The sequence below is a fragment of the Vreelandella olivaria genome (assembly GCF_023507745.1).
Classification (GTDB): Bacteria; Pseudomonadota; Gammaproteobacteria; order Pseudomonadales; family Halomonadaceae; genus Vreelandella; species Vreelandella olivaria_A.
Genome location: NZ_JALPZO010000020.1, coordinates 57672 through 115342 on the forward strand (window position 1 = coordinate 57672; position 57671 = coordinate 115342).

Below are 57671 nucleotides of genomic sequence, written 5' to 3' on the forward strand. Positions count from 1 at the left end.
AGAGAAGCACTAGTGTATGCACTGGTTGCCTCCACGGTAGGTGGCGCCTTTGGTCTGGGCCTGCTGGTGATGACTGCCCCCCTGCTCGCAACCGTCGCCATGAGCTTCCGCAGCCCTGAATTCGCTGCTGTCGCCGTTTTCGGGTTGGTACTGCTGGCTTATGCTTCCCCCGGCACTACCGTTCGCGGCTTGCTGGTCGGTGCCATTGGCCTGATATGCGGCATGGTCGGTTTCGATACGTTAACCGATGTTCCACGCTTCACTTTCGACACCCGCACCTTACAGGGGGGCGTGGAGCTGGTGCCGCTCTGCGTAGGATTATTTGGCCTGGCGGAAGTGCTTAAACATCTCCACGCTTCCCACCAGGCCGCGCCTGCGGTCAGCATACAGGCGACGCAGCGCTCCCAGCTGAAAGTGCGGGCACTGCTAAAACGTTGGAAATCCATGCTACGGGGGTCACTGATTGGTGCCTTTGTTGGCGCTATCCCTGCCGCCGGTTCGGCCATCGCTGTCGCGATTGCCTACGCCCAGGAAGTGCGTTTTTCCAAACACCCTGAACAGTTCGGACAGGGTGCCGTTGAAGGAGTGGTCGCCCCGGAGGCCGCCAACAGTTCGAGCATTGGAGGCACCATGATTCCCATGATGACACTGGGCGTACCAGGGGATGCCATCACGGCGGTGCTGATGGGGTCGCTATTGATTCATGGTTTACGACCGGGGCCGATGCTATTTGCTGAAAACCCCCACATTGTTTCCAGCATCTATGCAGGCTTTTTTATCGCGCTGCTGCTAACCCTCATCATTGGCCTTCTGCTGATGCGCTGGCTTCCCCTGATTCTGCGTATTCCTTCCCATGTGCTACTGATCGGCATTGCCCTGCTCTGCGTTGTCGGCGCCTATGCTATCCGCAACAGCATGGCCGATGTGTATATCATGCTGTTTTTCGGAGCACTGGGGTATTTGCTACACCTGTTATCGCTGCCCAGCGCACCGCTGGCGTTCGGCCTGATTCTGGGGCCACTGCTGGAAGAGAACCTGCGCCGCAGTCTGATTCTTGGGCGTGGCTCCTGGGATATTTTCCTACACAGTCCAATTGCCATGAGCCTCTTTGCTCTGTCGATCTTTGCCACTGCCCTACCGTTACTGGCCCCTCTGTGGGTGCGCCTGAAAAGCGACCTCCAGCGCATGAAGGTGCCTTTTTGATGAACCGCTTAGGAGGCAGGGTCCGCATTCATCTTTTCCAGCAGATGCATCAAAGCAACCCGCTCTGCCGGATTCAGGTTGCGCATCGTCTGATCGCTGATCAGCTTGGCATTAGGCACCATGTCTTCAACCAGCACTGCGCCTGGCTCGGTAATCACGACCATGACTTTGCGCTGATCCTTGGGGTCGGTGGTCAACGTAATCCATCCACGGGCTTTGAGTCGTTTGATCACGCCGCGGATTGTCGCCGGATCAATGGCCGTGGCATTAACAATATCCGTCAACGAACTTGGGCCTCTTTCCATCACCGTACACAGGGTCACGAACTGAATAGCCGTCAATTGCTTGTCACAGCTATGGCGCTGAAAGATGGCAATATGCCGCTGATACGCCTTGCGCAACAGATGCCCCACCTGCTCAGAAAAGTCATACCCCTGCTCATACGGGGTCGGGTGCTCATTGGCGGCGCGCACAGAACTGTCCTTTATCATTCCATATCCTTGGCAAGTGAACGAGAAATGAGGGCGGGCATAGTGCCGGAGAGTCAGCGGTGAACGTAATGAATACACTGAAACTTGATGCACTTAGCTACCCGTCAGGCTTGAAGGCCGTCCTATTAGGCCCCCTGCATTTATGGTGTACACATTATAATTTTATATTAGACTCGGGCAAGCTCTCTTCGTGGTATGTGCCCGATCACAACCAACTTGAACAAGGAGGCACACATGAAATCCTATGACCGACAGTCACTTCTGTATGGAGAAGACCTTCTTGTTGTTTACAGAGACCCGGTCATCACCCCCACGCCAGCACCAGGACAACCCGGTACACGCTCGGATTTTGTACCCACAGAACCCGAGCTGTTTATTGCGATACTGAACAGTGGGCACGTTATTGCCTTTAACGGCCATGTTGATCTGGGTACCGGCATTCGCACATCGCTCTCCCAAATTGTCGCCGAAGAGCTTGAGGTGCCTTTAGCTTCCGTGACCATGGTACTGGGTGACCCCTTCGAGGTACCCAACCAAGGCCCCACCATCGCCAGCGCCACCATCCAGATAACCGCGGAACCGCTGCGCCGGGCAGCAGCACAGGCGCGGGAGTACTTATTGTCACTGGCGAGCCAACATTTCAACATGCCTGCGGACACTTTACGTTGCCGCGAGGGACAGGTTGCTCCCGTAGACGCCAGTCAGTCGGCCATAGGCTACGGTGAATTACTGAGCGGTAAACGGCATGCCCTGAAGCTGGCCGACACGGTTGTACTGAAACAGGCCAAGCACTACACCCTGGTGGGCAAAGCGGCACCGCGGGTGGATATTCCTGACAAGGCTACCGGACGCCTGACCTTCGTACATGATCTCAGGGTGCCCAATATGCTGCATGGCCGGGTTATCCGCCCGCCCTATAGCGGCCATGACCGGGGAGCATTCGTAGGCAATAGCCTGCTATCTGTCGATGAAACGACTGTTATTAATATGCCGGGCGTGATTAAGGTAGTGGTCATCGGCGACTTTGTTGGTGTAGTGGCAAAAAGAGAAGAACAGGCAGCCGAGGCAGCGAAGCACCTGAAAGTCACCTGGCGCCATCCTGATGGCCTGCCGGATTTGTCCGATATCGCCCGAGCCCTGGATGCGTTACCGGCCCAGCGCCGCCTGCTTCTCGAAGAGGGTGATATTGCGAAGACGCTGCAAAGTGCCCATTACCGCGTTCAACGCACTTACCTCTGGCCTTTTCAGCTTCATGGCTCCATCGGCCCCTCATGCTCGGTTGCCGATTGGCAGAATAACCAACTGCATGTATGGTCCGGCACCCAGAACCCCCACAGCTTAAGAGCGGACTTGTCACGCCTGATGGCGTTGGATGAGGGCGCCATCACCATTACCAGAATGGAGGCTTCCGGCTGCTATGGCCGTAACTGCGCTGATGATGTAGGTGCCGATGCGGCCCTTTTGTCCCGGGCGGTGGGATGCCCTGTGCGGGTTCAGCTGACTCGCGAGCAGGAACACCTCTGGGAGCCCAAGGGAGCCGCCCAGCGTATGGATGTGGAGGCGGGTATCGATAACCAGGGCAACCTCTCTGGCTACCGCTTTGTCTCACGCTACCCTTCCAATAATGCACCTACCCTGGCATTGCTGCTGACCGGTCAGGAAGCGCCCAGTGACATCCCCTTTCAAATGGGGGACCGAACCTCCGTTCCCCCCTATCACTATCCCCATCGGAGCATCGCCTGTGATGATGTTCCCACACTCGTTCGTGCTTCCTGGTTACGCGGCGTTTCCGCCCTTCCTAACGCCTTCGCCCATGAAAGCGTGATAGATGAACTCGCTTATGCCGCCCAGCAAGACCCGGTGGCCTATCGGCTGGCGCAATTGCGCGACACCCGTGCCATAGCGCTTATTGAAGCATTAGCCGAACGAGCCAACTGGCAACCTCGGGTTGCCTGCTCGTTCCCCCAGGACGCTGCTGACTGGCTTTATGGACGCGGTTTCGCCTATGCCCAATACGTGCATAGTAAATTTCCAGGCTTCGGAGCCGCTCTGGCAGCCTGGGTTGTCGAACTCAAAGTACACCGTGGCAGTGGCAAAATCGTGATTGAGAGGGTGCTTGTTGGGCAGGACGCCGGGCTGATGGTCAATCCATCGGGCGTGCGCCATCAGGTACATGGCAATATTATTCAAACGCTTGGGCGCACGCTGAAAGAGCGGGTGACGTTCGAGGATGGCTTGCCGACCAGCCGTGAATGGGGAGGCTACCCGCTATTACGTTTTTCCGAGTTACCCGATATTCAGCTTATGCTGCTTGATCGACCCGACCAGCCCCCGCTGGGAGTGGGTGAGTCCACATCGCTGCCTGGAGCACCGGCCATCGCCAATGCCCTGTTTGATGCGACCGGTATACGCTTCACCCAACCACCGTTTACACCTGAAACGGTGCGACAACACTTGACTCAGCGTGTTGAACGTTCTGCACAGGTGGCAATGTAATGCAGCATCTCGATTTACAGGTGATCGAACGAGCACTGCAATGGGCCAACCAGGGACAGCCGCTATGGCTATGTACGGTATTGGCAACGTTTGGCTCTGCACCCAGAGAGCCTGGCGCCATGATGGTGGCTTGCTCTGCCCAGGAGCACACCGGCTCGCTATCAGGAGGGTGTGTCGAAGAGGATTTCCTGACACGGCTGCATAATGGGGAGTTTTCAGACCCGGTTCAGGTCATTCACTACGGCGGAGGCGAAGGGGCCAGTCAGGTGCAGCTACCCTGTGGAGGCCGCCTGGATGTATTGGTGGAGTATCTGAAACCCAATGAGTCCACCCTTACCCACCTGGAGGTCATACACGCCACCCTGCTGGGGCGCCACCCCCTGATTCGCCGCATCAAGCTGGATGGCAGCGGCAGAAACTTGCTACCCGCCGATGCACCAGGGCCTGCTGTCACGCGGGATGCCCACACGGTGGCTATCCGCATAGGCCCTGCATTACGGCTGGTCATTGCGGGTATTTCAGCCATTGCCACCCCCTGCGCCCTGTTCGCCACTTCCCTTGGCTTTGAAGTTATCGTTTGCGACCCACGGGACGATATCCGGCGGCGGTTCGCCGCTCCAGGCGTGGAAGTTCAGGCAGTGCATCCCGCCACCTTTATCGCCTCCGGTGGTTGCCATGCCGGTACTGCGGTGGTGGCGCTTACCCATGACCCCCGCCTGGACGACCTGGTGATGATGGAAGCGGTACGTACCGATGCGTTTTATATTGGCGTGATGGGTTCGACAGCGAACTCTCACAAACGGGCCGAACGACTGCAACGCTCTGGAGGGCTGAGTGAAGCACAGCTACAACGCATCACCATGCCAATCGGCCTGGCACTGGGCAGTAAAACACCGGCTGAAATTGCCCTGGCGGTGATGGCCGATATCGTACGAACCCACCGTGGCAAACACCGCCAGGAGCTGTAGTGACCGAAATGTACCGATGGTAACAACCAGGCAATAACCACAGAGTAATGATGATACAACAGCTAAAAAACCGGAGTACCTACCATTCACTATCAAATTAATCTGCTATCTGCTGTTAATAACCTTAAGTAATAAAAATATGCGTACTGCCCATTGATGGGAGGGTTCTCCCTTCACCCATTAATGCTCATCCTACCTAAATAGAGGCATCCGATGATCAGGTTTTCTCGTTTCTCCCTGACACAAAAACTACTCGCTGCTGTGGCACTTCCGCTGCTGATAGTGGCACTCATACTTGGCCTGATCGTTAATCAGCAGCTCAATCATGCCATTTCTGGAATGATCGACAACGCCAGTACCCGCCAGGTGGCAGCCCGCGCTGATGAAGTCAGCCGCTGGATTACCGGCTACCGAAACTGGATTGATGTCCTGGCGCAGGACGAACGCCTATCTGCAGACGTCCCTCTCTCCGAACACCTTGGATGGTTAGAGAAGCGCTACCCTCCCGGTGGCACTATCGAGTCACTGTTCTTCACTGACGCCACCGGGGCGACGCTGACCCATGCCGATGTGCGCCTCGAAATTGCCGAGCGCGGCTATTTTAAAACACTGGTGAGCGACGGCACCGCCGACAGCCTGTTGACGGACCCGGTTGTCTCAATGGTCAGTGGGCTGCCTACCGCCATCGTGGCGGATACGGTCTTCGATGAGCGTGGTAACCGTGCTGGCCTGTTAGGTATTACCGTTTCCATGGCAGCAGTTTCTGATGTGACCTCCTCCATTAATGTTGGCGAAGGGAGCTATGGCTGGCTGATTGACAGCAGCGGCACGGTGATTGCCCATCCCAATGAGGCGTATCGCATGAACCTGAACTATACCGACGCCGATAGCCAGGGCTACCAGGGTATGAACGCCTTGAGCCAGGAAATGCTCAGCGGTCAGCCAGGCTCTGGTGAAATCACCCTTCCCAATGGTGAACGTAACGTCGTAATGTGGAACCCGGTAGAGGGCACCTCCTGGGTGGTGGGTGTCACGGTTCCTGTTAGCGCCTTTACCACCGTGACCAGTAACCTGCTGACATCGCTACTGGTGGCAGGCACACTCCTGCTGGCTATTTTGCTGGTCATCGTCGGCTATGCCACCCGGCGCGCCCTCGCCCCTATCAAGCAGACGTCGCGGGCGATGGCCGGTATCTCCGAAGGCAAGGGAGACCTGACCCGCCGCCTGGAAGCCAAAACCAACGATGAAATCGGCGATCTCGCCCACGCCTTCAATGCTTTTGTCGAACGCATGCAGTCTACACTGATTGAAGTGCGCGGTAGCGCCCGTACTGTATTGGCAGGTGCCAGTCACATGGCCGATGGCACGCACGAGCTCTCATCCCGCACAGAGCAGGCGGCCGCCAACCTTCAGGAAACATCGGCCTCCATGGAGCAGATTCACTCCACCGTGGCGCACACCGCCCAGGCTTCCGAGCAAGCCAACGGGCTGGCTATTGAAGCGGCAGGGGCCTCCCAGCGCGGTACGGAATCCATGGCAGAAATGGAAACCAAGATGGCGGCTATTGGCGAGTCATCCCATAAGATCAGCGATATCATCGGCCTGATCGACTCTATTGCCTTCCAAACCAACATTCTGGCCCTTAATGCCTCGGTGGAAGCAGCCAGGGCTGGTGAGCAAGGGCGCGGCTTTGCAGTGGTTGCCAATGAAGTACGCACTCTGGCAAGCCGTTCAGCGACAGCAGCCCAGGATATTCGTGCGCTAATAGATGTATCGGTGAACCATGCACAAGAGGGTAATCAGATCGTCAAGGCAGCAGCACAACAGATGCAGGAAATTCACCGCGGCATCACTCAGGTTTCAGATGTGATTGGAGAAATCACGGCAGGCGCCCGTGAGCAAACATCCGGGATAGAGCAGGTGAATACGGCGGTTGCCGAAATGGATACCATGACCCAGCAAAATGCCGCCATGGTGAGCCAAAACGCCTCCCTTGCCGCCAAGATGCGAGAGAACGCCCAGCGCCTGGATCAATTGATGCAGGAATTTGTACTGGGTGAGCAGCACGCTGCCACCCATTCCCTGCCATCAATGGCTACAAGGCAAACAGAGGCTCATCCCGTCACTTCCTCTCCACAGCCCAGCAAAGTGCTGGCCAGACACAAACAGCCTGAACCCGAGTGGGAAGAGTTTTAACGTTTCGCGCTTAGCTGTTGGGTTCCGGGTGTTGGATCATCCGGAACCCTATCACCATTTTCATACAACATATAAGCCACACAGCTAACCAACGACTAATCTGAATGGAAGTCGTAATATCCAGGTGTTGTCATACCGGGAATATACTGCTCAGAAATAAAATTACGGCATCGCAGGGCAAACGCCTCTACCACTCTTGGCGGTTGTAGCCCTTTTAAAACCGCACATCCAATATATAAAGGGCGGTGCTGACCGGAGAGCTTGAGGCGAATCACCCGTTTGCCATCCTGGGAGAAATTGGCTTTGGGTCTTACATTGGCAATAGAGTATCCCAAACCGTTCGCGACCATAGAGCGCACAACTTCCAGCTGGTTTGAACATAACCTTATATTGGGGGTTTCCCCAATACTCGAAAACAGGCTAAGGAAATATTCCCGGCTATAGGGAAGATCAAGAAAAATCATCGGGAACTCTAAAAGGTCCGATATATGAATGGTCGAAAATTCTGTCAGTGGATGGTGGTGCCCCACGATGACATGAGGCGGCAGACCAACTAGCGGAGTAAACTCCACATCTTCGAAAATATGCAAGTCATATGTGATCGCAATATCAATCTGGGATCGCCGCAGCCCCTCCAGCAGCTCATCGTGATCGCCCTCTATCAAGGTAATTCGAACACCTGGAAACGCCTTCGCAAAGCCGTATACCACTTCAGGAGCAATCATGGGTGCCAATGAGTTGAAGCACCCCACCCGCAAAGGCCCCCTGACGGCATTCTGAGAGTCTGACGCCAGTGTATACAGGTTCTTCGCCTGTTCAACGATCAGCTTAGCCTCCTGCAATACAATGCTGCCAATAGGCGTTAATGAGACCCCTTGTGCATGATGGCGGATGAAAAGCTGCACCCCCAATTCTGCCTCAATATGGGTAATGGCTGCGGAGATGGAAGGAGAAGAGACGTGAATTTTCTCAGAAGCTTTAATTATGCTGCTCTCTTCACCGCATGCGATGAAATATTCAAGTTGCCGGTGGGTTATTCTGCTTAGCATAAGTATCTTATTTCCATAAAAACCATTTATGTTTAGTATTTGTTCTCACACTTAAAAATTAAAATCCCACCTCCTTACACCATTAACCTCATTTACTTAAATCAGCAAAACAAGCATAAAGATTATTGCATTAATGCTGGCAATGCCGTCGAGAGCTGCGGGATAAATATAAGCAGTAGCAGGAAAGAAAATAGTGCAACAAGAAACAGGGTATTGGCACGGATAACACTCGTCACATCCTCGTTACCAATTTTGGCGGCAACGAGAAGTGCTAGTGCAACGGGAGGCGTTACTTGCCCTATCACCACCGTCACCACGATCAGTACGCCAAAGTGTAATAAGTCAACCTCCATGGCCATCAGCGCAGGCAGCAGGATTGGCATAATCATGGGAATCAGTGGATCCAACACCATACCGGCAATCAGCGCCAGCAACAGTAGCACCAATACCCGTAACACGACTGACTCAAAGGGGAAAAGCGTATCCAGTCCAGCTGCTAAGGCACCTGGAACACCAGCCTGTGACAATGCCCAGCCGAAGGCGGTCGAAAGCCCAACCACCAGTAGAATTTCTCCCGTTAGCACAGCAGAATCGACCATTGTGCGATAGAGCTTGGCGAGGCCAAGCGTGCGGTATACCAGCATGGCAAGCACCAGTGCATATGCGACGGCAAAAGCACCTGCTTCTGAAGGCGTAAACAGCCCGAATACCAGCCCACCCAACACGAGGCAGGGTAGCCCCATGGGTAACAATGCCTGCATACCGGTGGCCATGACCCGACGCCACGCAAAGTTATTCATTGGTTGCCAGCCGTTTCTACGCGCCAAAATCGCGATAATCAGCATTAGCAGCAGCCCCATCAACAAACCAGGCACGACACCTGCCAGAAACAGGGCTCCCAATGACACTCCGGTCACCGCCGAGTAGAGAATCATCGGCGAACTTGGCGGTATTAATATGCCTATACCAGACGAGGTTGCCGTCAGCGCGGCGGCGAATGGCCCTGGATAGTTATTTTGCTTGAGTTTGGGAATCATGATCGACCCGGTACCCGCCAAATCGGCCACCGAGGTTCCTATCATGCCGCCAAACATAATGCTGGATGTGACATTGACGTGTGCCAGACCACCTCGCATCCACCCCACCAGAGCACCGGCAAAGGCGAACAAGCGGTCAGCAATGCCACTGGCATTCATGATGGCTCCCGCAAAAATGAACAGCGGCATCGTCACAAGAATATAGTCACTGATACCTGCCAGCGTTTGCTGGGGCAATGCCAGGCTCCATCCACCACTGAACATCAAATACATCAGTATGGCTGCCGTCAGGGACACAATAATCGGCACCCCCACAATGACTAACAGACAAAGCATCACGATAGCGGCACAAGCGAGTAATAACATGATGGCTCCCTCAGCGACGCAGGCCGAGCAAAAAAACAGTGGACATGCCTAAAGAGCCAAATAGCAGCCCACTGTAAACGATACTCTTCGGCACCCTGAGCATGGCAGTCACATCATTACCGAAGAGTCCGATGTATTGCCACGTCAGCCAACCCAGAAAACTCATCACCCCGGCACTGAACAGCGCGCACAGCCGACGCACCAGAACCAAGCGTTGCGGAGGGAGGGAGCGGGTTAGAAGGTCACATGAGATCAATGCACCACGGATACTGGCAAGCACAATACCGATCGCCGCAACCCACACCATTAGGGCAATAACCACTTCATCTGTCCAAGGCAGTGGGCGCCCAAACATATAACGGCTGGTGGCGTTGGAGAGGACGAGTAACACGATGCCGCTTATACAGCAGGCTGCTGCTGCCTCGGTCACCTTTACCAGGCCCACCCCCACCTGTGGTACTCGTAATTTTTGGCCAAGACGATAAGAAAAAGCTGTCGCCAAGCGTACTGAATCAATGGTTTTCAGCATTACCTGCTCCTTTCGCCAAACGGTACTTGAGAAGGGAGCCATACCCAGGGCGCGCGCCGTCTACATCCAGCACTTCGAGGCAGTGCCAAAAGGAGGCTTGAATAGCGGATATAACAGGTTTACCCAGCTCGGCCTCGAGTGCTTCAATCACTCCGACTGTGCGAAAGTTGGTACAGCTGATAAAAACGGCACTGGCCTCCGGATGATCCACGGATTTCACCAGGTCATACACCTCCTGCAAAGAGACTTCAGCTAATGCCTGGTCTTCATCAATCCTCAGATTGGCGTGGCGAAGCACCTCGTGACCATTTTCTTGCAGGAAGTTGATCGCTCGCTCATGCACCGCATCCACATAGGGGGTAGCCAGTACCACTTTGTCGGCCCCCACCGCTGCTAATGCCGCCAGTGTTGCCGTTGATGCGGTTGTTACTTGTGGGCCTGGCGCCCACTGCTTGAGGTTTTCGATTAGCGCTTTGTCGTAGGCGGTCCCATGCAGGAAGGACGCACTGGTACCACCGAAGCAAAGCACATCGATAGGCGCAGAACCGAGCAACCGAGCGGCCTGCTCAATTTCCGGAGAGCGCATCATGGCATCAATGCCCTCAAAGGTGACCTTCGGTAGCCGTATGCGGGTAGTGTGCGTAGAAACACCAGGAGCCGACATGGCCCACATTTCAGCTTCCATCACGATGCTTGATGCCATATAGATCAAGCCAATACGGGCATCGTCACCACTGCCGTCATAGCGAAACGGGGGGCTATTCGCCGATTTTTCAAGGTATTGATTCATTATCTCGGCTCCAGGATGTTCTGTGCCTGCTCCCAGAACACTGCATCCAAGCGCTCAGCGATAGCCTCACGAATGGGTACCGAGGCAGTTTGAAAACTGGCTAAGTCAGGCTGATTAACCGCCACTCCCGCGCTGGTAAAGGCTTCCACCAGTTCGGCATCGCTGGTGTCAGAAAGTTGACGGGTTTGATAGGCGCCTTCTTGGGCAGCAGAGATAACGTGCTCCTGCATGTCTGGCGACAGCTCAGCATAGCTGTTGGCACTCATGGTGAGCGTGATAGGGGTGTAGACGTGATTGGTTAACGATACGTAATCCTGCACTTCATAAAGCGAGAACTCTTCCAGTACTGACAGCGGATTCTCCTGCCCATCCAGCACACCCTGGCGTAGCGCGATATAGACTTCGCCAAGCGACATGGGGGTAGGTGCCGCTCCCAGCATTTCAAAAGCGAGGATGCGAGTTGCGCTGCCTGGCGTACGCAGCTTCAGTCCAGAAAGATCCTCCGGCGTATTGATGGGACGGCGGCTATTGCTGATGATGCGAAAGCCGAGTTCGCCAAACGCCAGCACTTCAAGCCCGCTCTTTTCACGCAATGAATCGGCCAGCAGCTCGCCTAGCTCACCATCCAGTGCATCACGGGCGGTTTGCTTATCCGCAAACATAAAGGGCATATCGAAAATGGCGAAGTTACTGTCCAGCTCAACGATATCCGACCCGATAGGCAATACCTGAACCTGCTCCGCCCGAAGCAGCTGAATCAAATCAGACTCACTACCCAGTGCCCCTCCCTCAAAGAATTCAAGTTCAACCTCCTCTTCCGCGCTCGACTGCAGGGTATCTCTGAAGCTGGCCAGCATGATATTGAGAGGATCACCGGGGGTTGTCTCAACGGCTAGCCTTAACTTTGTAACGTCAGCGTGTACGAATGAGGAGCCCATCGAAAATGATAAGCCGGAGATAAGTGCATACGTCAGGAGTTTTCTTTTCAACATGCTTTTTTCCACGTTAAAGTGATTATGTAGGCATGCGTTTGCATACCAACTTAAAGCATTTTGTGTGCCAGTTTTTCTTTTACCTTAATGCTGAAAAGTTCTGGCAAACACTAAATACCGTTTGTGGCAGCATCCCTGCCTACACCATGTCGTTAAATTTATTGTTGTTAAGTTTTAAGGACATTGACGGTGCATTACTGCTTTCCATGAAAAAGCTGGCTGACGTATTCACCTTGATAAGGGCAACTGGCCCAAGGAATAACTAACACATTAAAACTTTCTTCAGAACTTCCTCACTGGAGAGACCACTGGCGAGATGGCTCAGCATGGCGTCACACTCACGCAATTGCGTAATTTCAATAAACTCATCGGGCTTATGGCCTTGAGCCATACTGCCAGGCCCACAAATGACCGTAGGAATACCGGCCTGATGAAATAAACCTCCTTCCGTGCCAAACGCAACAGTGCTGAAATCACTACTCCGTGCCAGTAAGGCAATAAATTTAGCGAGGGAGTCGTTTTGATCCAACAGTAGTCCGGGATAGTTTTGTAGGGGCTCAAAGTGAATACCCGTATCCGCTTGCACAGCCCTCATCAATGGTTCAACCTCTTGATAGGCATAGTGTTTTAATTCGTTGCATATCTGTTCGCCATCAACGCCTGGCAAGGTGCGAACTTCCCAATCAAAGCGACACTCTGCTGGGACGATATTCAGTGCGTTTCCACCACTAATCGTGCCGGTCTGCACCGTGGTAAAAGGGGGGTCAAACCGATGATCAGACGGCTTATTGCGAAGCTCAATACCCATAGCGGTTAGTTTCACAATTAATTGGGAGGCGTACTCAATGGCATTCACCCCTTTGGGAGCGTAGGCAGAGTGACACGGCGCACCCCGCACATGGCAGCGCATGGCGAGTTTCCCCTTATGCCCTACTATCGGTTTGAGTTCTGTCGGCTCACCAACAATACAGGCAACGGGAGGATGCGCCTGCTTTTTTATGTGCTCAATAAGAGAGCGCACGCCAAGGCACCCCACTTCTTCATCATAGGAAAAAGCCAAATGGACAGGTATACGCAGCGGCATCGCCAAAAAGGTGGGCACTGCCGCCAGCACACAGGCCAGAAAGCCTTTCATGTCGGCACTGCCCCGACCGTAAAGCTTTCCATCACTTTCGGTCAGTTTAAACGGCGGAAAAGTCCACGCCTGTCCATCCACCGGCACGACATCTGTGTGACCTGATAACACAATCCCACCACAGTCGTCAGGACCTATTGTGGCCCACAGGTTAGCTTTGCTGCCTGCATCGTTATAGACCAACTGAGAGGGAACCCCCAGTTCATCCAGGTAGTCACGAATGAACGCAACCAAACTCAGATTGGAAGTACGGCTCACGGTGTCGAAAGCGACCAGTTGCTCAAGCAGCAAACGGCTCTGCCTACCATCACTCACCGGGAACACCATAGCTGGGAGCGGCATCGGGATTGGCGGCTCGCATCACATAATCTTCCAACTGCGGTGCATAGCGCAGCCAATTGTCACGTAGTGTGTCTATCGGTGATTCGTGCCAGTCAACTCGTAAATCGATAATCGGCCATACAATACTGGGGCGCGCCACACGAAGACCTGCGGAGAAAACAGGACCGGCCTCCCCTCCCGCGACCACCCCCGCCTGCATGGCCAGCATCAGCCGGTCAGCGAGCAGCCCTTCAGCATTCTCAAACGCCTCTACCATGGCTTCGGGCACCCTGCTGTCAGCCAGTAGATTACCGGCAGCGACGCAACCATCGCCTTGCGCCCGTCCCACTATACCTAATGCTTTTTCACCATCGAATATGGCGCTGCGACCCCGTGAATCAACCACTAACAGCTGACGCCACTGAGGATAGTGCTCCTCCTGTAGCAACGTATCAATGACCAGCTGTGACGCCACCCCATCACTCAACAACTTGATAGCCTTTATGCCCAGCGCAGGGTTGGTGACATTCTGTGTTAATACCGCACCGCCGGGGCCTACAAAGGCACAGCGGCTGGTGACACAGATACTTGACGAGCTGACAGCACACCCGGTTTCGCCGGTTTGTTTACACACCGCCGCTATTGAGAATGTCACTTCTCCACCTCCGGGATCACTGCAATCACATCAATTTCCATCAGCCACTCAGGCTGTGCCAGCCCGGCCACTACCAGCCCGGTCGAAATGGGATAAACGCCTTTTAGCCACTTGCCCACTTCACGGTATACCGGCTCGCGGTAACGCGGATCGGTAATATAAGTGGTGGTTTTAACGATATGAGAGAGGTGGCTGCCCGCCTCATGAAGTAGCTGCTGGATATTTTTCATGGCCTGCTCTGCCTGGGCAGCAGGATCCCCCAGACCGACAAGATGGCCATCAAAGTCAGTGCCGACCTGACCACGCACATAAACAGTGTTTCCTGCTCGTACCGCCTGGCACAGGTCGTTGTCCAGACTCTGATTGGGATACGTCTCCTTGGTATTGAACATGCGGATTCGTTCATGGGTTACCGCTTGGGTCGCTGGATGCATCAGGAGCCTGCCATGGTTAATTTATTTGTTCCCTACTGAAGCTATCCATCTGACCCGATGAACGAAAATCGCATTATCCGCACCTGCGGTTCAATAAAAACGATCTAACACACGCACACGGCACTTACCCAAACAATCCCCCTGCATTTGCCAGCCTCCTGAGGAGACACCGAACCACTTCTTTCAGCGGCGATTTTACTCACCCACTTGCGCCATACCGTCTCTCATTCCACTGCTTCCGCTTTTCTTAATCTTGTCTTTAGAAAGGACGAACCATCTGCCCCCTGTCACGCCGGTATGCTCAAACGGCCCACTTACTCAAAAAAATATTTGCGGTACCGATCCCCTGGGGTAATGCATATGAGTGAACTAGTTAGTTTTAAGACTGCGGAGAAGCAAATATCAGCACCTTTAATGGACCCCCGTATTGCGGTGCAACTGGATGGTGTACTTAAGCAGTATGGCGATTCCACTGCGTTACACCGTATCTCTTTAAAGATTTTCCAAGGTGAGTTTTTAACCCTGCTGGGCCCCTCCGGCTGTGGCAAAACCACACTATTAAATCTAATGGCGGGGTTTATTGAAGCCGATAATGGCGAGATTTTTATTGATGGCGAGCTAGTAACCGAAACGCCACCCTACCAGCGCGAGATAGGCATTGTGTTTCAAAGCTACGCGCTGTTTCCCCATATGAACGTCCGTGAAAACGTGGGTTACGGCCTTCGTATGCGCCGCGTGCCCAAAACGGAGATTCAGCAACGTGTCGAACAAGCATTAAAAATGGTGAAGCTGGAGGGGTATGGGGAGCGCCGCCCCAAAGAGCTGTCAGGAGGCCAGCAGCAGCGCGTGGCACTTGCCCGGGCCTTAGTGATACGGCCGAAAGTGTTACTCCTTGATGAACCCTTCTCAGCGCTGGATAAAAACCTGCGCCTGAACATGCAGCAGGAGATCAAAGAGATTCAGCGTAAGCTGGGGGTAACCACGGTCTTCGTGACCCATGACCAGGATGAAGCACTCGCCATGTCTGACCGAGTGGTTGTGATGTCAGCTGGCCATGTTCGTCAGGTAGCCACACCCCATGAGATCTATCGGCACCCAATTGATCCGTTTGTTGCCTCCTTTGTGGGCGATGCCAATATTTTTCCTGCCCGCTATACCGGCCATGACAATAGTACGGGGGTCATTGAGTTCGGCAGCACCAAGTTGCACCTTCCCATTGCCAACATTCATGGTCAGGTCGGAGATGTAGTCGACTTATATGCGCGCCCTGAAAATATCCGCCTCGTTCCCCTCAATGCAGAGGCAGACCTTGCGGGCACCGTGATTGGGCATGTCTTTCAGGGTGATCACGTCGATGTCTCCATTCATGTACCAGATTGCGGCATGGATCACCCGGTCACTGTCCGCAGCTCTGGTTTAGATGCTCTGGATAACTGGTCAACCGGTAGTGGTGTGGGTATCCGTTTTGTGTGCAGAGATACCACCGCATTTACACGAGTATCAACGTCGGGGGAGTCCACCCAATGAATGACTGGATACGCCATATCCCACGCTTAACCCATCATGCGGCACTTGGAGTGTTACACGCAGCGATTGCAAAAGCTGAACAGCTGGGCGTGGCGCAGAACATTGCAATCGTTGATGAAGGGGGTAACCTGTTAGCGTTTGCACGCATGGAGGGTGCAAAACTTCTTTCCCGCGAAACCGCTATTTCAAAGGCCATCTCAGCAGCCTCTCATCGACAGCCAACTGCTCAGCTTGACCCCACTCTTGAACTCAAGCTCGCTATCGCGGCGGGCGGACGACTCACCAATCTTGAAGGCGGCCAGCCGTTAATGGTTGACGATGTTTGTGTCGGTGGCATTGGTGTCGGCTCCGGTACAGGCCAGCAGGATATCGAGGTGGCTAAAGCGGGTGCAGCCGCGCTACTAAAGGGAGTGCAAGCTTTATGCAACGCATGACCGCCATTATCGCTGAACAATACGGCCCCCCTGAGGTTCTGCACAGCGTCACTCGGGATATCCCCTCTCCTGGCGTGGGTGAACTACTTATCAAGGTCGCTGCCGCTGGCGTGAACCGGCCAGACCTGATGCAGCGAGGTGGCATGCCAACACCACCTGGAACCACCGACATCTTCGGACTTGAAGCATCGGGCCTTGTTGAGGCAGTAGGCCCTGGCGAAACCATCTGGAAGGTGGGTGATCGCGTTATGGCACTGCTCAATGGCGGCGGCTATGCCACTCACTGTCTTGCTATCGCCGATCACTGTCTGCGCGTTCCCGAACAGATTTCGCTGATTGAGGCAGCTGCCTTGCCCGAAGCGCTCTTCACCCTATGGCACAACCTATACGAACGCGGACGCCTCGCCCCTGGCGACAACCTGCTTATCCACGGTGGGGCAAGCGGTTTGGGAACCCTGGCAATTGCCCTGGCGAAGGCAACCGGGGCACGGGTTGCCGCCACCGCAGGTAACACCGAAAAGGTGGCCGCGCTACGGGATATGGGCGTCGACCTGGCCATTAACTACCGCGAGCAGGAGTACGTCAGCGTCATAAATGAAACCTGGGGCGCGAATGCCATCCATGTGGTTCTGGATACCGTGGGTGGCGACTACATCAGCCGCAATCTTGAGGTGATGGCCCCCGAAGGGCGACACGTCAGCCTCTCTTTTTTTGCTGGCGCGGAAGTCTCTCTATCCTTGCCAACCGTTATGCGCAAGGGGCTGACACTCACCTCTTCGACGCTTCGCCCCAAGAGCCGCCATGAAAAAACACGTCTGGCACAGCTAGTCACCCACCATCTGTTACCCCTACTCGCCAGCCGCCGTGTATCTCCCGTCATTTACCAGACGTTCCCCCTGGAGAGTGCCGTGGATGCCCACCACGTGCTGGAGAAAAACAGCAACATCGGCAAAGTAGTATTGATCACCAACACACGTGAAGACTGAGGGCATGATGACAATCGCTCCCCCTATATTACGCCTTTACCACACAACGACCTCACCTTACGTACGCAAAGTAATGGCGGTGGCGAATCAGCTTGGCCTGGCTGCACAGATTGAGCTGCTGGCGAGCGCCGCACACCCTGTTAAGCGCGACAGCCGCATTGCGACGTTCAACCCTATCGGCAAGGTACCTGCCGCCCAGACAAGTGATGGGCAGCTATTATTCGACAGCCGCGTTATCTGTGAGTATCTCGATGATTATGCCCAGGGCGGCTTATTCCCGGTGGGCGCTCAGCGTTGGCAGGCCCTGGCACGTCAGGCACTGGGTGATGGCCTGCTAGATGCTGCACTGCTGGCCAGGTATGAGCGTCTAGCGCGCCCTAAAGAGCTTCAGTCCGACGCCTGGTATCAAGCCCAGCTTGGTAAAGTGCAGGCGGCTCTTGAAAGTATTGAGCAGCAGGCCCCGGAGCTTGCGAGCACACCCAGCGATATCGGTGCCATTACCCTGGGCTGCGCCTTGGGCTACCTCGATTTCCGCTTTGCCGATATGGATTGGCGTAGCCACTGCCCACAGGCAGCACGCTGGTTTGCAGACTTCGATGCCCAGCCCGCAATGATCGCCACGCGCCCGCATGAGTAAACAGACGCTAAGAGAGAATTCCATGTCAATACCGTCATCTTCCAAGGTTATGTTTCTTAATGGGCCTAACGCGAATCTCTATGGCCTGGATCGCGACGGCACATATGGCCGTGAAAGCTTCGAGGGCATTCAACAGAGCTGCCAGCGCCATGCTGAATCGCTGTCAATGGCGCTGGATTTTCGGCAGAGCAATCATGAGGGTGTACTGGTCGACTGGATACAGGAAGCCCGTTCGCATCACGATGCGCTCATCATCAATGCCGCTGGGCTCAGCTACCGTTCGATACCGATTCTTGATGCCCTGCTGGCCTTCGAGGGACCGGTTATCGAAGCCCACATGAGTAATATCTGGAAGCGTGAACCTTTTCGTCACCACTCCATGATTTCGCAGGCGGCCACTGGCGTGATTGCCGGACTCGGTGTGATCGGTTACCGGCTTGCATTGGATGCCACAGCCCAGTTGCTTGCCCACAACAAAGGCTGACGCTATGACGGGTACACTTGTTTTCTATAGTGAGTTTGATGATTTTGAGCAATGGAAACGCCTACTACAGCGTGAAATACCCTCCCTTGATGTACAACAAGCCAGCACGGTGACAACGCCTGAGAAAGTGCACTACGCCCTCGTCTGGAAACCGCCCGAAAACTTTTTCCAGCGCTGGCCGAATCTTGAGCTAGTGATCAATCTTGGCGCTGGTGTCGATGCACTCGTTGGTAGGCGCGATCTCTCGGATATCCCGGTCACTCGCCTCTCGGACCCCAACATGGCCCGCATGATGGCGGGCTATGTGCTGTTTGCTGTGCTCCGTTATGCCCGCGACATCCCCTTCTTCGAGCAGATGCAAAAACAGGCACACTGGCAGTATCGTCACCCCCGGGCAGCAGAAGAGATCCGCGTCGGCGTTATGGGGCTGGGGGAGCTGGGAAGAAAAACGGCGCAGGAGCTGGCCCGGCAAGGCTTTTCAGTCACGGGCTGGTCAAGAACCTTCAAAGAAATGGTGGGTGTCGAATGCCATCACGGCATGGCCTCGCTCTCGGACTTTCTATCACGCAGCGACATACTGGTCATCATGTTACCGTCCACTCCCGATACACGTGGCCTGCTGAATGACCAACGCTTGGCAACGCTGCCCCATGGTGCCAGTCTGATCAATGTTTCTCGCGGGGATATCGTCGACGAGCCCGCCCTGATCGCGAACCTCTCCTCCGGCCACATAGGCGCTGCAACGCTGGACGTGTTTGAGCATGAACCGCTGCCAGATAGCCACCCCTTCTGGGCGATGGAGAATGTGTTGATTACCCCTCACCTTGCCTCGGTTGCACTGCCTGGGTCAGCGGTTAAGCAGATAGCCGCCAATATTCAGCGCGTGAGTGATAAACAACCGCCCCTCCACTGTGTCGATCTAAACCGCGGTTACTGATCTCTACGTTTTTTTCACTTGGCGCTTTCTTACAACTGCGAACTCCACCTCCTCCACTCACCACCAGCACCCCGCGTGCTGGCGCGGTAAACGGTCATCGGCTCTCGACACTGAGTACTTTTCCAAGCCCAAAATAACGGTTGGCCACTACCATCAGCGTGGCGGTTGTCACTATGTACACTACCGATACCGCCGCTAGCGTGGGATCCGCATATTCGCGTACATAGTTGTACATGGCGACGGGCAGGGTTTGCGTGCTTTGGGTCGTCACAAACAGCGAAGCGGTGAACTCATTGAATGACAGAATGGCAGCAAACAACCAGCCACCAGCAAGCCCGGGCAACAGTTGTGGAAAGGTAATCGTCGACACAACACGTAAGGGAGTTGCCCCCAGGCTTGCAGCAACGAGTTCAGTTCTCGGGTCCAGGTTATGCATGGAAACATACACACTGCGCAGCACAAACGGCAGCACTAACAAGATGTGGCAAAACACGACGACTGCATATCCCCGCGAGAGGTTTAGCTGCGACACCAGCATCAGTAAACCCAGCCCCACCATAAAGTGTGGAATGAAAAGCGGCGATAGTAATAACCCTTCCAGTAATCGCTTCCCCTGGAACTCGTAGCGATGAATGACGATAGCCAGGGTGGTGCCCACCAGAGTGGCCAGCGTCGATGCCCAAGCGGTAACGACCAGCCCGTTCCACAGGCCAATCTGAAAATCCCGGTACTCAAAGGCGTTCTTAAACCACCGTAAAGAGTACCCCTGCGGAGGAAAGGCGAGGACAGAAGAGGCGTTGAAAGAGGCGATGGCAACCACTAATGCCGGCAGTAAAATAAACAGCAGTATTAGCGCAACAAGCCCCTGACCTGCGCGCAGCAGCCATAGATCGGTACGTGAACGCTGCATGTCAATGCCCCCCTATCCTTTCCAGTGAATTTGTCAGGCGCTTGGTAAGCCATAGCACCAGCATGGTCAGCACCAGCCCCGCCACGCTCAAGCTGGCAGCGAAAGGCAAGTTAAGCGATGAGAACCCTAACTGATAGACCATCGTTGAAATGGTATTGACGCGCCCACCACCAATCAGTTGCGGCGTTGCAAACGCACTGAATGTCCATGCAAAGGAGGTCATGGTACCGGCAATAATGCCAGGCATGGATAACGGCAGGGTCACCGTTATGAAGGCTCGCACAGGCCCCGCCCCCAGGCTTATCGCCGCCCGTTCATAAGCGCGGTCAATATGCGATAGCCCGGCGGCCAGCATTAACACCATGATGGGTAACGTGACATGCACCAGCGCAATCACCACGCCCAGTTGTGTAAACATAAGCCGCAGAGGACGCTCTATAATGCCCAGGCCCATCAACACGCTGTTCAAAAACCCGTTGCTACCCAGCACGATAATCCATGAATAAGTACGCACCACCTCACCCAAAAACAGTGGTGTAATTGCAATAATCAGAATCAAGGAGCGGCACCAGGCACGTTGAGCCCGGATCATCGCATACGCCAACGGATAGCCAATCAGCAGCGTAAAAATCGCGGTATACAGGCTGAGTACGACGGTTTCCAGAAAGGCACTTGCGTACAGAGGCCTTAACAAAGCGTGGAAGTTAGCAAGCGTAAACCCGCCGACTTCAAGTGAGCCTGGTATATAGCTGCGAACGCTATATTGCAAAATGGCCAGCATTGCACAGATAAGCCCAAATGCTGTCAGCGTAGAAGGAAGAAGAAACCAATAAACAAAACGTGGTTTTTGTTGCATAACCTCGCCACCCTCAAAAAATAGCAAAGCACCCTGGGGCACTTCGCTAGCGAACGGTATGTCAGTTCATGATGTTTTCAGTAAACCACTGACGCCATTCGCCCATCTTCTCTGCGCGCAACTGAGGGTCGACGTTAATCGTCTGGTTCCACTCTTCCGGCGTTGCCAAAATAGCTGCTGACTCAGCAAGCTCGGCGGGTAGCGCTGCATTATCAACGGTAGGGCTACCATGCTTGATCTCAGCAATACGCGTCTGAACCTCCGGTGATAGCGCTATATTAATAAACTGATAGGCCAGTTCTTGATTGCTGGAACCACGCGTGATCGCCATGGTGTCCACACCCAACACAACACCTTCACTGGGGGTTGCCAACTCGATATTAACGCCTTCATTAATCATGTTTTGTGCATTCATCGAAAGCATTAGCTGAACGGGCGTTTCCCCTGTCGAAATCAACTGCTGACTATTGGCATCATTGGTATAAAACGCACGTAGGTTAGGTTTTAAGCTTTCGAGCCGCTCAATCCCCTCTTCCCAGTTCTCGGCATCAGCCCCTGACAGCAGTGCTGACACAGCAATGATGTGGCTGGGGTCAAAATCAGGCAGGGCGATGGAGTCTTCTAGCGCAGGGCTCCAGAGATCCTCCCAACTTTCGAAACTTGCCCCTTCAGGAATCAGGTCAGGCCGGTAGGCAATGGTGTAGCCATAACCCCAGGCACCAATGTGATAGGGACTGACCCGCGCCTGATCAACCAGGTACTCCGCATTTGGGATCTGCGCCATATCAAGTTCTTCAAACAAACCATCCGTCGCATAAAGCCACCCTACATGAGAGGTAGTAAAGGTTACATCGCTCTCAGGCTCGCTTGCTAACTTGGCTTTATTAAGGCGGTCAATGGTCCCACCAGTGGTGTAAACAACCTCAACCCCCGTCTCCTCGGTAAACTTCTGGGCAATCGCTTCATCAATTAAGTCGCGAAAACTCCCACCCCAGGTATCAACCACTAAAACGTCCTGGGCCATGGCACTTCCAGAACTAATGCCTAAAGCAATGACAGTGACAAATAATGACTTTTTCATTTTTACACCTCATTTATATTAATGATGACGGCAATGCTTAAGGCATTGTCAGGGGAGTTATACAGCGGCTAATGCCGCTGTACGGTGAAATCCTCGCTCGCTGTAAACCAGTGGTGAATGTGTGCTGTGCTCTAACGCGACAACTTGCCCAATAAGGATTCGATGCGAACCAAAGTCTTTAAAATCAACCAGTTTGCAATCAAAACTACAGGTGGCCCTTGCCAATACAGGGGCAGCACTGTTCAGGGTGGTCCAGCGGCCCACGGCAAAACGATTTTCGCGGTATTCAGGTACAGCACCGGCGAATATGTTGGCGATCTCCGCCTGGTCATCGGCTAATACATTGACGGCAAAAACGCCATGCTCCATAAACGTTGGCAGCGCCCGATTATCAAGGTGAACACATAGCACCACAGAGGGCGGCGTCATCGAGAGCGAACATAACGACGACACAGTTAATCCAGCACGTCCCAGCGGCCCATCGGTGGTAATCACCGACACGCCAGAGGCGGTCAAGCTCATCGCTTCACGAAATAGCTCAGGTGTCATCATGGTGATTAATCGCCTGCCATCACGTTATCGGAAAGGCTTGCCGCTTTACGCACAAAATCCAGCGGCCCCGAGAAATCGAAGCTGTTGTAGACCGCCGCCAAGTGGCTGAAATGAGGGGCTTGCGCAAATTGCACAAAGGTAAGACGGTGTCCGGCATAATCGGACGTCAGCAAATCGCGGGCAAACGCCATTAGTTTGCGACGGTCCTCCGAGTTCCAGCGGTCATTCAGCGAGTAGAACTTGTCCAGCCACTCCTTGGTCCCTTCCGTATGGAAGCTCGCAGCGTTAGGGGTGACACATAGCTGACCACCGCAGAGTTCACGGGCAATATGCATCATCTTGGGCAGTTGAGAGCAGGCCAGGACGCGACCGGCATAAAGAAGCGACTGGTTGGGCATTAACAAGCCTGCGGGGCTCTGCTCTGCCGTAGCAATTGAGGCGGTCAGATGAGCATTAATACTCTCGCGGTAACAGACCAGGTCAGCCAGCTTTTCCCGCACCGGTTGTAATTTGTCCAACCCCGTTTGCATGGCATTCCACATCGCTGTGCCAATCATCATATCGGCGACATACCGGAGGCGAAGTACATAAGGGAAGGCCGAGTAACGGTGTAGCGTGTTGCGAACAAACTGTGCAGATTTGGTATGCCGGTAGAAGAAAACGTCTTCCCAGGGAATCAGAACGTTGTCAAAAACAACCAGTGCCTCTACCTCATCAAAGCGATTGGCGAGCGGGTAATCCAACGGGTCTGTGCGGCCAGCAAATCCAGCCCGGCAAATATGCCTGACCCCAGGTGCACCCATTTTAACGATACAGCCCAGCGCATAGTCCGAAAGCTCCTGGGTACTCCAGGCGCCTACGGTGGGTTTGAGGAAGGCTTGATCAGCGTAGGCGGCGGCTGTCTCAAATTTAGCGCCACGAATGATGATCCCTGCATCTGTTTCTTTAACAACCCGCACCATCATATCCGGGTCTTGCTTCTGCGGCGGGAGTGAGCGGTCTCCTTTTGGGTCGGTATTTGCCGATACATGAAAGATATCCTGAGTAAAAACCCGTTGGATATGGCGATCAATGTTGTCTGCAAAGCGTGGGTCTATTTCAGCCAGCATGTCCCGGCCATCCAGCAATGACCACATTTCCCCAATAGTTTCATCCCCGACGCGCGTTGCGACGCCACCAATGTCCTTCAGGAAGCGATCCGTAGCATCCAGTTTGTCATACCAATCTTGTTTCTCACGGGGAGGGCGATAGAAGATCGAGTTGGTCTCGTTACCTGCTCGGTAGGTAAAGGCGTCTTGATGCTCAGGTTCATGCGCCATATCGTACATGCGGGATTTCACATCAATGATAGGCTTAAAGGCAGCATGCTTCGTCACATCCTTGACGCGCTCGCCCTCCAGCCATATTTCACGTCCATCCCGGAGTCCTTCGCGATACTCTTCGCCAGTACGGATCATGCTGCATTCCTTCTCAGTGGTGGTTTGAGAAGAGTGTGTCGCTGGCTACTTTGTTTGTAAAAACGCCTTTTCCTTTTTGTTGCATCAGAAATTCTGAGTTAGTTTCAGGCATGTAAAAACCCGCATCCGAGGATACGGGCTATATGAAGGAACTAACGCTCTTTATGCTTACGCGACGTCGAAGCGGTCTGCGTTCATCACTTTGGTCCAGGCGGCAACGAAATCTTTGACAAATTTCTCGCCATTATCGTCCTGGGCGTACACTTCGGCGTAAGAACGCAACAGCGAGTTTGAGCCAAACACCAGGTCAACGCGGGAGGCTGTCCACTTCACCGCACCGGTGGCACGGTCGCAAATCTCATAGATATTGTTGCCAATGGGCTTCCAGCTATTACCCATATCGGTCAGGTTGACGAAGAAATCATTGGTCAACTGGCCTTCCCGATCGGTAAATACACCGTGTTTGCTACCACCGTAGTTGGTACCCAATACGCGCATACCACCAATCAGCACGGTCATTTCCGGTGCGGTCAGCCCCATCAGTTGAGCGCGGTCCAGCAGCAGCTCTTCCGGTTTCACCACGTACTCTTTCTTCTGCCAGTTGCGGAAACCATCCGCCAGTGGCTCCAGTGGTTCAAAGGAGTCGGCATCGGTCATTTCCGCAGTAGCATCGCCGCGGCCTTTCAAAAACGGCACACGGATATCGTAGCCTGCTGCCTTGGCAGCTTTTTCAACCCCTACGCTACCGGCCAGTACAATGACGTCAGCGACGCTGGCACCCGTCTCTGCCGCGATTTGCTCATACACATTGAGTACTTTAGCCAACCGCTCCGGCTCATTGCCCTGCCACTCTTTCTGTGGCGCCAGGCGAATACGGGCACCATTGGCGCCACCACGCATATCGGACCCACGGTAGGTACGGGCACTATCCCATGCAGTGCTCACCATATCGCTGATGCTCAGGCCACTCTCGGCAATCTTCTGCTTAACCACTTCTTCACAGTAGTCAGTGCTTCCTGCCGGTACCGGATCCTGCCAGATCAGATCCTCCGCGGGTACTTCCGGGCCAATATAGCGCGCCTTCGGTCCCATGTCGCGGTGAGTCAACTTGAACCATGCTTTGGCGAAGGTCTTTTTGAAGTACTCCGGATCGGCCATGAATTTTTCACAAATGGCGCGATACGTCGGATCCATCTTCATGGCCATATCCGCATCGGTCATGATCGGATTGTGGCGAATAGTGGGGTCGCTGGCGTCGACAGGCTTATCTTCTTCTTTAATATCGATAGGCTCCCACTGGTGGGCACCGGCAGGGCTCTTCCTCAGTTCCCATTCGTGGCCGAACAACAGATCAAAGTAGCCCATATCAAACTTAGTGGGGTTAGTCGTCCAGGCGCCTTCAATGCCAGAAGTTACGGCATTACTCGCCTTACCCTGCATATTGGGGTTACCCCAGCCGAAGCCCTGATTTTCAACATCAGACGCTTCCGGCTCTGCCCCCAGGGCACTGGCATCGCCGTTACCGTGACATTTACCTACGGTGTGGCCACCGGCAGCCAGGGCCACTGTTTCTTCGTCATTCATCGCCATACGGGCGAAGGTTTCGCGCACATGTTGCGCGGTTTTCAGCGGATCAGGCTGGCCATTAACCCCTTCCGGGTTAACATAGATCAACCCCATCTGGACGGCAGCCAACGGGTTTTCCATGGTATCCGGTTTTTCGACATCGCCATAACGCTCGTCGGAAGGTGCCAGCCACTCTTTCTCGTTACCCCAGTAGATATCTTTTTCCGGATGCCAGATATCCTCGCGGCCAAACGAGAAACCATAGGACGGAAGCCCCATGGATTCATAGGCAACCGTACCCGCCAGAATCATCAGGTCGGCCCAACTGATTTTGTTGCCGTACTTTTTCTTAACCGGCCACAGCAGTCGACGAGCCTTATCAAGGCTAACGTTATCCGGCCAGGAGTTAAGCGGAGCAAAGCGCTGGCTACCAGTACCACCGCCACCGCGACCATCCGCGATACGATAGGTGCCGGCGGAATGCCAGGCCATACGGATCATCAAACCACCGTAGTGTCCCCAATCCGCTGGCCACCACGCCTGACTGTCGGTCATCAGCGTATGAACATCTTGCTTGAGGGCATCGAAATCCAGCTTTCTGACCTCTTCCCGATAGTCGAAGTCAGGATCCATTGGGTTTGTTTTACGATCATGCTGGTGCAAAATATCCAGGTTCAACCCTTCAGGCCACCAGTCTTTATTGGACGTACCTGTGGACGTATTGCCACCATGCATTACAGGACATTTACCACTCATAGCTCTCTCCCTTTATTGCTCTTTGCCTTGACCATGCCAAGGCACAAATGGTGAGCGCCTCTAGAAACCTCTACCTGCACCACCTGCAAGCAAGAAGACGCGTCACTGATATGACACTGTTTTAAATCAACCGGGTGATAGTCACAATTTGCATTTTCCGACCAATCTAATAGAAACTACCTATTGTATGCGTTGTTCGCTGTAGATTGCCTTTAAATATATAGATGATGCTGAGAAGATCGCTTGTAGCTTGTCGCATAGCGGTTGTTCTGAAACATGGGTATGAAATGCAGCTACGGCAGCACAATGGGCAACTGGATAGTGGAGAGCGGTACCATTAAGGGTATAATTTTATAAAAACAGCACGTCATTCACGACCGATAGCCGAGTCCACGCTAGCACGTTTTTATCGCTCCACGGCGACGTGCCGTCTTTTAATGACAAGAGTAGCACTTCATGTCCATGGCGAAACGTTCCATGTCTGGCTTCACGCTCTTAGAACTGCTGGTGACTATGGCGCTGTTCGCCACGTTAGCTACCATTGCCATTCCTAACTTTTCCAGCATCATTCAAGAAAACCGTGTCATTACGGTTGCAAACGATTACAAAACCGCGCTGAGCTATGCCCGCAGCGAAGCCGTGAAGCGTAACCAGTCAGTCAGCCTTCTCCCCAGCTCAAGTGGCTGGGATGCAGGCTGGGAAGTCGCCAGTCAGGCAGACTCATTACGCACCTGGAGCCAACCAAGAGGCGATATCACCTTAACAGGCGCTCCTGATCGCTTTACCTTCAATAGCCAGGGCCGCCTGGTAACCACCGGATTCACCTCGTGGGAAGTATCCATAGCACTTGATAACCGTGGGCGCTGCGTACGCATAGAGCCCAGCGGTATTTCCCGTGTGCTTTCCAGCCGTCAGGTTTGCCAATAACACAACACTGAGCGCTGATATGCAGAAGCCACAATTAGGTATTTCATTATTGGAGTCGCTGATTGCACTACTTGTGCTGTCGTTGGGCTTATTGGGCGTAGTGGGTTTACAAACCCAGTCGCTCACTCATAACCGGGCGGCCTATTTTGAGACCCAGGCGACCAATATGGCTCAGGATATGCTGGATCGTATACGTGCCAACAATACCAATGTCGCAGCTTATGCTCTTGGTGTAGGTAGCCCGGTACAGGGGAGTGGCCTGCCTGCCAATGACCGCAATGAGTGGATAGAGGACTTAGTCTCTACGCTGCCTGACGGTGAGGGCGGCATATCCATCAATGATAATCGCGTCACTATTGTTGTTCGCTGGGCAGACACATCGGTGCCCGACGATGTACGCCAGATAGAATTAGTGTCGGAACTGTGAGATGACTACATTGCCTGCAACCAAACGCCCAATTTCCTCGCCACAGACAGGATTCACACTGGTTGAGCTGCTGGTTGCCATGGTGATAGGACTGCTGGTAATGGCCGGTGCCACGCAACTGTTCATCACCTCCCAGCATAGCTACCGATTGCAAACGGCGCTGGCGGATATGCAGGATATTGGGCGCTTCTCACTGGATACGCTGTCGCGCGAACTGCGTCAGGCTGACTATATTGGCGGCTGTGCTCCCACCCAAACCACCGTCCACCTACGCAATATTGCGAATACTGGCCATCCACCGCTCTCTTTACAGGCATGGGACGACGCCAATGGCAGCGATTTTGCCACCAACTTGATTAATCCGGTTCCGGGCCAACATAGCGTGGCATTCCGCGGTGCCCTAGTTGCACGCACGGGCTTTGCCAATGATTCGCTCGCCGTTACCAGTGTTGATAATCCGCAACAACTCTCTTTAAACCGCAATATCGACAGCTTGTTCAGCGGCCAACTGGTTTTGCTGCAAGGCCTGCAGAGTTGCGATATTTTTTACAATACCTCCAACACTGCGAGCCTTCTTCAAAAAGCAGCAAGTGCCGGGTGGCTGGGTAATGTCGCAGCCAGTGCGAGCCCGTGGGGCAATGTCAGTGGATTTACCTATATCGCCGATCAAAGCATATCCCTAAGCGCGCTTAGTGGTGCAATTTATTATATTGGCCTGAATCCTGACAGCGGGAGCACTCCCTCGCTAATGCGACTGGATATCAGCCAGACAACGCCCCATAACGAAGTCCTGGCCAGCAATGTTGTGGCCATGCGCACCTCCTTTTTAGTGGATGACCAATACCTCCCTCCCGAACAGCTCAGCGCAACAGAGTGGGCAACGGTTCGCGCACTTCGGATTAGCCTTATCGTACAAAGTGATCAAGCCGATCTGCGAAATGCCGATACCACTCTTACCATGGGGAATTTTCGCGGCGACAACGTATTTACAGCAAACGATGGCCGACTCTATCAAGCATTCACCACTACTGTAACACTTAGGAATCGCTAGTATGCATGGTCAAGGATTTGCTCAGCAGCAGGGAATGGCGCTCGTTTTGAGCCTGATTTTCCTCGCTATTGTCACCATACTTAGCCTTTCCTCCATGCAAGGCGCCATCACTCAAGACCGTATGGCTTCAAGCCAGCGGGATCATACAGTGGCATTTCAAGCGGCTGAGGCTGCCCTGCGTGACGCCGAATCCCAACTGCAAAATGGTGTGTCGCCTTCAAACAGTTGGACGACCCACACCATTAGTGTGGGCCAGGCAACACTCAGGCCGCGTTACCGAATCATTGAAATGGCGCCACTTGGCTCGCGCTCAGATAACAGCGGAGAAGAAGTTATAGAGCGCCTATACCTTATTGAAGCACAAGGGTTTGGCAATGCCGATGGCACCAGTGTCACGCTCGAATCCATGTTTGTGCGCCAACAGCTGGTGGAGGCACCATGACCAGAAAAGCTAACCGCCTGCTCACCATGATGGTTTTACTGTTCGCGCTTGGCGGTACCGGTGCCCCTGCTTATGGCATGGGTAATTTTCCTCCAACCGACCCAACCCCAGAACCAGAGCCCGAGCCGGAGCCCGAACCGGAGCCGGAGCCCGAGCCCGAGCCTCCCATTGGAGGCGGCGATGGCGAGCCGATTGACGAGGAGTATGAGATACCCGACGAGCGAACAGATATTTCACCTGCACCGCTCAATGTCGTTAGCCGTGTACCACCCAACATACTGTTGATTCTGGATAACTCAGAGAGTGGTCAAGAAGGGCTGGATGGTCGTGTGGCTTTGGGTACCAACACAGGGGATCGTGAAAATCTGGCGGCCTGCCAGCCAAATACCTTTAACGCCACCCTATGCCCGGCAGGCGCCCGCTCCCCACTCAGTAAATCCAGTATTATGAAGCGGGTAGGCCGGGACTTGGTGGAACGCTACCAGGGTGATATCAATATGGGCCTGATGGCCTACCAGCAGAATCCTGCCTCTAGAACCCGGGATAACGCCTTTAGCGGCAACACCGTGGTATGGCGCCTGACTGAACGGGCGCTTGCGCCACGTTACTCCACCAATGCAACCCCCAGTTGGTACGATCCATCGTTTGAGGGTGCCTGGGATGCAAACACCAAGCGTTATCGAACCCGTTTACCCGACCTGAATATTTACGCCTTTTTTAACGTTGGCGTACCCGGCTATATGTTTGAGGAAAACTTCAGCACGGGGCTGCCAACCAATGATGTAACCGAATACTGGCGACGCATATCAAGCCCCACCGCAACCTCCGACCAGGTATCTGCCCGTTACCGTAGCCTAACCAGCGGTTCCTCCAACTCACCCTCTATCGGTGATGGCATCTCTTACAGCTCCCCAGTCAACTCCAACTACTCACTGCCATTGGTTGACAGCTTGCGCCAGCGGGGTATTCCAAACTGGGGCGCCCATACCGCCTCAATACAGCTAAACCAGTGGGAGTGGCGTACGACGTCATCCCCAGGCTTGGGCTATCTGCATGTTCCCATTGGTGGCCTGAACGATGATGGCACAGTTAACGATGCCCACTGGGAGGCAATAGAAACCAAGCTGGGTACCCAGCGCCATGAATGGAATGGGAGTGGCAACCCCATGACCGACCCAAGCTGGCCGTTACTGGCGACCGGTCTGACCCCCCTTGAAGGCACGATGTATACCGCACGGGATTATTTTTTAAGCAATACCGGGAGTAACAGTGCCTTTGGCAGCCATCAGGGGTACCAGCAGAACCTCACCATCCCCAACCTCAATAACCCTGAGGCGCAGCAGTGCCTGGTGAATGCCAATATATGGTTAACCGATGGACTGCCCTCTGTTGACCGCAGCGGCAACCCGCTGGGCGACGATGTAAGCAGCGCACTAGCCAGCGCGGAGGCTGCCATTCAGCGTCTTTATGATGATACGAATGCCCAACTCGCCAATCCGGTAAACACCTACGTGGTGGGTTTTAACCTACCACCCGATATCGCCAACCTGCCGAATGTACCGGAAGATCCGTTGGGCGATCTTGCCCGCGCAGGCGGTACCGAACGCGCCTACTTTGCGGACGACGAAGCCTCACTAAACCGGGTGATGCAGCAAGTGCTGGGCAATATTATTGCGGCTTCCCAATCCAATACCTCGGCGGCAGTCAGCAGCGACGAGTTTAATGTCGAAGACGGTAATCTACTCTACACCGCAGGCTTTAGAAGCGAAGACTGGTCTGGCCGCCTCACCGCCTCAGCTATCCAGGCCGACGGCAGCCGCGACGTCCGCTGGGATGCCGAAACCGAGCTTGCCAGCCAGGCTGGCAGCCGACGCCTGTTAACCTCCCGGCGCCTGGAAGATGGCCAGCGCACCGGTGCACTGCTCACCGCTGACAACAGCGGACTCACCAGTGCCGAAATCCATTGGCTGCAAGGAATGAACGTTCCGGGGTTCAGAACCCGGCAGTCCCTGTTGGGCGATATTATCAACGCCAACCCAGTGGTTCTTCAGGGCAGCGAAACGCGCGTACCGCTGCTCCTCGTCGCTGCCAACGATGGGATGCTACACGGTTTCAACGCTTCAACCGGTCGCGAGTTATTTGCTTACCTGCCCGCAGAGCTGACTCAAGGCGATGCACCAGCACTCCGCCAGCTCACCCAGGAGAATTATACCCATCGCTACTTTATGGATGGCACTCCCTCCGTGCGTGAGGTCAATATCAGTGGTGGACCCGACGCGGTTGCCGTAGGCACCATGGGAGCAGGCGGCCGCACGGTATTTGCCCTTGATGTCAGTAACCCCAGCAACGTCAATGCCAGTGACGTGCTATGGGAGTTTCGCCATCCGGAGCTAGGTACAGGCGTAAGCAAACCAACCATTACCCAGCTTACCGATGGCACCTGGGTAGCCATCTTTGGCAACGGCTACAACAGTACCAGCTACCAGGCGGCACTCTTTGTGGTAGAACTGACTACAGGCACGCTGATTGCCCACTTGACCACCAACGTTGGCAATGCCGACTCCCCCAATGGACTAGCCACACCAACGGTTACCTCCTGGCCAAGCTTCGCGGGCGCACGCTTTGCCTATGCAGGCGATCTTGCAGGTAATATGTGGCGTTTCCCGCTTACGGATAGCGGCAACGTCAACCAGCTTTATCAAGGCAGCTCCCACCAGCCGATCACCTCCGCTCCCGCAGTGACACTGAGCAGTAGCTCCCCCGACACACTCATGGTGGTGTTTGGCACCGGCAGCTATTTCCGCAGCAGTGATATTGGGAACAGCATGACTCAGCAACTTATCGGCCTACAAGATAACGTTGGCAGAAGTACAACGCTGAACCAACACCATCTAGCGGTTCAAACCATTACCGGCAGTGCCTTACGAGACGGTTTTAATCTGCGCGCCAGCAGCAACCATGCCCTTGCCAGCAACCAACGCGGCTGGCGCCTGGAGCTTCCCCCTGGCGAGCGTGTCATTGCCGCGCCCTCAATCTCCAGCAGCCTGCCCAGGCGAGTACGCTTTTCGACCCTCCTGCCCGATGAATCTGACCCTTGCGGTGGCGGGCGTAGCGGCTTTTTTATGTCGCTACTGGCCGATACCGGCGGTAGTGGGGGTGTGACCACCTTTGATTTTAATGGCGATGGACAGCCAGACAGCGATGCCACCATCGGCGGGGATGCCATTACCGGGCTGCAGGCAGGTACAGGGGAGCGACTGGTGGGCGTTAGCGACCGCGATGGCGGCATTGAGCGGCTGTACGTGGGTAATCCCGACGACCCGAGCACCACCCCTAGCGGCGATGGCTCCATCACGATTGGCTTCAGTGACAGCCACTTAGGCCGCCGCTCCTGGCGCCAGTTAACCGGGGAAGAAAACGACACCTGAGCAAGCTTCATCGTTAATGAACAAAAATAAGATACAGACCTGATACAAAAGAGAATGTGAGTACACCACACCGCATGATATTTTGATTAAGCCGTGAGTGATAAAACCGGCTGGCTAAGCCACCGATAACATCGCTTTCCTGACACGTTTAGACATCGCCAGAGAGCTGGAACAGAAAGGGCTTATTTTCAAAGCATTAGCAGATAAAAAGCATATCAAGTCCAACCTTTCACTTTGCATCGCTGCAGACCGCCCTCTGCCTATGGCGAGATCACCGCCATGCTGGAGCAGTTTCGTCAAACAATCGTCGATATCGACGAGGCGGCCGACTGATTAAGCAGAAACAGGCAGGGTTGATCTTAAAACTGAGCCACCAAGCCAGATCAATAAAATCTATCCAGGTATTTTTGTAGGGTCCGACGCCATCCCTTGTCTTAGTTCTTGCCCCACGCCACGTTTACTCCACGACACAGGACTCGCTATCTCGAAATACGGCCTATAAATCAAAGATCACGCCCACTCTGTAACCCACAGGACGATGCCTGGGAAAAGAGTGAAGAGTCCCACAGCTCCAAGCAGAATCAACCAATACGGCAATGAAGCCTTAGCCGCTGCAGGTAGATCGACATCATTATTCGAAATCGAAGACAGTACGAACAAATTGAGTCCCACCGGCGGGGTAATCATGCCAATCTCAATCAGCAAAGTGACGATAATACCGAACCAGATGGGGTCAAACCCTAAACTGGTGACCATTGGAAAGGTGATTGGCAGCGTCATCAACAACAGCGAGATACCGTCGAAGAAACAACCGAGCACGATATAAACCAGCACGATCATGAGTAGAATGCCATAGGGGCCTAGACCGAAACCTGCGATCGCATCAACCGCGGCACGCGGAATGCCCAACAAGCTAACAGCTTGTGACAGGATCACTGTGCCGATCAAGATCATACCGATGGCGGCAAACATTAGAGAGGCATGCTTGAAGGCCTGCCATAACCGCAATAGGTTAAGATCCCCCCAGGTCATGCCCAATACAATGCTGGCAACAACCCCCAGCGCAGCAGATTCCGTGGGCGTGGCAATGCCAAGATAGATGGTACCCAATACAAAGAAAATCAGGATAGGTAGTGGCCAGATCTCGAGCATCCCTCGTCCCACCTCGCTCCAGTCCATCCTGTCCTTCGCGGCGGGTGTCACTGCCGTGCCGATACTAGAACGTATAATGATCCACAGCGAAAAGGCACAGGCGATCATCAATCCCGGCAACATGCCGGCGATGAACAGCTTTCCAATCGATACATTCTGGGTGGCACCATAGATGATCAACGCTAAGCTGGGAGGAATCAGCAACCCCAGAGTACCGCCAGCCGCCAGGGTGCCCACCACTACACTTGGCGTATAGCCTCGTCGCTTCAGTTCTGGATACCCCACCGAGCCAATCGCAGCAGCAGTGGAAGTACTTGAACCACTGACCGCGCCGAACAAGGTACACACGGCAATGTTGGTATGCAGCAGCTGTCCTGGAATCCGTACGAACAATGGTGTCAAACCGTTGTAGACCCGACGCGACACACCACTGGCCAGCAGTATCTCGCCGAGGAAAATGAACAGAGGCACAGCGCTAAGGGTAAAATCGGTCAGCATGTTCCAGGACGCATTGATCGCCAACGGTGTTGCACCGTTGGCCTGAAAATGCAGCAACAACATCCCTGTGAGGCCAAGTGCTGCGCCCAGTATTGCCCCGCTTGAGAGCAGCACGATCAGGCTACCGCTGAGCAGCAGCCAACTCATAGCTGCCTGTCCTCTTGAGCAACGGAGATAGGTTGGCGCATGCCATGACGAACTTGTACTAAAATGCACAACAGCATAGACAACGGCATGATCGCCATCCATGGCCACAGCAGAATGCCACTAATATCGGCTCGTGAGTTAATCGAATACGAAAAGCTCATAAAATCATAAGCTTCGTAAGCATATACCAAGCAGAACGCTAGCAACGTCACCGTACCAACCATATCCATAACTCTGACCATAGATGGCGGCGCAAGCTGCGTTAGGATCTCAATCCGAATATGCCGCCCCTTGTCTAGCACATGCGGCAAACACAGGAAGGTCAGGGAAAGGAACAGCAGTCCAGCCAACTCATCTGAGAACCTCAGGGGCCGACCACCTAGATAACGCATCATCGTGCTGACAAAGATCAGTCCCGTCATTACCACGCCGCCAAACACGCCCATCAAAAATGCGCCATACGCCGTTCTTTCAATTAATAGGTCGAATTTTCGAAGCATTATCATCATCCATTGCTGATATGAAAGGTGGAGCCAACAAGGAGAGCCAACTTCCGAACCATCATCACTCGGTAAGCGCTTGGGTGACGGTCTCGTAATAATAAACCCCCTCGTCACCGGAGTTTTCGGCCATACGCTGCCAAGCGCTCCACGCCGCTGTAACGAAGGTTTCCACATCAGCATCAGAGAATGGCGGCAGAATGGTGATCCCTAAATCCTCACGCTCTTGCCGTGCCAGATCTTCTCGTTCAGGATCAACGGCAAGCTCCCGGGTCATTACCCAAGTCTCCTGGCCTGCTTCTTCTAGTGCTTGACGCTGATTATCGTTGAGCCGCCCCAAAGCTCGTTCACTGATACCAAATATCCATGGCGCAGCAGCCCAAGGGTGTAGATAGGATTCGTACTGCGTGACCTCCTGTAATGAAACCGTCTTGGCCACGGTAGAAAGATAATAAGCACAATCCACTACACCTGTTTGCAACGCCATGTACATGTCATTTTGGGGTATTACCTGCGCAACGATATCCAGTGCATCGAAAGTCTCGACCAAATGCCTGGACCAAACACGGACCTTCTTACCCTGCAGATCCTCAAGAGAGTCGACAGGCTCCTTGCAGTGCAGCCCAACGTCGAATATAGGTGCCACTACACCACCTACCGTATGAATGCCCCACTTGGCAAAGCCCTCGTCGTACATGTCTTTAATTACCGGCAAGATATCAAGATGCTGCTCTGCTTCTGTTATCGCGCCCTGGGCATAGACTGAGGCAAGCGCTGGTGCGTCACGGGTATAGTATTCACCATATAACAACGCCATATCGACCATGCCACGCTGTAAGGTGCGCAGTATATCGGCCTCTTTCAGGCCGAGCGCACCAGCATGATAGATATCTATTTTCAACTCGCCGCCGGATTTTTCCTCTACTAAGCTAGCAAAGTGTTCGATATGCTCCGCTTCCGGTCTTGACTGTGCGAGCCCGCTGTGAAAAGTAAGAGTAACAGCATCAGCCTGGGCAGCTGCCATCGTAGCCATCAAGCCCAACAACGTGACTGTTCTCGCAAGTATATTGAAGTGATTTTTTTGCATTATTTCTTCACTCAAGATGGAATTGTTGTTCCATCTTGCTTAGTAATCATAACTACCAGAAGGCCGTTTGCGACATTTGAGTGTTAATTAGCGACAACGTTGAATCGGCGAAGATGAACAGCTCACCCAGCACAATGTTTTTGTGCTTACTATATGTAGTTGGTAAGTCACTTAACTCTATGGGGAGGAATTCCCACCATGGGAGCGCACTTCGAGAGCTTGCTGAAGAATAAGAATATGGCATATTTCGGGCCCGAAACCTGCTGTCCCCCCCTTCCTCAAGTAAAGCGGATTGCCTTCGTACTGGTGGAACACTTTTCAATGATGGCCTTTACGGGAGCAGTTGACGCCTTGGTTACCGCTAACCTCATGCATCCCGCAACCCTATATGAAATATTAGTGGTGAGTAGCGAAGGAGAACCCGTGCTCAGCGACCTGGGCATAGATATTCCGGTCGACTGCCAATTCTCGCAACTTGGTGAACATCGACTGGATACGTTGATTATATGTGGCGGCTATCGCGTACGGCCACGCTCCACTCCTGCTATGCGTACTATGCTCAGGACCGCTAATACCTCCGGTGTAATACTCGGAGGTTTATGGAACGGGGCCTACTTTCTTGCAGAGGCTGGTTTATTGAACGGTTATGAGTGTGCTTACCACCCAGACGGTCGCGCGATAATGAGCGAGGATTTCCCCAAAGTCAGTATTTCCAACCACAGTTATGTATTGGACCGTGATCGTATCAGTTGCGCAGGTGCAAGCAGTTCACTAGGCATGATGCTGGCCTTAGTGAAAAAAGACTGTGGCGAAATATTTGCTAATGCCATTGAGGAGGTACTCAGCTGTGACAAAATGATGGAAGTAATAGATGTTTCAGTAACTAGCATCGACTGCAACCCAACCTTGCCACAGACACTAAAAACGTCACTTGAATTAATGCGCAACAACATTGATGAGCCGTTGTCTATTCTAGAAATAGCCAATTGTGCCTGCATATCCCGGCGCCAGCTAGAGCGACTGTTCTGCTGTTATGTTAACGCCAGTCCATCACGCTATTATCTAGAGTTACGCCTTACCCATGCTCGCCAACTACTACAACAAACCAATAAACCAATCGCCGACATCGCCGTGGCCACCGGGTTTGTCAGCATCTCTCACTTCCGGCGCTGCTTCCATCAACTATTCGACGTCTCACCTGCACGCTTCCGTAAGGGATTTTTGTAACAATTTCCAATGTCTACAAAGCATGTTCATCTGCGCATAGGTTTCGATCAGCAGGTTGTTTATGGCAGATGAAATCATCGGCCGGATAACCTTCAAACCCATGAGCCCGTTAACAAGAAGCACCAAAAAAAGAAAAGAAACGCAATCAGCTTGTAACTATCCACATTATGATAAAAAGTATCAGTTACTGAAAACCACCGTCCGTCCTGAATACAGAAATACACGACGTTCTAAATGATAGCTAATTGCCCTGGCCAGGGTTAGACACTCAATATCGCGCCCCTTGGCAACCAGATCTTCGGGATAATGGGTATGGTCGACTGGCTCCACCCCTTGGGCGATTATCGGCCCTTCATCAAGATCATTATTGATATAGTGCGCAGTTGCCCCAACAAGCTTGACCCCTTTTTCGTGCGCCTGATGATAAGGCTTGGCACCTTTAAAACCGGGCAGCAGAGAGTGATGAATATTGATAGCCCGTCCGGCTAATAGCTCACACATAGAGGGCGAAAGCACCTGCATATACCTTGCCAACACCACCAATTCAGCATCGGTATCCGCGATAATTTCGCGTACCTGCGCTTCCTGCTGTAATTTAGTATCGGGGCTGATCGGTAGATAGTGATAAGGCAGACCATGCCATGTCGCCAACGGCTCCAGATCAGGATGGTTTGAAATCACCGCTCTAATATCAAGTGGGAGCTGTCCAGTACGATAACGATAGAGAAGATCATTCAGGCAATGATCGGCTTTCGAGGCGAGAATCACGGTTCCCGTGCGTTTTCCAGGTGGTGTCAGCTCAAACTGCATGTCGAATTCATTCGCCCGCGCTGTAAAACCGGTGTGAAAGCTCTCTTCCTGAAACGCTTCTCGCTCTGGGCGAAACTCAGCACGAATGAAAAATCGGCCACCGAGCCGATCATCGAACGAGCTGAGTTCGGTGATATAGCACTGCTGCTCTTTTAAAAATCGCGTGACGACGTCCACTGTTCCCAAGCGGCTAGGGCATTGGGCAGCAAGTATCCAGGTATCACTCATTCGGCTCATAGTGCATCTCTATTCGCGGCAGATGGCAGCGGCCAGAACACCTTTCCGGCCTGCTAATTTATTGTTCTACGTTCACGCCATACTCTGCGCCAGCATCCAATAACCAGCGATAGCAGTAGTCGGCGAAACTACGCCGCACGACTAGCTCCCAGCGCTCCTCGTCAGGGCGGCGAAGCATGGTAGCCGCCTTGGCAAAGACGGTGGTCACGCCTTTACCTACTGGAAAATGGCTGGGGTGGACGTCGTAGATCACCGTTTTCATTAACAGCTCCCGGGCCGCCTCGCCGGCAAGCTCCAACAGCGTCTGACCACCGCTGACATCACTAATAGCGTAATGGGCACTGCCCAAACGCTCTCGCAGCCTTGTCTCTAACGGGAACTCCTCGCCACCGGGTACAATCACCAGCCACTCATCCGGTGAAAGCCACTGAATAGAACGCTCACCGCTAGCGTCTTGCACTAACGTCTGGGGTTGGCCCGGCAGGCTGATACCAAGCACTCCTCGCACCGCCTCGTCGAGAGCAATGGCGCCACCACGCACAATCAGATGTCCAAGCAGTGCTCGCTCACGCAGGGTGACACGACTCGCGGGGCCGGTAGCCGGAGCGCCGCTGCGGCGGTAGCTGTAGGCCAGTGGCGACTCCATCGGAATGGCGCTATCGGTACGGGTATCGAAGGTAGCCGCGTTAGACATGCTGGCGCTCTCCCTTGGGATCGTAGAATATGGGGCTGACAATTTCGGCTTCAAAGGTCCGACCGTCGGCCATGGGCAGGTAAACGGTCTCGCCCAGCTTCTGCTGGCCACCCTTAACCACCGCCAAGGCGAAGCCGCTATTTAGGGTTGGGCTGTAGTAGCTGGAGGTCACATGCCCTACCATTGGCATAGGAATCGCATGATTGGGGTCAAACACAATCTGGGCACCCTCCTCCAGCACCACCTTCGGGTCTTTAGGTTTGAGGCCCACCAGTTGCTTACGGTTCTCGCGCTTGGTGTCAGGGCGAACCAGAGCGCGCTTGCCAATCCACGAGAAGGGTTTGTCGTAGCCTATGCACCATTGCATTCCCAGGTCTTCCGGGGTAACTGAACCATCGGTTTCCTGACCAACGATGATAAAACCCTTTTCAGCGCGCAAGACGTGCATGGCCTCTGTGCCATAGGGGGTTAAGCCATATTTCCCGCCATGCTTGAAAAGGGTCTGCCATACATGCATGGCGTAGTTGGCTTGCACGTTAATCTCAAAGGTCAGCTCACCGGTAAAGGAGATGCGGTAAACACGTGCGGGCACACCCGCTACATTGCCCGTCCTCCATTCCATAAACTTAAAGCTATCGCGGTCGAGATTGATGTCAGTGATCTCAGCGAGCAACGCGCGCGCGTTGGGGCCGGTGATGGTCATCGTGGCCCAGTGGTCTGTTACCGAAGAGAAGTAAACCTCCAGTTCCGGCCACTCGGTTTGATGCCACAACTCCAACCACTCCAGAATCGCTGCAGCCCCGCCGGTCGTGGTGGTCATCAGGAAGTGATTGTCAGCAAGACAGCTGGTTACACCATCATCGGTGACCATGCCATCGTCTTTGCACATCAGACCGTAACGGCACTTACCAACGGCCAGCTTCTCCCATTTGTTGGTGTAAATGCGCGCCAGGAATTCACGGGCATCAGGGCCTTGAATATCGATCTTGCCCAGTGTCGAGGCATCAAGGATACCCACCTTCTCCCGCACCGCCAGGCACTCGCGGGCAACCGCCTCTGACATACTCTCACGTTCGCCGTTGGTGGCTCCGGCACGCGCTTGTGGATAGTACCGGGGGCGTTTCCACTGACCAACATCCTCGAACTCGGCGCCACGTTCTACGTGCCACTGATGGAGAGCGGTATAGCGCTCGGGATCGAACAGGTCACGACAGTGGCGACCAACAATGGCGCCAAAGGGTACCGGAGTGTAGTTGGGACGGAATACCGTCGTGCCCACCTCGGGGATGGAGAGCCCCAGGCAGCGGGCAGCAATCGCCATGCCATTAATATTGCCCAGTTTTCCTTGGTCAGTGCCGAACCCCATCGCGGTATAGCGCTTGATATGTTCGATGGACTCAAAGCCTTCCCGAGTAGCCAGTTCGATGCCCGCCGCGGTGACGTCGTTCTGTAGGTCAACAAACTGTTTAGGCCCACGTAGGGTGGGCTTCTCATGGGGCACTTGAAACAGTGCCACCGCGACCCCCTGCTGAAGGCGTTTGGCACTGGGCAGGCTGACCGCTTGGGCGGCATGCCCCGTGGCGACCGACGCCTTGATGCCAGCCTCGACACCTTCGGCGAGCACGTCTCCTAATGCATAGGTGCCATTAGCGCCGCCGCACGCCTGCATACCCTTCACCCCCCCTGGCACAAAACCAATAACATCGTCACGCCAGATAGGCCGTACACCGGTATGGGAGGCCAGATGAATCACGGGGCTGTAGCCTCCAGAACTGGCAATGGTGTCACAGGCCAGCACCTGGATTGGTCCGCACACCTGATAGGCGTCAATATCAATCCTGGCGACCCGCGCTGCCGTGACTCGATTGGAGCCCTTTGCTTCTATAACGGCGCTGCTGGTAATGATCTTGATGCCCTGGGCACGGGCGGCATCTACCCAGTCGCCAGCAGGGAACTCGCGGGCATCGACGATGGCCACCACCTCACAGCCTGCCTCCTGCCAGTCCAAGGCAGCGCGATAGCCATAGTCGTTGCTGGTGGAAAGCACCAGTTGCCTACCCGGTGCGACACCATAGCGGCGAATATAGGTAGACACAGCGCCAGCCAATAGATTACCCGGAATGTCGTTGCCTGCATAAACCAAGGGTCGCTCATGGGCACCTGTGGCAAGGATCACCTGACCAACGCGAACGCGATGCATACGGGAGCGCGCCTGGCGGAGGCCATTTTCCAGAGGCGCCGTCTCCCCCAAGTGCTCGGTGCGCCGTTCGTGCAGAGTAACGAAATTGTGGTCGTGATAACCGTTAGCCGTCGTGCGTGGCAGCAACGTGACGTTCTCACACCCGACCAGCTCTTCCAGCACTTGCGACACCCATTGGTCTGCTGGCTTGCCATCCAGGGTTTCCCGGCTATCCAGCAGCGCCCCTCCCATCTCTTCCTGCTCGTCGGCAACCATTACCCTGGCACCGCTGCGCGCTGCGGCAAGTGCAGCAGCCAAGCCAGCAGCGCCAGCACCGACGACCAGCACATCACAGTGTTGGTGGAAGTGGTCATAAGTGTCCGGATCAGGTTCCATAGGGCTACGACCCAAGCCCGCCGCTTTGCGAATGTACTTCTCGTAGGTCAGCCACATCGAAGCTGGAGCCATAAAGGTCTTGTAGTAGAAGCCCGGTGGCATAAACTGCCCGCCTAGCTTGCCAACCAACCCCATCAGGTCGCGCTGTACATTGGGCCAGCCGTTGGTGCTACGAGCGGTTAGTCCATCGAACAGCGCCTGCTGGGTGGCACGCACGTTCGGCACCTGGGCCGCTTCACGGCTACCCAACTGAACGATGGCATTGGGTTCTTCGGCGCCAGCTGCGACGATACCTCTGGGGCGTGAGTACTTGAAGCTGCGGTTAACGATATCCACACCGTTGGCCAGTAGTGCAGAGGCCAACGTGTCTCCTGGGTGCCCTTGGTAGTGCTGGCCGTTAAAGGTAAAGCTCAATGTGCGGGAGCGATCAATACGGCCGCCCTTGTTAAGGCGGTACACTGGTTGCCTGGACTGGCTCATGCCCACACTCCTTCCTGATGGCTTACCGCAGCGACCTCTCGCGGAAGGCTTTGGCTGTCAGCGGTAATCGACGGCTGCTCACCCATTTTGTAGGTCTCAAGAATTTCGTAGCTCACGGTGTGACGCGTCACATTGAAGAACTTGCGGCACCCCACCGCATGCACCCACATTTCATGGTGTACGCCACGTGGATTATTGCGGAAGAACAGGTAGTTACCCCACTCCTCATCGCTACACGCCTCGGGCTCCGCGGGTCGCTCAATATGCGCTTGACCCTTGGGGCGAAACTCCTCTTCCTCTCGATGCTCGCCACAGTAGGGACAGTAGATATAGAACATGTGAATACTCCTTAGTGGGCCACGCCGGCAGCGCCGTGCTCATCAATCAGCGCCCCGCTATGGAAGCGGAACATGGAGAACGGTTCGGCGATGGGGTGCATCTCACCTTTGGCCAGGCTGGCAGCGAACACATGTCCCGACCCTGGGGTGGCTTTGAAACCACCGGTGCCCCAACCACAGTTGAAGTACAAGCCCTTCACTGGCGTTTTGGAGATGATCGGACAGGCATCCGGACAGGTATCCACGATACCGCCCCACTGGCGATTCATACGCACCCGAGAGAAGATCGGAAACATCTCCAGGATCGCCTGAAGGGTGTGTTCCACGGTGGGATAACTGCCACGCTGACCATAGCCGTTATAGCCGTCAATACCAGCGCCGATCACCAAATCGCCCTTATCGGATTGACTGACATAACCATGCACGTGATTAGACATCACCACGGTATCAAGAATGGGTTTGATCGGCTCAGACACCAGCGCCTGCAGCGGGTGTGATTCCAGCGGTAAATTAAAGCCGGCCATATTGGCCAACACCCCGGAATGACCGGCAGCCACGCAGCCCACGGTCTTGGCCTCAATATCACCACGGGTAGTATGTACGCCATAGATTTGACCATCCCGAATCTTGAAGCCGGTGACCTCCGTCTGTTGAAGGATATCAACCCCGTGAGCATCAGCACCGCGGGCGTACCCCCAGGCCACAGCGTCGTGACGAGCCACGCCAGCACGTGGCTGCCAGGAGGCGCCCAGCACCGGGTAGCGGGTATTCCTGGAGCAATCCAGGATCGGCACCAGTTCCTGCACAGCCTCGGCGTCCAGCACTTCACCGTCTATACCGCTCAGACGATTGGCGTTAACCCGACGCTGGATATCTCGCATGTCCTGCAGAGTATGGCCCAGGTTGAGCACTCCACGCTGGGAGAACATCACGTTATAGTTAATATCCTGGGAAAGCCCCTCCCACAATTTCATGGCATGTTCGTAAAGGGCTGCCGCCTCATCCCATAAATAGTTGGAACGCACAATGGTCGTATTGCGGGCGGTATTACCACCGCCCAGCCACCCCTTCTCAATCACCGCCACGTTCTTAACGCCGAACTCTTTGGCCAGATAGTAAGCTGTGGCCAGGCCATGGCCTCCGCCGCCGACGATGATCACCTCGTACTGCTTCTTCGCCGTAGGGTTGCGCCACTGGCGCTCCCAGTTCTCATGGTGGCTCAGTGCATGCTTGACCAGGCCGAAACCGGAATAGCGTTGCATAGGGGGACTCCTCAGTTCAGCCGCGCTGGCCCCTGCCAGCAGGCCGATTCAAGCAATGGATTCAGCAAGCAGACGGTTGTCATTGATCAAGCGGGCGTTAGGGGAAAAATAACGTTGAAGCATTACCGCCTCCTAATAAGACACTCTGTTATTAAGTGCTGAACATACTCTTTGAACGCGTTCTTACCGCGATACTATCGTTGGTTTCCGGGACTAAGATGCTTGCTGACGTCACCACTCGATGTATTTGCGACATCGGCAGTCGTTAGGCGACTTCCGCTGTGTAGGGCGCTTTATTAAATGTGTTTAAAACGTCGGTCAGCACTAAAAATCCACCACCAGATTGCCTTTGGGGCGACTACAGCACGACAGGATATAGCCATCTTCGATATCCTCCTCCGTAATGCCTCCGTTATGTTCCATTTCCACCTCACCCGACTTGAGTTCTACCCGGCAGGTGCCGCAAATACCCATACCGCACGCTTTGGGGATATGCAGACCAAGCTTCGCAGCTGCTGCATGGACCGTTTCACCAGGCTGTATACGTACACTTTTTCCAGAAGACGCAAACTCTATGCGGTGTAAGTCATTGCTATCGATATTTTCGGCTTCTACTTCTGCCTGCTCGGCCAGCTCGCGCACATCATCACGAACGTCAAACGGCGTGGCGCCAAACAGCTCTTCGTGGTAATGACTCATATTAAAATTGTGGTTACGGAGAATGCTTTTAATGGCGTTCATGTAGGGCACAGGGCCGCAACAGAAGATCTCCCTTTCCATAAAGTCCGGCACCATCAGTTCAAAAAGAGGCTGGGTAAGGTAACCACGGTAGCCAGCCCAGGCTTCACCAATATCCTCTTTACTCTCGCAAATAATATGCAGCTTAAACTCAGGAATACGTGAAAACATATGCACCAGTTCACGATGAAAAATGACATCGCGAGGCGCCCGAGCGCTATGCACGAACTCAACATCAACATTGGCGTTGGTATCAAACAGCCAGCGCGTCATCGACATTAACGGGGTAATCCCCACCCCCCCAGAGAGAAACAGCACTTTGTCGGCAGGAAAATCGATGGAATTAAAGTTACCTACCGGACCATGAACAACCAGTACATCACCCACCTTTAAGTTTGCATGCAGCCAATTGGATACCTTGCCTTGCGGCACTTGTTTAACAGTGATTGAAAAGCTGTAAGGAATGGAGGGGGAGCTGGAAATCGTGTAAGAGCGCATGATCGGCTGATGATCAATCTCAAGCTCCAAGGTAACAAACTGGCCGGGCTTAAAGAAGAACAGCACAGGCTGCTCCGCCATAAAACAGAACGTACGTACATCCTGAGTTTCCTGAATTACCTTAACGCAACGTACCTGATGACGCCCGTTGGTCCACGTTTGGGTCGTGACTGGATTGAAGAAATTCGTTGTCATCATCGCCTCTGCCTGACCAAGCCATCACCCTATGCGTCACCGATCCGTAACAGCTATACGGCCCAGCACCTTTGTCTGCATTTTGGGGATGCGCTTTCCAGCCGACTTGCCTGACAGCGACACCTACTTACCTCGTGCCACTCCCTGCTGTTTAGAAACCACTGTTTTAGTCGCCACTGCGCTACCTGATGTCGCGGGCAGATAATTGGCAGGCATTAGCCTGCAACACAATCTGTCACTGAGAGCAGATCACATCTGAATAAAACGCCAGGTTACGCCACGGAACAACAGGATAAGCAAACTTGATTAACGGCCGTATCGCGGCCCTTGAGGGGGAAGCGGTGGTTTACGAGGATACTGGTATGGAAAAAAGTGTTTCTTATACAATGGGCGACCCGCTCGCTGCGGCCCGTGAGTCAACGGCACAGATGCTGCAAGCAAGAGCGCGTACCTTTTCACTTCCACAGCCTTTTTATAACGATGCTGGTCTGTTCGCTCTCGATATGCAGGAAGTTTTCGAGAAAGAGTGGTTGTTCGCGGGGATGACCTGCGAGATCCCGACCAAGGGCAACTTCATAACGTTGGATATTGGAGATAACCCTATCGTTATTGTGCGCGGCAGTGAAGGGACTATTCATGCATTCCATAATGTCTGCCGCCATCGTGGTTCACGTCTTTGTCTGAAGGATAAAGGCAAGGTTGCAAAGCTCGTATGTCCTTACCATCAGTGGACCTATGAGCTTGATGGCCGATTGCTGTTTGCCGGCAGTGATATGGGCGATGACTTCAGCCTTGCTGAATTTGGACTCAATCCGGTTAATATTCGCACGGCTGGGGGCTTTATCTTTATTAGCCTAAGCGATAAACCGCCCGTAATTGATGATTTTCTGGCAACGCTTGAGCATTATCTTGAGCCGTACCAGATGGACAACATCAAGGTCGCGGTGGAATCCAGCATCGTCGAACAAGCAAACTGGAAACTGGTCATCGAAAACAATCGCGAGTGCTACCACTGCAACGGCGCTCACCCTGAGCTTCTTAACTCGTTACAAGAGTTTGATGACACTGAAGATCCCCGCGCAACGCCCGCCTATAAAGCGTTGGTGGCACGCAAACAAGCGGACTGGGATCAAGAACAGGTGCCCTATCAGTTGAAGCGGTTTGGAAAACGTAACCGCCTGACCCGCACGCCGCTGCTGGACGGTATTGTCTCGATGACGCTGGATGGCAAACCCGGCTGCAATAAGCTGATGGGGCGCTTATCAAGCCCTGATATGGGTTCGCTACGCATCCTGCATCTGCCCAATTCATGGAATCATTTTATGGGTGATCATGCGGTGGTATTTCGCGTACTGCCGCTTGGCCCCCAGAAAACCGTAGTGACCACCAAATGGCTGGTTCATAAGGATGCCAGGGAAGGTATCGACTACGACCCCGAACAGCTTCGCCGGGTGTGGGACGTCACTAACGACCAGGACCGCCAGCTGGTCGAAGAGAACCAGCGCGGCATTAACTCCAAGGCTTATCAGCCCGGTCCTTACTCCGAAACCTATGAGTTCGGTGTGATCGACTTTATCGACTGGTATGCCGCACGTATGCTGCAAAACTTAGGACATGGTGCTCCCTCGCTACAATTGGCTCAAAGCTAAGGTTTGACTGAAGGTTGCCTGGCCTGTGAGCGGGAGCCGCACCACCCGACCCTGGTGCAGAGCGTCTGAGAACTGCAAGCCGCAAAAAACATTAACCCCGGCTTTTTGGCCGGGGTTAATAAGATGTTCATGGCGTGTTTTGCAAACCACTATGCCAAAAGCTATCGCAGCACATCCTCCTCTTCAAGCAGCTTGAGTATCGCTACGGCTCCCTGTTCAGGGGTAACATCACTCAGCACTTGACCGCTCTTACCCCCGGCCTTGGATGCAGCGGCCTTAAAGCGATCTCTTGCGGAGGCAGCCTTGACTATTTTTAGACGTTTAGGACGTTTACGAGCGGGTGCCAAGTGCCACTGGGTCAACTCTCTGTCAGGTTCGTGGATAGCGGACGTTACGATAAATTTGGCTCGGCGGGCGGGACCAAAGGCACTCTGGCGTGCCACTGGTCCCGCTTCATCCACACTGACGATGGCAGGCAGACGTACCTTTAGGCGCCGCCGCTGCCCCCGGGGCAGGGCCTGGAGCAGCGTAACCACACCATTCTCTATCGTTTCCACTGCGGCCAAACCATTCACCAAAGGCCAACCAAGTCGCTCGGCCAAAGCATAGGGTAAGAGTCCAGACCCCTCACCGCACTCCGCCCGGGTACCGGTAAGCACCAACGGTGGTAACGCCTTGGTTAGATATGCAGCCAGAGCCGCAATGGCATCACTGCCCTCAGGCTGTTCCAGCAGTGTGAGAGAGTTCAATCCCATGCCCAGGTAGCCCCGCAGCGCCACCTCGCTGTTGATATCCTGCTGACCGGCATGCAGCACGTTAATCCGGGTACCTGGTAGCTCGGACGCCAGGGTCAGAGCAAGCTCTACTCCCCGGGCATCCTGTTCAGCACGCCGGGCGCGTCCGGTGATGGGGTGGCGCCCCACCGAGACCAGCACCGCCACCTCGAGTCCCTGCTGCTCAGGCTGCATCGCGCTGCCCCCCTCGTCGCTGTTCCACCATGCCCACCAGAGCAGCGAGGATCTCGGCGCTGTCGCCGATCACCGCCAGGTCGGCGCGCTTGATCATGTCGCATCCAGGATCAAGATTGATAGCCACCACTTTGTCGCAACGCTGAATACCCTGCAGATGCTGAATGGCCCCGGAAATCCCCACCGCCAGATACACCCGGGCGGTCACCCAGGTACCAGTCGCCCCCACCTGACGGTCACGGGTCATAAATCCATCATCTACCGCGACACGAGAAGCCCCTTCGGTAGCTCCCAACACCTTAGCGGCATGATGAAAGGCGTCCCAATTCTTGACGCCGTTGCCACCTGAGAGAATGAACTCCGCCTCAGCCAGCGCCACCCCTGCGGGATCCACCGCCACTTGCCCCAAATCTTCAATACGCGACAAGGTGGTGGGAGTCACCCCAGCTATGCTTAGGCGCTCAGCCGCGTGCCGGGTCTCATCCACCGGCTCGGCACACTCGGCCAGCGCCAGCACAAACCGCGGCAGCGGGCGCTGGATATCCAGACTCCCTGCCGCACCACGGGCAGTGCAACGCCAGCCCAAAAGCGCCTCATTATCAGCCTCAATCTGCCAAACGCCCGTGGCAGGGCGCTCGTTCAGTCGCAGCGCCAGGCGCCGCCCCAGGTCAGCGCCGCCCAGGGGCGAGTCAGGAAACAGCCAATAACGTGGTGCCAGCTCCCGTTCTACGGTGGTCAGCGCTGCCAGGCGCACCTCGGGGGCGAAACCAGCATATATTGCTTCATTAAAGTGCAGCACCTTATCAATTCCAACCTCGCCCAGCGCCTCCTCTTTATGCTCGCAAAACAGAATCGCCACTACAGCGCCAGGACGACCAACATCGACATCCGCCAGCCGCCGGGCCAGACCCAGCATATCCTTATCGTGAGCAGAGAGACGTCCACCGATAAGATCCGGCACCACTGCTACCAGAAAAGCGGGTTCAGCAATGTTCACGGCTCGCCGACTATCACCAGATACTGCCATTGCTGACACAGTGGGCTGACTTCCCGATTGAAGGCCGCTTCGATCAATACGCTTGATGCCACTGGGGCCGATAAAGCCCACGGCGCGGGGGTTCTTGCGTATCACCCCGCTGGGGCCCAGCCATTCGCTGGTAGCCCCGCCTCCCTCGATTCCATCAAGTGCGGCCAACACACTGGCGTGCTCGGGGTGCAAGCGGTTACGGGCGATCCACTCGCGGCGTGGATCGCGGCGACGAATCTCACTCATCAAAGCACCTCCTCAGCAGTCGCCTTTACAACAGGCTCACGGGGCGATCCAGTCGCATTAACAGAGGGGGGTTCCACCAGGGCGTCGGCTACCAACTCGGCGATATCGCGTACCTCGGCGCTGGCATCCACCACCCCTTCCAACATGGCGGTGCACTGGGGGCACCCCACCGCCACCAGTCCGGCACCACTCTCTTTGACGTCGTTCATGCGCATATCAGGGATCCGCCGTTCGCCGGGAATATCGGTGATCGGCGCCCCACCGCCGCCGCCGCAGCAGCGCGATCGAAAGCCGGAGCGTTCCATCTCCTTGAGTTCGATGCCCAACGCCTTGAGGACCCGTCGCGGCGCCTCATACTCGCCGTTGTAGCGGCCGAGATAGCAGGGATCATGATAGGTGACGCGCCCCCCCTTCCAGGGCGCGAAGGCCAGCCGGCCAGCGTCATACAGCTCGGCGATAAAGGTGCTGTGGTGGCGCACCTCGTATTGGGCAGGTATTCCGGGTTCCGCCAGCTCGCCGTACTCGTTGCCCAGTACATGGAAACTGTGGGGGTCACAGGTGACGATGCGCTGGAAGCGGTACTTCGACAGGGTGGCGATATTGCGACGGGCGAGACGCTGGAAGGTCGCCTCGTCGCCCAGGCGCCGCGCCACGTCACCGCTGTCGCGTTCCTCGGTACCCAGCACCGCGAACTCCACCTCGGCGACTCGCAGCACCTTGACCAGGGCCCGCAGGGTGCGCTGGTTGCGCATATCGAAGGCGCCATCACCCAGCCACAACAGCACCTCGGCCTGCTTGACGTCGGCCATCAGCGGCAGGTTGAGGTCCGCCGCCCAGTGCAGCCGTGAGCCGGGATCAAAACCGCCGGGATTGTCGGTGGCGATCAGGTTGTCGAGCACCCCAGCGCCCTTGTTGGGGGTCTGGCCCCGCTCAAGGGTCAGGTGGCGGCGCATATCGACGATGGCGTCGACGTGTTCGATCATCATCGGGCACTCTTCCACGCAGGCGCGGCAGGTGGTGCAGGACCATAGGGTCTCGGCGTCCACCAGGGCCTGTCCCGCCAATCCTACGATTGGGCCATAAGGGGTTCCGTAATGTTCGCCTACGGGCTTACCAGGATGAGGAGAGCCTGTATAGCTGGCATCACTGCCCCCGGACAGGCCCACCACCATATCCTGAATCAGCTTCTTGGGGTTGAGGGGCTGGCCGGCAGCGAAGGCCGGACACACCGCCTCACAGCGCCCACACTGCACGCAGGCATCGAAGCCCAGCAACTGGTTCCAGGTGAAATCGCTGGGCGTCCCAACGCCCAGCGGTGCCGTCTCGTCGTCCAGGTCCAGCGCCTTGAGGCCGGTGGAGCGGCGGCCGCCCTGTTTGGAGGAGAAGCGCTCGGGGCGGCGATGGAAGGCCAGGTGCAGGGCACCGGCGAAGGCGTGCTTCATCGGCCCGCCCCAGGTCATGCCGAAGACCATCTCGCCCAGGCCCCAGACCACCACAGCGGCCAGCATCAGTGCCAGGACCCCGCTGCCGAAGTCATCCGGCAACAGTCCCAGCGTGGGTAAAGTGGCCAGGAAGACGCCACCCGAGAAGGCCATCAGGCTCCTGGGCAGGCGCATCCAGGGCCCCCTGGAGAGTCGCGCGGGCGGGTTGCGGCGGCGCCGGGCCACGAAGCGGCTGCCCACGAACATGGCGGCGCTGGCGGCCAGCAGCAACCCGCCGAGGATGGGCCCCATGCTTTCTGAAGAGCCGAGCCCCAGGCCATGCACCAGGATCATCAGCACGGCGGCGGCCACGAAGCCACCGGCGGTGGCCACATGGGTGTTGGACATCACCTTGTCGCGCCCCACCACATGGTGCAGATCCACCAGGTAGCGGCGCGGCATGGCCGCCAGGCCCTTGAGAATCGGCACGGAGGAGGGCCGCCCCTGGCGCCACAGGCGGACACGCCGGCTGGCGCCAAGCGCGGCCAGCGCCAGGGCGGAGAAGATCAATATCGGCAGGAGAGTTTCGAGCATGCTCACCTCTTCCGGGCTGTTCCGGGGGCAGGCCTGCGCGAGGGCGCTGTAAACCCCTCCCTGGGCGCTACATTTGCCATCCCTGGCAAATGACCCTCGCTACGACCTTCCCCCGGCCCCCTCATTGTTGTGGCTTACGACACATCAAAAATCCTTGCATAGCCGCAGCGCGTCGTAGATGGCCGCGTGGGTATTGCGCGGCGCCGTGCAGTCGCCCAGGCGGAACAGCAGGAAGCCATCACCGCCTTCGGTTCTCTCCTCGCCTCTCTCCTCCCCTCTCTCCTCCCCAAGGCAGGGCTGGGGCTGGATGGCGTAGAGCGCCTCCAGGTCCAGTTGGCCCTTGTTGCGGGACTGCTCCTTGAGAGCGTAGTAGAGCGCCTCGTCAGGGCGCACACCGTTCTCCACCACCACCTGATCCACCACCCGCTCCTCCAGGCCGCCGGTGTACTCGTTCTCGAGCACCGCCACCAAGCCATCGCCCTCGCGGTAGACCTTGTGCAGCATCAGGTCAGAGGTCATGATCACCTCCTTCTCGTAGAGGCTGCGGTAGTAGGTGGGGAAGGTGGTACCGCCCACCGCTGCGCCGGGCTTGATATCGTCGGTGACGATCTCCACCTTGGCACCCTTGTCGGCGAGGAAATCCGCCACCGAGACGCCGGAGAACTCGCAGATAGCGTCATAAATCAGCACGTTCTTGCCTGGGGCTACCTTGCCGGAGAGAATATCCCAGGTGCTGACCACCAGACTCTCCTCGGATTCCTCTGAATAGCCCCATTCCGGGCGCTGACTCAGAAAGGGCTGGCCGCCAGTGGCAAGCACTACGATGTCCGGGCGCAGGTCGAGCAGGGCCGCTTCGTCGGCGCGGGTGCCCAGCCGCAGGTCGACGTTGAGGCGCGCCAGCTCCAGCTGGTACCAGCGGGTGATGCCGGCGATCTGGTCTCGGTTTGGGGCCTTGGCAGCGATGGTGATCTGCCCGCCGAGTGCCTCTGCGACCTCAAACAGGGTGACATCGTGACCACGCTCAGCGGCAACACGGGCCGCTTCCATGCCGCCTGGGCCGCCGCCGACCACCACCACCTTGCGCTTGGGGTTCTCGCTCTTCTCGATGATATGCGGCAGGCCCAGGTACTCACGGGAAGTGGCGGCATTCTGGATGCACAGCACATCCAGGCCCTGGTACTGTCGGTCGATGCAGTAGTTGGCCCCCACGCACTGTTTGATCTGGTCAATCTGGCCCATCTTGATCTTGGCGATCAGGTGCGGGTCGGCGATATGCGCCCGGGTCATGCCCACCAGATCCACATGGCCTCCCTCAAGGATGCGTTGCGCCTGGTTGGGGTCCTTGATGTTCTGGGCGTGGATCACCGGCACGCTGACCACTGCTTTAATACCAGCCGCCAGATGCAGAAAAGGCTCCGGTGGATAGGACATGTTGGGAATGACGTTGGCCAGGGTATTGTGGGTGTCGCAGCCGGAGCCAATCACACCGAAGAAGTCGACCTGGCCTGTGGCATCGTAGTAGGCGGCGATCTGCTTCATGTCGTCGTGGGAGAGGCCGTCCGGGTGGAACTCGTCGCCGCAGATGCGCATGCCCACCACAAAGTCGTCGCCCACCTCGGCGCGCACCGCCTTGAGCACCTCCATGCCGAAGCGCATGCGGTTCTCGAAGCTGCCGCCCCACTGGTCCTCGCGCTTGTTGACCCGCGGACTCCAGAACTGGTCGATCAGGTGCTGGTGCACGGCGGAGAGTTCGACACCGTCGAGGCCCCCCTCCTTGGCCCGGCGCGCGGCCTGAGCGAAGTCGCCGATGATGCGCCAGATCTCCTCCTCCTCAATGGTCTTGCAGGTGGAGCGGTGCACCGGCTCGCGAATGCCCGAAGGCGACAGCAGAGTCGGCCAGTCGAAGCCGTCCCAGCGCGAGCGGCGCCCCATATGGGTGATCTGGATCATGATCTTGCCGCCATGCCGGTGCACGGCATCAGCAAGGTTCTGGAAGTGCGGGATGATGCGGTCGGTGGCGAGGTTCACCGAACTCCACCAGCCCTGGGGGCTGTCGATGGAGACCACCGAGGAGCCTCCGCAGATACACAGACCACAACCGCCCCTGGCCTTCTCCGCGTAATAGCGCACATAGCGCTCGGTGGTCATGCCGCCATCGGTGGCATACACCTCGGCATGGGCAGTACTGACCACACGGTTGCGAATGGTCAGCGTGCCGATCTGGATCGGCTCGAAGATCGCATCGAATGCCATGGAAACCTCCTCAACCCTGGGTGGCGGCCAACGGCTGAACCGTGAAGATGCCCACCTCGCAGCCAGGCTCGGCGGCACTCTGGATCTGCTCCGCAACAGTGCGCAGCGCGCTTCCACGTGCGGCAAGGATCTGGTCCATGGCGCCGGCGAACCAGCCGGTGAACATGTACTCCTCCTTGTGCCCTGTCTTGCCGAGCTGGTAAACGAAACAGCTATGCGCTAGCCGCACCCGTGCAGTACCGGCGTCGAGGTCAATGGCCTCGGTGACGAACTTGCCCCAGCCGCGCTGGGAGAGCCGTGTCATATAGTGTTCAAAGACAGCCACACCTTTGAGGCTATGGCACTCAGCCTCTTTCTCACACCAGTGCCAGGCGCTCTTATAACCGGCGTGGTAAAGGATTTCTGCATACTTATCCACACCCAGCGCTGCGGCGACGGCGGTGTGGTTGTTGATAAAGAAGTGGCGCGGCACGTAGAGCATCGGCAGGGCATCGGTGGTCCACACGCCGGTCTCGCTATCCACTTCGATGGGCAGTTCGGGAGCCATCTTGGTCACGGTTGGATTCCTCGAATCTTGATGATTGTTATGGCGTTACGGGCAAGGACATCGCCTTTGCAGCACCGCTTGAAGCTGATCCAGGGGCAGGCCCCGGCGCTCCTTGCTGAGTAGTCACCTCAGCCACTATCGTCAGGCGCCCCAAACGTCTTTCAGGATACGCACCCAGTTTTCGCCCATGATCTTGCGTACCTGGGGCTCGTTGAAGCCGCGACGCAGCAGCGCCTCGGTGAGGTTGGGGAACTCCCCAATGGTGCGGATGCCCTCGGGATTGATGATCTTGCCAAAGTCCGTCAGGCGGCGAGCATAGCCCTTGTCATGCGTCAGCCACTCGAAGAATTCCTGGCCGTGACCTTGGGTAAAGTCAGTGCCGATGCCGATGGCATCCTCACCAACGATGTTCATGATGTACTCGATAGCCTCGCAGTAATCCTCGATGGTGGAATCGATGCCTTTTTTTAGAAACGGTGTGAACATGGTGACACCAACAAACCCACCATGGTCGGCAATAAAGCGAAGCTCTTCGTCGGATTTGTTGCGCGGGTGCTGCTTGAGTCCGGAGGGCAGGCAGTGGGAGTAGCAGACCGGCTTCCTGGACTCAAGAATTACCTCCTCGGAGGTTTTGGCGCCCACGTGAGAAAGGTCACACATGATGCCGACACGATTCATCTCAGCGACGATCTCACGACCAAAGCCGGATAGGCCACCATCACGTTCGTAACAGCCGGTACCCACAAGATTCTGGGTGTTGTAGCACAGCTGTACGATACCCACTCCCAGCTGTTTGAAGATCTCTACATAGCCGATCTGGTCCTCGAAGGCGTGGGAGTTCTGAAATCCGAAGATGATACCGGTCTTGCCCTCTTCTTTAGCGCGAGCAATATCAGCAGTGGTGCGCACAGGGCGCACAAGATCACTACAATCTGCCATTAGAGCATTGGAAGCGACAATGTTATTAACGGTAGCCTGGAAACCTTCCCACACCGAGACGGTGCAGTTAGCTGCGGTGAGTCCGCCGCGTCGCATGTCCTCTAACAGCTCACGATCCCATTTGGCGATAATTAAACCATCAATGACGATGGCATCATTGTGCAGTTCTGCGGGGGTCATAGCTAAGCTCCAACATCGGTTAATGTTACGAGCATAACGTTGACTTTCGTTTGAGCCGCTCTTAGAAACGACAGAGGAAATTCCAAAAGCGTCATCGTGTCGTGAATACGACAACCGCCAGCGCCCCTCCTAAAATTTTTGACAATAACACCCACATAAAAATACTGCCCGAGCCCGGGCAGCACACATCCAACATAGGGCACTCAGTCAACATCAATTCAGTAGCGGTACACTGGCAAAAGTAGGCTCACCTTTTGCATAGGCAAGTGCCTGCAAAGCACTGGAGGCCGGCTCCCCTCCCGCAGACCCTACCCCCCACTGCTGAATTGTGAATGACGGGTTGTCATGACTACCTTGGCGACTGTGAATCCCCATGCGCTCGTTTCGCGGGGGCCCACCGAAGCATTCACGGTAGCATTTAGAGAAGTGGGGAGTGGAAACAAAACCGCAAACGGAGGCAATCTCAATGATCGATAATGGTGTCTGCTTTAACAGTTGGCGTGCACGTACTAACCGTAACTTAAGATAATATCGTGATGGTGAGCAGCGCAGATATCGTTGGAATAACCGCTCTAGCTGACGGCGCGACACATTGACATACTTTGCCAGCTCATCAAGTTCGATCGGCTCTTCCAGGTTGGACTCCATGAGTGCCACAATTTCCAGCAATTTGGGCTGGGTGGTTCCCAGCACATGCTTAAGAGGAACACGCTGGTGATCCTGCTCATTACGCATGCGCTCATAAATGAACATCTCAGAAATGCCTGCAGCCAGCTCGTGACCATGATCATGAGCAATAAGGTTCAGCATCATGTCGAGCGGCGCCGTGCCACCAGAAGCCGTAAATCGGTCACGATCAATGGAAAATAGACGCGTAGTAAGAATGACCTTCGGAAAAGCCTCTTGTATGGAGGCCAGACACTCCCAATGTATACTCGTTTCATAATGATCAAGCAGTCCCGCTTTGCCCAACGCCCAACTGCCAGTGCATACCGCGCCAATACGCCGTAATTGGCGTGACTGCAGTTGAAGCCACCGTAAGTGCTCGCGCGAAACACTATGTTGAGGCCCTACACCTCCACAAACGATCACCCAGTCTAGCGATAACGGAGTATGCATAGCGGCATCTGGCGTTACCTGTAGACCATCGCTGGCACGTACCGGCAAACCGTCTTGTGTTAGGGTATACCAACGATAAAGCTCACGTCCGGCCAGCTGATTAGCCATACGTAACGGCTCTATCGCTGAAGCCAGGGAAATGAGCGTAAAGTTATCCAGCAGCAAAAAACCAAGCGTCTGCGGAGCACCTGAACGATTGATCATTGCCGTCGGGTCTTTTGCTTGATCTGGTGTCATCATCTTAACCTCCGTCACCTTTAGGTCATTACCTTTCTTTCTTGTTTTAGGTGTCGCTGGCGTCTTGTTTGTTTCCCTTTACTGAGATGAAGGCACTCATGCAGGGTAGCATTGTTCTTTAGTCTTATATTGGCACGATTACAATAAAAACAGACAAAAAATTGGCGAATTTACGTCGAATATGTCGCGGAAAGAGAAGTGAGCGTCGCAGCGAGCATCAATGGGCAGTCTCAGCTCACCGACTCGTCCTGTGTTAGGCTCTGCGGACAACGCCTTGTGTCTCGGATTATTCCCAGTCTATGCCCGTTGACCTGCACGCGTTCTATCCCAAGCTGAAACAGCGAATGCTGGACACTGTCTTCGTGGTCGATGAGAACAACCGGATCGTCTTTGTGAGTGATACCTGTGAGCCACTGCTCGGTTGCAGTTCCGACACGTTGATCGGCACCTCGATCACCCACTCCATGCATTTTGATGACCTGGCGACCATCCGGGACTCCACCCATAGCAGCTAGCTACACAACACGTTAACCATAGGTTATACCAAATGACAAAAGTTGCGATATTTGTGGATGTTCAAAATGTATATTACACAGTACGAGAAGCCTATCGTAAAAACTTTGATTACAATAAGTTTTGGGCACAATCTACTGATAACAGGGAAGTTGTCAAAGCTTTTTGCTACGCAATAGATAGAGGCGACCAAAAGCAACGGGAGTTTCAAAACATTCTCAGAGCTATTGGCTTTGATGTAAAGCTGAAGCCTTTTATTCAACGATCAGATGGTTCCACAAAAGGTGACTGGGATGTTGGAATCGCTCTCGACGCTATGGAATACGCTGAGCAGGCAGATGTTATCGTACTAGTATCAGGCGATGGAGACTTTGATCTTCTGGTCAACAAAATTCGTGTTAAGCATGCAAAAAAAGTTGA

The 57671-nt window shown here is 54.9% G+C and carries 50 protein-coding genes (2 of these 50 cut by a window edge); 19 read left to right on the forward strand and 31 right to left on the reverse strand.

Features of this window, described 5'->3' with window-relative positions:
- A protein-coding gene (locus tag HP566_RS01755) for a tripartite tricarboxylate transporter permease (protein WP_249975538.1) crosses the window boundary here: on the forward strand, window positions 1–1203 show its 3' portion. It extends 318 nt beyond the left edge of the window; only the last 1203 of its 1521 coding nucleotides appear in the window; its start codon lies beyond the left edge, outside the window; its stop codon occupies window positions 1201–1203.
- Window positions 1204–1211: 8 nt separating this feature from the next.
- Here the strand turns inward: HP566_RS01755 and HP566_RS01760 are convergent, their stop codons facing one another.
- Window positions 1212–1694 carry a MarR family winged helix-turn-helix transcriptional regulator gene (locus HP566_RS01760; RefSeq protein WP_249975539.1) on the reverse strand — a complete coding sequence of 161 codons (483 nt, stop codon included), beginning with the start codon at window positions 1692–1694 and terminating at the stop codon, window positions 1212–1214.
- Window positions 1695–1928: 234 nt separating this feature from the next.
- Between HP566_RS01760 and HP566_RS01765 the strand changes: the two genes are divergently transcribed.
- The 3 genes from HP566_RS01765 to HP566_RS01775 all read left to right on the forward strand — a co-directional run bounded on the left by HP566_RS01765 (window position 1929) and on the right by HP566_RS01775 (window position 7354).
- Window positions 1929–4190 carry a xanthine dehydrogenase family protein molybdopterin-binding subunit gene (locus HP566_RS01765; protein WP_249975540.1) on the forward strand — a complete coding sequence of 754 codons (2262 nt, stop codon included), beginning with the start codon at window positions 1929–1931 and terminating at the stop codon, window positions 4188–4190.
- Window positions 4190–5158, forward strand: coding sequence for an XdhC family protein (locus HP566_RS01770; protein ID WP_249975541.1), 969 nt, complete (start codon window positions 4190–4192; stop codon window positions 5156–5158). The genes HP566_RS01765 and HP566_RS01770 overlap by 1 nt, the downstream gene beginning before the upstream one ends.
- 213 nt (window positions 5159–5371) lie before the next feature.
- The gene (locus HP566_RS01775; RefSeq protein WP_284041263.1) at window positions 5372–7354 is read left to right on the forward strand and encodes a methyl-accepting chemotaxis protein; all 1983 of its coding nucleotides are present in this window, start codon (window positions 5372–5374) and stop codon (window positions 7352–7354) included.
- 95 nt (window positions 7355–7449) lie between these two features.
- On the opposite strand, the gene HP566_RS01780 is transcribed toward HP566_RS01775, so the two are convergent.
- From HP566_RS01780 to HP566_RS01815, 8 genes are all read right to left on the reverse strand, one after another.
- Window positions 7450–8403, reverse strand: coding sequence for a LysR family transcriptional regulator (locus HP566_RS01780; RefSeq protein ID WP_249975542.1), 954 nt, complete (start codon window positions 8401–8403; stop codon window positions 7450–7452).
- Between the two features lie 122 nt (window positions 8404–8525).
- The gene (locus tag HP566_RS01785) at window positions 8526–9806 is read right to left on the reverse strand and encodes a TRAP transporter large permease (RefSeq protein WP_249975543.1); all 1281 of its coding nucleotides are present in this window, start codon (window positions 9804–9806) and stop codon (window positions 8526–8528) included.
- A gap of 10 nt (window positions 9807–9816) precedes the next feature.
- The gene (locus HP566_RS01790; RefSeq protein WP_249975544.1) at window positions 9817–10335 is read right to left on the reverse strand and encodes a TRAP transporter small permease; all 519 of its coding nucleotides are present in this window, start codon (window positions 10333–10335) and stop codon (window positions 9817–9819) included.
- Window positions 10319–11125 (reverse strand): maleate cis-trans isomerase family protein, encoded by an 807-nt coding sequence (locus tag HP566_RS01795; RefSeq protein WP_249975545.1) that lies wholly within the window; start codon window positions 11123–11125, stop codon window positions 10319–10321. Before HP566_RS01795 ends, HP566_RS01790 begins: the two co-directional genes overlap by 17 nt.
- A complete protein-coding gene (locus HP566_RS01800) occupies window positions 11125–12117 on the reverse strand; it encodes a TRAP transporter substrate-binding protein (RefSeq protein ID WP_249975546.1) in 993 nt (330 codons plus the stop codon). Before HP566_RS01800 ends, HP566_RS01795 begins: the two co-directional genes overlap by 1 nt.
- A 262-nt stretch (window positions 12118–12379) precedes the next feature.
- On the reverse strand, window positions 12380–13567 hold the full coding sequence (argE, locus tag HP566_RS01805; RefSeq protein WP_249975547.1) for an acetylornithine deacetylase: 1188 nt from the start codon (window positions 13565–13567) through the stop codon (window positions 12380–12382).
- Window positions 13560–14228 carry a DUF1028 domain-containing protein gene (locus tag HP566_RS01810; protein WP_249975548.1) on the reverse strand — a complete coding sequence of 223 codons (669 nt, stop codon included), beginning with the start codon at window positions 14226–14228 and terminating at the stop codon, window positions 13560–13562. Before HP566_RS01810 ends, argE begins: the two co-directional genes overlap by 8 nt.
- Window positions 14225–14662 (reverse strand): RidA family protein, encoded by a 438-nt coding sequence (locus tag HP566_RS01815; protein ID WP_249975549.1) that lies wholly within the window; start codon window positions 14660–14662, stop codon window positions 14225–14227. Before HP566_RS01815 ends, HP566_RS01810 begins: the two co-directional genes overlap by 4 nt.
- Window positions 14663–15022: 360 nt before the next feature.
- On the opposite strand from HP566_RS01815, the gene HP566_RS01820 reads away from it, so the two are divergent.
- From HP566_RS01820 to HP566_RS01845, 6 genes are read left to right on the forward strand one after another with little or no spacing between them, the layout of a single operon-like run.
- On the forward strand, window positions 15023–16189 hold the full coding sequence (locus HP566_RS01820; RefSeq protein WP_249975550.1) for an ABC transporter ATP-binding protein: 1167 nt from the start codon (window positions 15023–15025) through the stop codon (window positions 16187–16189).
- Window positions 16186–16623 carry a GlcG/HbpS family heme-binding protein gene (locus tag HP566_RS01825; RefSeq protein ID WP_249975551.1) on the forward strand — a complete coding sequence of 146 codons (438 nt, stop codon included), beginning with the start codon at window positions 16186–16188 and terminating at the stop codon, window positions 16621–16623. The genes HP566_RS01820 and HP566_RS01825 overlap by 4 nt, the downstream gene beginning before the upstream one ends.
- Window positions 16611–17609 (forward strand): NAD(P)H-quinone oxidoreductase, encoded by a 999-nt coding sequence (locus HP566_RS01830; RefSeq protein WP_249975552.1) that lies wholly within the window; start codon window positions 16611–16613, stop codon window positions 17607–17609. The genes HP566_RS01825 and HP566_RS01830 overlap by 13 nt, the downstream gene beginning before the upstream one ends.
- 4 nt (window positions 17610–17613) lie before the next feature.
- Complete coding sequence (locus HP566_RS01835) at window positions 17614–18246, forward strand: glutathione S-transferase family protein (protein WP_249975553.1); 633 nt, start codon at window positions 17614–17616, stop codon at window positions 18244–18246.
- A gap of 22 nt (window positions 18247–18268) precedes the next feature.
- On the forward strand, window positions 18269–18730 hold the full coding sequence (locus tag HP566_RS01840) for a type II 3-dehydroquinate dehydratase (protein WP_249975554.1): 462 nt from the start codon (window positions 18269–18271) through the stop codon (window positions 18728–18730).
- Window positions 18731–18734: 4 nt separating this feature from the next.
- Window positions 18735–19667, forward strand: coding sequence for a 2-hydroxyacid dehydrogenase (locus HP566_RS01845; RefSeq protein ID WP_249975555.1), 933 nt, complete (start codon window positions 18735–18737; stop codon window positions 19665–19667).
- Window positions 19668–19761: 94 nt separating this feature from the next.
- Here the strand turns inward: HP566_RS01845 and HP566_RS01850 are convergent, their stop codons facing one another.
- From HP566_RS01850 to katG, 6 genes are all read right to left on the reverse strand, one after another.
- Entirely contained in the window at window positions 19762–20577 is an 816-nt protein-coding gene (locus HP566_RS01850) for an ABC transporter permease (protein ID WP_249975556.1), read from the reverse strand.
- A 1-nt stretch (window position 20578) separates the two neighbouring features.
- Window positions 20579–21433, reverse strand: a complete 855-nt coding sequence (locus HP566_RS01855; RefSeq protein ID WP_249975557.1) for an ABC transporter permease — start codon at window positions 21431–21433, stop codon at window positions 20579–20581.
- A 61-nt stretch (window positions 21434–21494) separates the two neighbouring features.
- Window positions 21495–22514 carry an ABC transporter substrate-binding protein gene (locus tag HP566_RS01860; protein ID WP_249975558.1) on the reverse strand — a complete coding sequence of 340 codons (1020 nt, stop codon included), beginning with the start codon at window positions 22512–22514 and terminating at the stop codon, window positions 21495–21497.
- Window positions 22515–22571: 57 nt separating this feature from the next.
- The gene (locus tag HP566_RS01865) at window positions 22572–23066 is read right to left on the reverse strand and encodes a flavin reductase family protein (RefSeq protein WP_249975559.1); all 495 of its coding nucleotides are present in this window, start codon (window positions 23064–23066) and stop codon (window positions 22572–22574) included.
- A gap of 5 nt (window positions 23067–23071) precedes the next feature.
- Window positions 23072–24523: a 4-hydroxyphenylacetate 3-hydroxylase family protein gene (locus HP566_RS01870; protein ID WP_249975560.1), complete on the reverse strand. Its 1452-nt coding sequence runs from the start codon at window positions 24521–24523 to the stop codon at window positions 23072–23074.
- 168 nt (window positions 24524–24691) lie between these two features.
- Window positions 24692–26845: a catalase/peroxidase HPI gene (katG, locus tag HP566_RS01875; protein WP_249975561.1), complete on the reverse strand. Its 2154-nt coding sequence runs from the start codon at window positions 26843–26845 to the stop codon at window positions 24692–24694.
- 456 nt (window positions 26846–27301) lie between these two features.
- Between katG and HP566_RS01880 the strand changes: the two genes are divergently transcribed.
- From HP566_RS01880 to HP566_RS01900, 5 genes are read left to right on the forward strand one after another with little or no spacing between them, the layout of a single operon-like run.
- Window positions 27302–27772 (forward strand): GspH/FimT family pseudopilin, encoded by a 471-nt coding sequence (locus tag HP566_RS01880; RefSeq protein ID WP_249975562.1) that lies wholly within the window; start codon window positions 27302–27304, stop codon window positions 27770–27772.
- A 19-nt stretch (window positions 27773–27791) separates the two neighbouring features.
- Window positions 27792–28199 carry a type IV pilus modification protein PilV gene (pilV, locus tag HP566_RS01885; RefSeq protein WP_249975563.1) on the forward strand — a complete coding sequence of 136 codons (408 nt, stop codon included), beginning with the start codon at window positions 27792–27794 and terminating at the stop codon, window positions 28197–28199.
- Window position 28200: 1 nt separating this feature from the next.
- Entirely contained in the window at window positions 28201–29250 is a 1050-nt protein-coding gene (locus tag HP566_RS01890; protein WP_249975564.1) for a PilW family protein, read from the forward strand.
- 1 nt (window position 29251) lies between these two features.
- Window positions 29252–29692: a pilus assembly PilX family protein gene (locus HP566_RS01895; protein WP_249975565.1), complete on the forward strand. Its 441-nt coding sequence runs from the start codon at window positions 29252–29254 to the stop codon at window positions 29690–29692.
- Window positions 29689–33120 carry a pilus assembly protein gene (locus tag HP566_RS01900; RefSeq protein WP_249975566.1) on the forward strand — a complete coding sequence of 1144 codons (3432 nt, stop codon included), beginning with the start codon at window positions 29689–29691 and terminating at the stop codon, window positions 33118–33120. The genes HP566_RS01895 and HP566_RS01900 overlap by 4 nt, the downstream gene beginning before the upstream one ends.
- Before the next feature lie 510 nt (window positions 33121–33630).
- On the opposite strand, the gene HP566_RS01905 is transcribed toward HP566_RS01900, so the two are convergent.
- The 3 genes from HP566_RS01905 to dctP all read right to left on the reverse strand — a co-directional run bounded on the left by HP566_RS01905 (window position 33631) and on the right by dctP (window position 36504).
- Window positions 33631–34917: a TRAP transporter large permease gene (locus tag HP566_RS01905; protein ID WP_249975567.1), complete on the reverse strand. Its 1287-nt coding sequence runs from the start codon at window positions 34915–34917 to the stop codon at window positions 33631–33633.
- Entirely contained in the window at window positions 34914–35417 is a 504-nt protein-coding gene (locus tag HP566_RS01910) for a TRAP transporter small permease (RefSeq protein WP_249975568.1), read from the reverse strand. The genes HP566_RS01905 and HP566_RS01910 overlap by 4 nt, the downstream gene beginning before the upstream one ends.
- 64 nt (window positions 35418–35481) lie before the next feature.
- Window positions 35482–36504 (reverse strand): TRAP transporter substrate-binding protein DctP, encoded by a 1023-nt coding sequence (dctP, locus tag HP566_RS01915; protein ID WP_249975569.1) that lies wholly within the window; start codon window positions 36502–36504, stop codon window positions 35482–35484.
- A gap of 237 nt (window positions 36505–36741) precedes the next feature.
- Between dctP and HP566_RS01920 the strand changes: the two genes are divergently transcribed.
- A complete protein-coding gene (locus tag HP566_RS01920) occupies window positions 36742–37731 on the forward strand; it encodes a GlxA family transcriptional regulator (RefSeq protein ID WP_249975570.1) in 990 nt (329 codons plus the stop codon).
- Window positions 37732–37911: 180 nt separating this feature from the next.
- On the opposite strand, the gene purU is transcribed toward HP566_RS01920, so the two are convergent.
- From purU to HP566_RS01950, 6 genes are all read right to left on the reverse strand, one after another.
- Entirely contained in the window at window positions 37912–38778 is an 867-nt protein-coding gene (gene purU, locus HP566_RS01925; protein ID WP_249975571.1) for a formyltetrahydrofolate deformylase, read from the reverse strand.
- Window positions 38779–38836: 58 nt separating this feature from the next.
- Entirely contained in the window at window positions 38837–39472 is a 636-nt protein-coding gene (locus tag HP566_RS01930; RefSeq protein ID WP_249975572.1) for a sarcosine oxidase subunit gamma, read from the reverse strand.
- Complete coding sequence (locus HP566_RS01935; protein WP_249975573.1) at window positions 39465–42527, reverse strand: sarcosine oxidase subunit alpha family protein; 3063 nt, start codon at window positions 42525–42527, stop codon at window positions 39465–39467. Before HP566_RS01935 ends, HP566_RS01930 begins: the two co-directional genes overlap by 8 nt.
- Window positions 42524–42865, reverse strand: a complete 342-nt coding sequence (locus tag HP566_RS01940) for a sarcosine oxidase subunit delta (protein ID WP_249975574.1) — start codon at window positions 42863–42865, stop codon at window positions 42524–42526. Before HP566_RS01940 ends, HP566_RS01935 begins: the two co-directional genes overlap by 4 nt.
- 11 nt (window positions 42866–42876) lie before the next feature.
- Window positions 42877–44127, reverse strand: coding sequence for a sarcosine oxidase subunit beta family protein (locus HP566_RS01945; RefSeq protein ID WP_249975575.1), 1251 nt, complete (start codon window positions 44125–44127; stop codon window positions 42877–42879).
- Window positions 44128–44451: 324 nt separating this feature from the next.
- A complete protein-coding gene (locus HP566_RS01950) occupies window positions 44452–45558 on the reverse strand; it encodes a hybrid-cluster NAD(P)-dependent oxidoreductase (RefSeq protein ID WP_249975589.1) in 1107 nt (368 codons plus the stop codon).
- A gap of 362 nt (window positions 45559–45920) precedes the next feature.
- On the opposite strand from HP566_RS01950, the gene HP566_RS01955 reads away from it, so the two are divergent.
- Window positions 45921–47207, forward strand: a complete 1287-nt coding sequence (locus tag HP566_RS01955; RefSeq protein ID WP_249975590.1) for an aromatic ring-hydroxylating oxygenase subunit alpha — start codon at window positions 45921–45923, stop codon at window positions 47205–47207.
- Between the two features lie 161 nt (window positions 47208–47368).
- Here HP566_RS01955 and HP566_RS01960 read toward each other — a convergent pair whose 3' ends face one another.
- The 7 genes from HP566_RS01960 to HP566_RS01990 all read right to left on the reverse strand — a co-directional run bounded on the left by HP566_RS01960 (window position 47369) and on the right by HP566_RS01990 (window position 56738).
- The gene (locus HP566_RS01960; RefSeq protein ID WP_249975576.1) at window positions 47369–48175 is read right to left on the reverse strand and encodes an electron transfer flavoprotein subunit beta; all 807 of its coding nucleotides are present in this window, start codon (window positions 48173–48175) and stop codon (window positions 47369–47371) included.
- On the reverse strand, window positions 48165–49448 hold the full coding sequence (locus HP566_RS01965; RefSeq protein ID WP_249975577.1) for an electron transfer flavoprotein subunit alpha/FixB family protein: 1284 nt from the start codon (window positions 49446–49448) through the stop codon (window positions 48165–48167). The genes HP566_RS01960 and HP566_RS01965 overlap by 11 nt, the downstream gene beginning before the upstream one ends.
- Entirely contained in the window at window positions 49448–51463 is a 2016-nt protein-coding gene (locus HP566_RS01970) for a (Fe-S)-binding protein (RefSeq protein ID WP_249975578.1), read from the reverse strand. Before HP566_RS01970 ends, HP566_RS01965 begins: the two co-directional genes overlap by 1 nt.
- A gap of 144 nt (window positions 51464–51607) precedes the next feature.
- The gene (dgcA, locus tag HP566_RS01975; protein WP_249975579.1) at window positions 51608–53716 is read right to left on the reverse strand and encodes a dimethylglycine demethylation protein DgcA; all 2109 of its coding nucleotides are present in this window, start codon (window positions 53714–53716) and stop codon (window positions 51608–51610) included.
- A 10-nt stretch (window positions 53717–53726) separates the two neighbouring features.
- Complete coding sequence (locus HP566_RS01980) at window positions 53727–54272, reverse strand: DUF5943 domain-containing protein (protein ID WP_249975580.1); 546 nt, start codon at window positions 54270–54272, stop codon at window positions 53727–53729.
- Between the two features lie 132 nt (window positions 54273–54404).
- Complete coding sequence (locus HP566_RS01985) at window positions 54405–55382, reverse strand: dipeptidase (protein WP_249975581.1); 978 nt, start codon at window positions 55380–55382, stop codon at window positions 54405–54407.
- A 213-nt stretch (window positions 55383–55595) separates the two neighbouring features.
- The gene (locus HP566_RS01990) at window positions 55596–56738 is read right to left on the reverse strand and encodes a GlxA family transcriptional regulator (protein ID WP_249975591.1); all 1143 of its coding nucleotides are present in this window, start codon (window positions 56736–56738) and stop codon (window positions 55596–55598) included.
- 299 nt (window positions 56739–57037) lie between these two features.
- Between HP566_RS01990 and HP566_RS01995 the strand changes: the two genes are divergently transcribed.
- Together HP566_RS01995 and HP566_RS02000 are read left to right on the forward strand one after the other, a co-directional pair.
- The gene (locus tag HP566_RS01995; RefSeq protein ID WP_249975582.1) at window positions 57038–57253 is read left to right on the forward strand and encodes a PAS domain-containing protein; all 216 of its coding nucleotides are present in this window, start codon (window positions 57038–57040) and stop codon (window positions 57251–57253) included.
- A 32-nt stretch (window positions 57254–57285) separates the two neighbouring features.
- Window positions 57286–57671, forward strand: the 5' portion of a protein-coding gene (locus HP566_RS02000; RefSeq protein ID WP_249975583.1) for an NYN domain-containing protein. Its footprint extends 91 nt past the window's final position; 386 of the gene's 477 nt are visible here — the first part of the coding sequence; its start codon is at window positions 57286–57288; its stop codon lies off the right edge, out of view.

What these genes read in the sequence shown, in the direction of transcription:
- HP566_RS01760 (WP_249975539.1), bottom strand. Translation starts at nt 1,694, where the DNA reads ATGATAAAGGACAGTTCTGTGCGCGCCGCCAATGAGCACCCGACCCCG.
- HP566_RS01765 (WP_249975540.1), top strand. Translation starts at nt 1,929, where the DNA reads ATGAAATCCTATGACCGACAGTCACTTCTGTATGGAGAAGACCTTCTT.
- HP566_RS01770 (WP_249975541.1), top strand. Translation starts at nt 4,190, where the DNA reads ATGCAGCATCTCGATTTACAGGTGATCGAACGAGCACTGCAATGGGCC.
- HP566_RS01775 (WP_284041263.1), top strand. Translation starts at nt 5,372, where the DNA reads ATGATCAGGTTTTCTCGTTTCTCCCTGACACAAAAACTACTCGCTGCT.
- HP566_RS01780 (WP_249975542.1), bottom strand. Translation starts at nt 8,403, where the DNA reads ATGCTAAGCAGAATAACCCACCGGCAACTTGAATATTTCATCGCATGC.
- HP566_RS01785 (WP_249975543.1), bottom strand. Translation starts at nt 9,806, where the DNA reads ATGTTATTACTCGCTTGTGCCGCTATCGTGATGCTTTGTCTGTTAGTC.
- HP566_RS01790 (WP_249975544.1), bottom strand. Translation starts at nt 10,335, where the DNA reads ATGCTGAAAACCATTGATTCAGTACGCTTGGCGACAGCTTTTTCTTAT.
- HP566_RS01795 (WP_249975545.1), bottom strand. Translation starts at nt 11,125, where the DNA reads ATGAATCAATACCTTGAAAAATCGGCGAATAGCCCCCCGTTTCGCTAT.
- HP566_RS01800 (WP_249975546.1), bottom strand. Translation starts at nt 12,117, where the DNA reads ATGTTGAAAAGAAAACTCCTGACGTATGCACTTATCTCCGGCTTATCA.
- HP566_RS01815 (WP_249975549.1), bottom strand. Translation starts at nt 14,662, where the DNA reads ATGCATCCAGCGACCCAAGCGGTAACCCATGAACGAATCCGCATGTTC.
- HP566_RS01820 (WP_249975550.1), top strand. Translation starts at nt 15,023, where the DNA reads ATGAGTGAACTAGTTAGTTTTAAGACTGCGGAGAAGCAAATATCAGCA.
- HP566_RS01825 (WP_249975551.1), top strand. Translation starts at nt 16,186, where the DNA reads ATGAATGACTGGATACGCCATATCCCACGCTTAACCCATCATGCGGCA.
- HP566_RS01830 (WP_249975552.1), top strand. Translation starts at nt 16,611, where the DNA reads ATGCAACGCATGACCGCCATTATCGCTGAACAATACGGCCCCCCTGAG.
- HP566_RS01835 (WP_249975553.1), top strand. Translation starts at nt 17,614, where the DNA reads ATGATGACAATCGCTCCCCCTATATTACGCCTTTACCACACAACGACC.
- HP566_RS01840 (WP_249975554.1), top strand. Translation starts at nt 18,269, where the DNA reads ATGTCAATACCGTCATCTTCCAAGGTTATGTTTCTTAATGGGCCTAAC.
- HP566_RS01845 (WP_249975555.1), top strand. Translation starts at nt 18,735, where the DNA reads ATGACGGGTACACTTGTTTTCTATAGTGAGTTTGATGATTTTGAGCAA.
- HP566_RS01850 (WP_249975556.1), bottom strand. Translation starts at nt 20,577, where the DNA reads ATGCAGCGTTCACGTACCGATCTATGGCTGCTGCGCGCAGGTCAGGGG.
- HP566_RS01855 (WP_249975557.1), bottom strand. Translation starts at nt 21,433, where the DNA reads ATGCAACAAAAACCACGTTTTGTTTATTGGTTTCTTCTTCCTTCTACG.
- HP566_RS01860 (WP_249975558.1), bottom strand. Translation starts at nt 22,514, where the DNA reads ATGAAAAAGTCATTATTTGTCACTGTCATTGCTTTAGGCATTAGTTCT.
- HP566_RS01865 (WP_249975559.1), bottom strand. Translation starts at nt 23,066, where the DNA reads ATGATGACACCTGAGCTATTTCGTGAAGCGATGAGCTTGACCGCCTCT.
- HP566_RS01870 (WP_249975560.1), bottom strand. Translation starts at nt 24,523, where the DNA reads ATGATCCGTACTGGCGAAGAGTATCGCGAAGGACTCCGGGATGGACGT.
- katG (WP_249975561.1), bottom strand. Translation starts at nt 26,845, where the DNA reads ATGAGTGGTAAATGTCCTGTAATGCATGGTGGCAATACGTCCACAGGT.
- HP566_RS01880 (WP_249975562.1), top strand. Translation starts at nt 27,302, where the DNA reads ATGTCCATGGCGAAACGTTCCATGTCTGGCTTCACGCTCTTAGAACTG.
- pilV (WP_249975563.1), top strand. Translation starts at nt 27,792, where the DNA reads ATGCAGAAGCCACAATTAGGTATTTCATTATTGGAGTCGCTGATTGCA.
- HP566_RS01890 (WP_249975564.1), top strand. Translation starts at nt 28,201, where the DNA reads ATGACTACATTGCCTGCAACCAAACGCCCAATTTCCTCGCCACAGACA.
- HP566_RS01895 (WP_249975565.1), top strand. Translation starts at nt 29,252, where the DNA reads ATGCATGGTCAAGGATTTGCTCAGCAGCAGGGAATGGCGCTCGTTTTG.
- HP566_RS01900 (WP_249975566.1), top strand. Translation starts at nt 29,689, where the DNA reads ATGACCAGAAAAGCTAACCGCCTGCTCACCATGATGGTTTTACTGTTC.
- HP566_RS01905 (WP_249975567.1), bottom strand. Translation starts at nt 34,917, where the DNA reads ATGAGTTGGCTGCTGCTCAGCGGTAGCCTGATCGTGCTGCTCTCAAGC.
- HP566_RS01910 (WP_249975568.1), bottom strand. Translation starts at nt 35,417, where the DNA reads ATGCTTCGAAAATTCGACCTATTAATTGAAAGAACGGCGTATGGCGCA.
- dctP (WP_249975569.1), bottom strand. Translation starts at nt 36,504, where the DNA reads ATGCAAAAAAATCACTTCAATATACTTGCGAGAACAGTCACGTTGTTG.
- HP566_RS01920 (WP_249975570.1), top strand. Translation starts at nt 36,742, where the DNA reads ATGGCATATTTCGGGCCCGAAACCTGCTGTCCCCCCCTTCCTCAAGTA.
- purU (WP_249975571.1), bottom strand. Translation starts at nt 38,778, where the DNA reads ATGAGCCGAATGAGTGATACCTGGATACTTGCTGCCCAATGCCCTAGC.
- HP566_RS01930 (WP_249975572.1), bottom strand. Translation starts at nt 39,472, where the DNA reads ATGTCTAACGCGGCTACCTTCGATACCCGTACCGATAGCGCCATTCCG.
- HP566_RS01935 (WP_249975573.1), bottom strand. Translation starts at nt 42,527, where the DNA reads ATGAGCCAGTCCAGGCAACCAGTGTACCGCCTTAACAAGGGCGGCCGT.
- HP566_RS01940 (WP_249975574.1), bottom strand. Translation starts at nt 42,865, where the DNA reads ATGTTCTATATCTACTGTCCCTACTGTGGCGAGCATCGAGAGGAAGAG.
- HP566_RS01945 (WP_249975575.1), bottom strand. Translation starts at nt 44,127, where the DNA reads ATGCAACGCTATTCCGGTTTCGGCCTGGTCAAGCATGCACTGAGCCAC.
- HP566_RS01950 (WP_249975589.1), bottom strand. Translation starts at nt 45,558, where the DNA reads ATGACAACGAATTTCTTCAATCCAGTCACGACCCAAACGTGGACCAAC.
- HP566_RS01955 (WP_249975590.1), top strand. Translation starts at nt 45,921, where the DNA reads ATGGAAAAAAGTGTTTCTTATACAATGGGCGACCCGCTCGCTGCGGCC.
- HP566_RS01960 (WP_249975576.1), bottom strand. Translation starts at nt 48,175, where the DNA reads ATGCAGCCTGAGCAGCAGGGACTCGAGGTGGCGGTGCTGGTCTCGGTG.
- HP566_RS01965 (WP_249975577.1), bottom strand. Translation starts at nt 49,448, where the DNA reads ATGAGTGAGATTCGTCGCCGCGATCCACGCCGCGAGTGGATCGCCCGT.
- HP566_RS01970 (WP_249975578.1), bottom strand. Translation starts at nt 51,463, where the DNA reads ATGCTCGAAACTCTCCTGCCGATATTGATCTTCTCCGCCCTGGCGCTG.
- dgcA (WP_249975579.1), bottom strand. Translation starts at nt 53,716, where the DNA reads ATGGCATTCGATGCGATCTTCGAGCCGATCCAGATCGGCACGCTGACC.
- HP566_RS01985 (WP_249975581.1), bottom strand. Translation starts at nt 55,382, where the DNA reads ATGACCCCCGCAGAACTGCACAATGATGCCATCGTCATTGATGGTTTA.
- HP566_RS01990 (WP_249975591.1), bottom strand. Translation starts at nt 56,738, where the DNA reads ATGACACCAGATCAAGCAAAAGACCCGACGGCAATGATCAATCGTTCA.
- HP566_RS01995 (WP_249975582.1), top strand. Translation starts at nt 57,038, where the DNA reads ATGCCCGTTGACCTGCACGCGTTCTATCCCAAGCTGAAACAGCGAATG.